Consider the following 46,078-nt stretch of genomic DNA (forward strand, 5'->3'; position numbering starts at 1 on the left):
GCCCAGTGGCTGGAAGGAATGATGATACACTAACCAATCTTGTTGGCTTATTTATTAACACATTGGTGTTGCGAACGGATACTTCTGGTGATCCTAGTTTTCGTGAATTACTTGACAGGGTACGAAAAGTAAATATCGATGCTTATGATAATCAGGATTTGCCTTTTGAAAGATTAGTAGAGATTCTTAATCCGGCACGCTCCAGATCAAAGCATCCATTATTTCAAATTATGCTTGCATTACAAAATACGCCTGAGCCCAACCTTGATTTGCCTCAATTAGAGGGCGATCTTTCAATATATAGTGTGGGAACAGCCAAGTTTGACTTTACGTTAGAGTTTCGAGAACGTGTCGATCAAACTGGAAAGCCAAATGGATTAGAAGGTTTTTTAGAATACAGTACCGACCTCTTTACTGAAAAATCAATGGTACAGATGATAAAAAGATTAATTAAATTGTTTAAATCAGCTATAACAGATCCAGAGCAAACAATTGGACACTTGGAGATATTAGATCAGGAAGAAAAACAAAAACTGTTAATGCATCATGATAAGAGGAAAACAATAGAAAGTTCGTGTTTACCTTCATTATTTGAAGAGCAAGTGCGAAGCCATCCGCAAAAAATTGCACTTGTCCTTAATGACAAGAAAATAAGTTACGAAGAGTTGAATGAGAAGGCGAACCAGCTTGCGCATCTTCTACTAGAAAAAGGTGTTGGTCCTGAACAGTTTGTTGCAGTATCGTTACCAAGATCCTTTGAAATGGTAATCAGTCTGTTAGGGATATTAAAAGCAGGAGCTGGATACGTACCTCTGGATCCGGAGTATCCTCGTGAACGTATCGCCTTTATGATGAAAGATGCAAATCCTTCAGTTATTGTAACCAATGAAGCATCTGCGGACAAGTTATCAGCAGATATTGGTGTTCCAAGTATTATCATAGACGAACAAGAGATAATAGAAGAACTAAAAGAGCATAAGGTTACTAACCCAACGGATCTTGAGCGAATACAACCGTTATCACCGCTTCACCCGGCATATATTATTTATACATCAGGTTCAACCGGTTTGCCAAAAGGTGTCGTTATTCCGCATCAGAATGTCCATCGTTTACTCTGTTCAACAGAGCATTGGTTCCGATTCGATGAAAATGATGTATGGACGATGTTCCATTCTTACGCGTTTGACTTTTCTGTTTGGGAAATGTGGGGAGCCCTGTTATACGGAGGTCGATTGGTAATCGTACCACATACAATTAGTCGATCCCCGGGGGAGACTTTGCAGTTACTTGCTGATGAAGGCGTAACAGTATTGAATCAAACACCTTCTGCGTTTTATCAATTCATGCAAGCTGATCAGGAATATCAGTCGATTGGGGATAAACTATCGTTACGGTATGTTGTTTTCGGTGGAGAGGCACTTGAGTTGAGCCGCTTGGAAAATTGGTATAAAAGACATGCAGATGATGCTCCCAAATTAATTAATATGTATGGCATAACGGAGACAACGGTTCATGTAACGTATGTAGAACTTAATCGAAAAACTGTTTCTGAACAAATGGCTAGTATCATCGGTCAAGGAATACCTGATCTGGATGTTTATGTATTGGATGATTACCTGCAGCCCGTTCCTTTAGGTGTAGTTGGTGAAATGTATGTATCTGGACCGGGGCTTGCAAGGGGTTATTTTGGCCGCCCTGATTTGACAGCGAATCGTTTCGTTGCTAACCCATATGGTAAGAGTGGTACAAGAATGTACCGCACGGGGGATTTAGCATGTTGGAAGGAATACGGCACATTGGAATATATCGGTCGCGCTGATCAGCAAGTGAAAATAAGAGGATTCCGAATTAAATTAGGTGAAATTGAACATGTTCTTTCAGAGCATCCGGAGATAAAGCAGGCAACAGTGTTTAATAGGGAAGATCGACCTGGAGATCAACGGCTGGTCGCTTATATTATTTTAAAGGGAAGTGGTATTGATAATGCTGCAGAAATTCGACGCTGGGTAGCGAATCGTTTGCCTGACTATATGGTACCGTCAGCTTTCGTTGTGATGGATGAATTCCCATTAACTGCTAATGAAAAACTGGATTATCAGGCGCTCCCTCAACCTGACTATTTGGTGGAAACTACGGAATGCGGACCAAGAACGCCACAAGAGGAAATGCTATGTGACTTATTTATGGAAGTACTTGATATACCGTCAGTTGGTATCGATGATGAATTCTTCCATCTTGGTGGTCATTCCTTACTTGCGGTCAAATTGATGACTCGTATAAAAGAGGCATTTGGAGTAGAACTAAGCATTGGTAATCTTTTTGAATCTCCTACTGTTTCCGGGCTAGCTGAGCGTTTAAAGATAGGAGATAATCAAAGCGCGCTTCATGTGCTGTTACCACTGCGCAAAAGTGGCAGCCATGAATCAATCTTTTGTGTTCATCCTGCCGGAGGACTAAGTTGGTGCTATGCAGGTCTGATGAAAGCTTTGAGTAAAGATTATCCAATATATGGTCTGCAAGCAAGAGGGATTTCTGACCCAGGTAGTTATCCAAGGTCATTAGATGAGATGGCTGAAGATTATATTGAACAGATGAAACGAATACAGCCTAAAGGTCCGTATCATTTGCTAGGTTGGTCTCTAGGAGGAAATGTAATTCAGGCGATGGCTACGAAACTGCAAAAACAAGGTGAGTCGATTGCGCTGGTTGCCATGTTAGATGCCTTTCCAAATCATTTTTTACCAATTAAAAATGCACCTGACGAGGAGGAAGCATTGATCGCTTTACTTGCTTTAGGAGGCTATGATCCCGAGAGTCTAAGTGAAGAACCTCTCAACATGGAACATGCAATTGAGTTATTGCGCAAAGAGGGCAGTGCGTTAGCCAGTCTTCATGATGATACAATTATGAATTTGAAAGAATCGTATGTACATTCGGTTCATAATTTGAGCCATTTTAACCCAGATATATTTACCGGCGACATTATTTTTTTCCGCTCGACGATTATCCCAGAGTGGTTTGATTCCATTTCTGTCGATACGTGGAAACCTTATATAAATGGAACGATTCAATCCCATGATATTAATTGTCGCCATAAAGATATGTGTCAACCAGAACCAATAGCAGAAATCGGGAAAATACTGTCGAAAAAGTTAAATACGCTGCACGCCATACGTTAATCAATTCGTAGAGGAGAGATAGATTTATGAACAACCCTTTTGAAAATCCGGATGGATCCTATTTCGTTTTAATGAATCAGGAAGGCCAATATTCCCTTTGGCCCGACTTCAGAGGTGTTCCAGCAGGCTGGAAAATAGTTTACGGATCAGCCAATAGAGAAGACTGTATGAATTACATTACATTTTATTGGCATGACTTAATTCCAAACAGCTTGAAATCAGTTGAAAAAAATGGTTCCAGGAGTTAGTAATGCCGAAAAACAAGCATACGAAAGGTGCTGTAGCTATTGTTTATATATTCGCTATGTTCATGTCCGCATTAGATAGTACGATTGTGAATGTAGCTTTACCAGCAATAGGAGAAACATTTCATGTTTCTCCTGCTGCTACAGGAACAATTAATATTGGTTATTTAATTAGCTTAACTATGTTTCTTCCCATAGCTGGCTGGTTAAGTGATTATCTTGGAACGAAACGTGTATTTTTAAGTACACTTGCTTTATTTACGTTGGCTTCTGCATTATGTGGTTTTGCCGGCAGCATGATCGCTTTGGAGCTGTTTAGAATTCTGCAAGGGGCGGGAGCTGGATTTCTCACTCCAGTTGGGATGGCGATCTTATTTCGGACCTTTACACATGAGGAGCGGCCAAAGCTTTCACGGTTGCTTATGATCCCAATTGCATTAGCACCCGCACTTGGCCCAGTGATTGGAGGATTTCTAGCTGATATCTACTCCTGGAGATGGATATTTTATATTAATATTCCTATTGGCATTCTTGCCTTATTCATAGGGATCGTATATTTACAGGAACACAAGGAACCTTCTCCAGGGAAATTCGATTACAAAGGATTCCTTCTCTCTATATTCGGTTTTTCTATGTCGATTTATGCACTATCACTGGGAACTGTCAAAGGTTGGACGTCTTCGGAAATTTTGGTTACTGGCCTTACTGGCATTAGTTTACTAATTGCACTAATGATTGTGGAGCTTCACATAGATAAACCGATGATTGATTTCGGTTTGTTTAAAGATTCCATGTTTCGAACAATGAGTCTGGTTGGTCTTTGTTCTGCAGCGGGTTTACTCGGGATGCTTTATGTGTTTCCACTTATGTACCAAAACGTTTTAAAAGTCAGTGCTCTACATACCGGGCTGACGACATTTTTGGAAGCGCTGGGTTTAATGGTTGCTTCCCAGCTCATGCCTTGGACATTGAAGAAACTTGGATTACAACGCTTGTTAATTATTTCACTAGCAGGAACCATTTTAGTTTTTATATTTATTGCAGTATTTGTTGCATCTAGTCCATGGTTGCTAAGAGGGCTCATGTTTGGCGTTGGTTTTTTCTTGGGACAAACGGTAGGCGCAGCGCAAATTTCAGCTTTTACGAATATTACCTCAGCTTCGATGGGAAAGGCCACAACGCTATTTCACATGCAAAATAGACTTGGATCGGTACTAGGAGTTGCCATTTTGGCGAGTGTATTAGGAACCTCGGGAAAAATAGCCGAAAAACAAATTCCATTATGGACCTATCAGTGTGCATTATTTGGGGCAGCATTATTTTTAATTGCCGCATGTGTTGTTGTTTTGGTTTGGAAAGATTCTTCGGTTTCCTGTCAAACGAATGAACAATTCGAACATGCTGAATCTGTGAAGTGATTTTTATCCAAATTTTGACAAGACATGGGAAAGGAGTATTGGATTGGTTGAAGTTTATGTTTGCCAATTGCCAGAGAGAAAAAATCGTGCAATGTTGCTATCATTACTTGCATATACCTCGACAGAAAGACAAAACTATATGCTGCAATTTTACCATATAGAAGATGCGTATCGAGCAATAATAGGGGACTTATTGCTCGATCATGTTTTATATAAACGTCTGGGAGTCAGATTAAAAGAGGTTGCTGTCGATAAAAATGCATATGGCAAACCTTTTTTTCCTGATTATCCATTTATTAAATATAATATCTCTCATTCAGGTGATTATATTGCTTGTGCTATTCATAGTCAGCGAGTCGGTATAGATATTGAAAAGGTAAAATTATTTGATCTGCGAATGGCAAAACAGCTATTTTCTGCAAGTGAATACTGCGCCATATGTCATGCAACAAATAAAAACCTTGCTTGTTATAATCTTTGGACGTTAAAAGAGAGTTATATAAAAATGTTGGGGAAAGGTCTGGCTATTCCACTTGATTCTTTTCAGATGATAAAGTCTAGTGAAAACGAAATAAAAGTGATAGATATGAATAAAAAAAAGGAAGTGAAAGACTCCATATGTATTCAGTATCCTATTGCAGCAGATTACCAGCTTGCAGTATGTGCACATGGTGCGGTCAAGGCTGATTTTCAAAACGAGGTGAAACACATACGCCTCGCTCAATTAATAACCACTTTGACTCGAATGACAGGCTTTGTATAATGGTTATTTGTCGTTGCTTGTCAGCTTTTGTTGGTTATACAGGTTTACGAAAAATAAACACTGGGTATTAAACAGATTAAATTGGTAAATGAAGGGAGTAGATAACTTGGAAACATACTTTGATTATTTTGGTACAGGATTTTGGGGTGGACTCCAAAACTTTGTTATTGCGCTGATCGTGCTGATCATTGGATGGTTAATTGCCAAAGCAATTGGAAGTGCTGTTACGAAAGCGCTTCGTAAAATCAATCTGGATGCCCGCTTTTTCAGCAAATTTAGGACAGAAGACAAAAAGTTTGATACCGAAAAAATTATTGGCAAAGTTATTTACTATATACTTTTGCTAATTGTGTTTATCCTATTTTTCAATATCTTGAATTTGGATATGATTGCTAATCCGCTTTCCGGATTAATTGACACGTTCTTCGGTTTCATTCCCGCGGTATTAAAAGCCGGGTTAATTCTGTTATTGGCATATGTGATTGCCTCCATTGCAAGATGGGTGATTATCACAGGGTCCAAAAAAATTAACTTGCAGCATTTCTTCTTCAAAATGCGCTTTGTCAAATCAGAAGAGGAAATTGTCACGATAACGGAACAAGTAGGAACGACAGTCTTTTATCTTATCTTGCTGCTATTTATTCCGGGGGTACTGGATGCCTTAAGTATTGCTGGAGTGGCACAGCCATTTAGCGGTTTGTTAGGAACTATTTTAGTATTTGTTCCGAAATTACTTGCGGCAGCGATAATATTTACTGTGGGCTGGTTAGTAGCAAAGGTAATAAAAAACATTTTAGTGAATCTATTACAGGCAGTTGGATCAGAAAAATGGATTGATAAGCTGAAAATGGATGAACTTTTTAAAGAAACAAGCTTAGCAACTTTCATCGGCAACATTGTATTTTTTTTGATTATGATTCCAGTAGCCATTGCTACCTTGGAGAAACTCGATTTACGAGGAATTAGTGAACCAGCCATTAACATGCTGGCGAAAATTTTAGATATGGTTCCAAATATTTTCATAGCTGTTATCCTCATTTTAGTAGGAATATGGCTAGGTAGATTCATTGGTAAATTTGTTTCTAACTTATTAAATCGGATTGGTTTTGATAGGCTGTCCGATAAAATTGGGATCGGGAACAAAAGCATGGATCATGCTAAAATGTCCCCATCAACTGTGGTTGGTTATATTGTGCAAGTGCTGATTGTCTTTTTCTTAGCAGTACAAGCACTATACCTGATTAAACTAGAGTTCCTTGTTGATATTGCATCTGCAGTTACCGCATATTTACCAAATGTCTTAGCTGCCATCCTGGTGTTAGGTGTAGCGTTAATCTTATCGGGAATTGTGGAAAAAGTATTGGTAAATTTGTTATCAGGTGCGGCTTCCCATATTTTGGCCGGGTTTGCCAAATATGCGATTATAGTGTTAGCTGTTTTTATGGCACTTACGCAATTAGGCATCGCGCCTACAATCGTAACATCATCATTTGTTCTAATCCTTGGTGGGTTGGCCTTAGCTTTCGGTCTTGCATTTGGTATGGGTGGTAAGGATTTCGCCCACAAATACTTGGAGAAATTTGATCGCACCATAGAAAGCACTTCTATTACCGACTATGATTCAGATCATTATGAATAAAGTGCAACTTCACTAAGTGGAGGTCTTATTGCCCGTTAAGGCGGGATAAATGCCAAGGAGCTTCTTTTGATAAGAAGCTCCTATTTAATTAGACGCTAAATATATGAAAACAGATAGTTTTACTAGATTGATAACAAACGGAAATAAATAATAGATTTACGTCGAAAGATGTATGAGAAAGCATGAAAGGAGTGAACCCAATTTATTAGACATTCAAACAGGTTAGAAAAAATTTTTATTTATCCAATGATTCTGTTCAGCATTATTGTTGTGTGCTTTATCCCTAAAACGGTTGACGCAGCTGCTGTTCGTATTTTCATAGATCCTGGACATGGCGGATCTGATCCAGGCGCAACGGCAAATGGTTTGAAGGAAAAGGATTTAACATTGGATATCGCTTTAAGGACAAGAGATATCTTAAATGAGTCGTATGAGGGACACACGATTAAATTATCCCGTACATCAGATGTGACAACGTCGTTAGCTAAACGAACCAGGATGGCAAATAATTGGGGTGCAAACTTTTTTGTCTCCATACATATCAATTCAAATAATGCTACAGGATTTGAATCGTATATTTTTGACGGTAACTATGGCGATAAGGAGAGAACAAATGCTATCCGAAACAGTATTCATAATGAAATTGTGAGTCAAACCGGTTTTAAAGACCGGGGGCAGAAAGAAGAAAACCTGCATGTTCTTAGAGAATCTAAAGCCCCAGCTATCTTAACTGAAAATGGTTTTATTGATAATGCAAATGATGGGAGCAAATTAAAAAAAGATGCATTTATTAATAAAATCGCTCAAGGTCATGCGGATGGAATAGCAAGGGCGCTTGGATTGAATCCGAAATAATTGAAAAACAGTAATAATGTAACCAATTCACAGTAGAAAAGCGTGGAGGTTTAATATTCTGCACGCTTTTCTACGTCTCTGGTTAACTTGTGAAGGCTTCAAGATGTAATAAGGGAGATGTTATCCGCGCCGTTCTTTACGGAAATATTCATGGAAGACTTTCATTAAAGCCCGCTTCTCAATTCGTGACACGTAACTTCTTGATATATTTAATTTTTTTGCGATTTCTCGTTGCGTTAATTCTTGATAATCATTTAGTCCATACCGATAAATGACCACTTCTTTTTCCCTGTCAGTAAGAATGCCCAAGTAGTCCTTCATCTTGTCAATTTCCATGTTTAATTGGATATACTCAATAACGTCTGCATTTTCTGCTTCCAAAATATCAATCAAGCTTATTTCATTTCCTTCTTTATCCTGGCCGATCGGATCATGCAACGACACGTCTTTCTTAACTTTTTTCAATGCGCGTAAATGCATTAATATTTCATTCTCAATACACCTGGCCGCATAGGTTGCAAGCTTTGTACCTTTGCCTACTGAAAAACTTTCAATGCCCTTGATCAATCCGATTGTACCGATGGAAATCAAGTCTTCCATATCCTCTCCGGTATTTTCGAATTTTTTTACAATATGGGCAACCAGCCGTAAATTATGTTCGATTAGCTTATTTCTCGCGTTTGCATCACCATCTTGCATTTGTTGAATGTACTGCGCTTCCTCATCAGGGGGAAGCGGCTGTGGAAAGGCGTGATTTTTTACGTAGGATACAAAAAATAGTGCTTCTTTAACTAACAAAGCAAGCACACTCAGAATTCCGGACAAACACAAGCACCTCCTAAGTATGTTGGCTGGGCTTTTGCCTATATAACATTCTTATGAGGAGTTTCATCTATTTGTGTCTGTCCATATTTAAAAATCCTAATCGAACGGGTTTTTTTAAAAGATCATTTATACCACCGAGCATGAACAAAATACATGATGATGTACACGGCAATTACCAGACGAATAAACGAACCCGTCTGTAAAAGTCATTCGGCGTGAACATGCAGATGACAATAGCTAACAAAAAACAGCAAATATTTAACTGGAATATTCCTCTTTACCTACTAGTGATCTTCTATGGATTTCCTGTTCAATTAATCGGATAAAATCAGGGCTAAGATTTAATTCATTTGCTTTTCGGTAGGATTCCAGTAACAATTCATCTGACAAATGTTCCATCAATACGCCCTCCGTTCCATTTGGGTTACTAATAATTTACCATGAAAAAGAGGGTTGAACAAGGCAACAGTTATCTACAACAGCTTGTAGATAACTTGTGTATAAAGTCAAAAAATCTTGCTTAAACTACCATTCTATAAATGTGGATACTGTGAGTAAGGTTATCCACAACTCGGAAAATGAAAGAATTTGTCGAACGGTTTTTGCGACAAAACGGGGTTAATCATGCATGTTTTTGCTAAATTGACATAGGCAGACAAAATCTAAGCAGCACTTGAAAAAATTTCTTGAGGTAACACTTTTATATTATGGAATGTTATTATAGGATTAAGGTATAATGTTAACTTGTATTGTTATTTTAATGAGGTGTGACAGTTGTTGAAAAAGTTTCTGCCGGATGATCATGTAAAGAGTGTCTTTGAGATTCATCCAGATCTACTAAAACAAAAGGGAATAAAAGGGATCATTACTGATTTGGATAATACACTCGTTGCTTGGGATGTAAAGGATGCGACCCCAGAAATTATCCAATGGTTTAAATTGATGGAGGAACATCATATCAAGGTAACGATTATTTCAAATAATAACGAAGAACGTGTGAAGGTTTTTTCTGAGCCGCTTGCGATACCATTTATATGCAGCGCCAGAAAACCACTTGGACGTGCATTCAAATCTGCTGCTAAGAATATGAACTTGAACAAAGAGGAAATTGTTGTCATTGGTGACCAATTAATGACCGACGTACTGGGGGGGAATTTTGCCGGATTTCATACGATACTTGTCGTCCCAATCGTGCAAACAGATGGCAAAATTACTCGTATTAATCGGAAAATCGAGCGACGGATCTTACGGTATATGCGTAAAAAAGGAAAGGTAACCTGGGAGGAATAAATGTGGAAAAAATACATTGTCAGGGGTGCGGAATTCCCATTCAAACAGAAAATCAACGAGAGATCGGTTATGCCCCTGCGGCAACGCTGGAAAGAGAACCAGTTTTGTGCCAACGTTGTTTTCGTTTAAAACATTATAATCAAGTACAATCTGTGTCGATTTCTGATGAAGATTTCTTGGACTTAGTAAGCCAAATAGGCAACACAACGGGGCTTGTTGTGCATCTTGTTGATATATTTGACGTAAATGGAAGCCTTATTAATAGCCTTCCACGCCTGGTTGGCCATAACCCAATCATTCTTGTTGGCAATAAAATGGATTTATTACCGAAGTCTTCCAATAAACGAAAGCTGGAACAGTGGCTTCGGGCATCTGCAAAGGAAATGGGAATTGATGTAAAAGATGTATTTTTGATTTCATCAGCTAAAGGCCATGGAATTGATGCATTGGCCGAGGCGATCGAGCATTATCGCGCCCAAAAGGATGTGTACATTGTTGGGACGACAAATGTTGGGAAATCTACATTTATTAATCGGCTAATCAAACGTTCAACAGGGGAAAATAATATTATTACCACATCTTATTTTCCTGGTACAACATTAGGGTTTATTGAAATTCCATTAGATGAAACAACGGCCCTAATTGACACACCTGGTATCGTGAATAAGCAGCAAATGGCGCATTATGTTTCCGACCAGGATTTGAAACTGATTACACCGAACAAAGAAATAAAACCAAGAAATTACCAATTAAATCAGGGTCAGACATTATTTTTTGGTGGACTGGCTCGCCTGGATTTTGTTAAAGGGGAAAAACAGTCCTTTGTTTGTTATTTCGCAAATGCCGTACCAATTCATCGAACAAAGCTTGCGAATGCTGACACGCTATATGCGAATCATAAAGGTGAATTATTAGCTCCGCCTGATCAGCAAACATTGGAGAAATTGCCAAAGTTGACTGAAACAACCTACCGTCTTAGGGATGAAAAAACGGACATTGTGTTTCCGGGGTTAGGCTGGGTAAGTGTTACGGGACAACAAACAACCGTAACAGCCCATAGTCCAAATGGCGTTGCTGTCTCATTAAGAAAATCGTTGATATAAAGGGCTGCGATTCAGCCATGATAAAGTGAAACTTCATTCAGTGGGGATTTTCGACGCACTCAGACGTGCTAGTGCATAAACACGTGACGGTTTTAGCTTGCCCTTTCTCCCCCACTGAATAGAGGAACAAAGGAGAGAGGATTAACGTGGAGTTTACATTTGCCTTGATAGGTTATCCCGTTCAGCATTCCTTGTCACCGTGGATTCATCAGCAATTCCTGAAACGGACGGGGCTGAATGGCAGCTATTCAATAGAAGAGATAACGCCAAATGAATCGTTTGATGAGCGAATGGCGGATTTAAGACGTCAAAATCTTGACGGCTTTAATGTGACTGTCCCATATAAACAAACCATTATTCCTTATTTGGACGACATCCATGATGATGCAAAACGCATCGGTGCAGTGAACACGGTCGTTAATCGCGATGGGAAATGGATTGGATATAATACCGATGGCAAAGGGTATGTCCGATCATTGCAAAAGCATTATCCGAAGTTGTGTATGGATAAAGACATCAAAATTGTCATTATTGGTTCCGGCGGGGCTGCACGAGGTATTTATGATGCGCTTGTCACGGAAGGATTCCGTTTTATTGATATTGCTAATCGAACCATTTCAAGTGCAGAAGCGATCGCGCAATTACAGCAGGAACAAAGCCATACAACCATTTTACCATTGGCAGATTTGGAAGCAAAGATCACTCGTTACGATTTGATTATTCAGACGACATCAGTTGGGATGAAACCACACCAGGAACAATCGATAATACCAGCGGATGTTTCCTTTAAAGCAGGAAGCGTTGTAAGTGATATTATTTATCAGCCGATCAAAACGAATGTTTTAAAACAGGCAGGTAAGCAAGGTGCTTTGGTTCATTATGGTCATGTCATGCTGCTTTATCAGGCTCAATATGCATTTGAGTTATGGACGGATCATCATTTTTCTATAGAAGATATGGAAGAACAATTACAACAGATTTTGGAAGGAAGATAGGATGCTAACAGGAAAGCAAAAACGTTATTTACGTGCAAAAGCAAATCGCCTTAAGCCAATATTTCAGGTTGGAAAAGATGGTGTAAATGATAACATGGTGACACAAATTGGTGAGGCATTGGAAAAACGTGAACTGATTAAGATCAGTGTGCTGCAAAATTGTCTTGAGGACAAACATGATGTTGCCACAATGCTTGCAAATGGTACAGAAGCAGCTGTCGTTCAAATCATTGGAAATAATATTGTGTTGTATAAGGAATCAGAGGAAAATAAACATATTCAATTACCTTAAAGGAGTAAGTCGTGAAATGAAACGCGTTGGAATATTAGGAGGCACATTTGATCCACCACACATCGGACACTTACTTATTGCCGAAGAAGTGAAAAACCAGCTTGACTTGGCAGAGGTCTGGTTTATCCCATCGTACGAGCCGCCGCATAAACGAGTGGCGAGAACAAGTACAACAGATCGAATGAATATGGTGCAGCAAGCTATTGCCTCTAATCATTCGTTTAGGATGAATACCATTGAGATTGATCGTTTAGGAAAATCGTATACATTTGATACAATAAAAATGTTGAACGATACATATCCTGATACAACATTTTATTTTATTATTGGTGCTGATATGGTAGAATACTTGCCAAAATGGAAGCACATTGATGAATTAATGAGCATCGTTACCTTTGTTGGGGTAGGGCGTAACGGTTATCATCTACAAACAGCGTATCCTGTTGTAACATTGGATATCCCGATGATCGACGTTTCGTCAACAATGATTCGAGAGCGGATTAAAGCAAATCAGTCGGTCAAATATTTATTGCCGGAAAATGTGGAACGTTATATTAAAGGGAAGCGATTATATGAACAAGCATGACGCAATTCAAGCGGTCAAGCCGCATTTAACAACGAAACGATTCGAGCATACATTACGCGTCGCCAAGACAGCTGTCGAATTAGCCAAACGGTTTCAAGTATCCGAAAAAAAAGCGGAACTTGCTGCCATTTTCCATGATTATGCAAAATTTCGTTCGCAAGCGGAAATGCGCAGAATTATTCTGTCCAGTGCATTGCCAAATGATTTAGTATTGTTTCATCATGAATTATGGCATGCACCAGTTGGAGCAATTTTAGTGAAACAAGAGCAGGGAATTCAGGACCATGAAATACTCCGTGCCATTCACAATCATACAACAGGATGCGCACACATGAATAAACTGGATATGATTGTATTATTAGCTGACTATATCGAACCAGGCCGATCGTTTCCGGGTTTAGACGAAGTGCGGCAAATGGCGAAACAGGATTTGGTCCATGCGTGCTGGCTATCGGTTAGAAACTCCATTCAGTTTCTAATGAGCAAGGGGTCTCGTATTTACCCGGATACGTTTCATGCATATAATGATTTAACTTTACGATTAAACGGAGGTTACTAATTTGGAAGAAACGTTAGAACTACTAGAAAAAGTCGCAAAAGCTTGCGATGATAAACGTGCAGAGGATATGGTTGCGTTAGATATGAAAGAAGTATCATTAGTAGCAGATTATTTTCTCATTTGTCATGGATCGAATGAACGGCAGGTACAGGCGATCGCCCGTTCGATTAAAGATGCGGTGGAGGAAGAAGGCATGTCGCTTCAGCGCTTGGAAGGATTCGAGCAAGCGCGGTGGATATTAGTGGATATAGGAAATATCGTATGCCATATTTTCCATAAGGATGAGCGGTCGTATTATAATCTGGAACGTTTATGGGGCGATGCAACGCGTGTGCAATTGAATATTGGTGAGGAAGGTTAAATGAATGGAATATCAGCAATTGGCCAACGTATATGATCAGCTGATGGATGATGCCCCTTACGATGAGTGGCTGGATTTAACAGTCGATGTCTTCCAGCAGTCCAATAAAGCCATTCGGCATGTAGCTGATTTGGGTTGTGGTACTGGACGTATTACGACAAGCTTAGCGCAATTGGGGTATAGCATGGTGGGCGTTGATTTCTCGGAAGAAATGTTAAGTCATGCACAGCAGCATGCCGCAGCAAAAGGTGTCAACGTTCAATGGATTCATCAGGATCTAAGGGAACTGGAAGGTTTTTCTGGACTTGACGCTGTCATTAGTTATTGTGATGTGATAAATTATATCACCACAGAAAGTGAGTTGCAGATGGTATTCCATCATGTACAGGAGATGCTTCGTGATGGAGGATTATTTATCTTTGACATCCATTCGCTTTACCATATGCAAAACAACTTTGCTGGAGAAACGTTTGCTGCAGTCGAGGAAGATATGTCGTATATCTGGTTTTGTTCACCTGGAGATGCTACAGGTGAAGTTTTTCATGATTTAACCTTTTTTGTACAAGCGGGCGATAGGTATGTCCGTTTTGACGAAACGCACCATCAGCGAACATTTTCAATCGATATTTATAAAAAATTATTACGTACTGCAGGCTTTGAAATTCGACATTTGTATGGTGACTTTTCGTTGAAATCTGAAAAATTAAAGGAAGATACAGAAAGAATTTTCTTTATAGCTGAAAAACAACCGGGAAAATAGGATTTTCCCGGTTGTTTTTTGCTTGCAGGAATTTCAGGATGTGTGTCGAAAGAGTATAATAGCCCCATCGTAATCCCTTCTTTTACCCCGAATTATGCCACAATATGGGAGGTTGTGATAGCCTTGTTTCTGGAGTTACTGAAAAAAAGCTCGTTCTTTCTGATTATCGGCATAGCTGTGATCCTCTTCTTCGTATTTCAACATGAACCTGCTGAATCGACTACGGAATTAACCCCAGTTGCTGACCAGACAAAAGAAGTTACTGAACAAAATGAAACAACGGGAGATGAGAATATTATTGTCGATGTAAAGGGGGCAGTTAAGAATCCTGGTATCTATGAAATACACGCAGATTCCCGTGTGAATGATGTTATTGAATTGGCGGGCGGTTTTTTGAAGCAGGCTGACCAGACCGTGGTAAACCTTGCGCAACAAGTTCAGGACGAGATGGTGATCGCCGTTCCGGAAATCGGCGATGATACAAGCGGAATACAAGCAGATGAAGTGACAGGAAGCGGACAAGCGAAGCTCAAGATAAACCAAGCAACCCAAGCAGAAATAGAAAAGCTAAATGGTATTGGTCCTTCCAAAGCACAGGCAATCATTGACTATCGTGAGGAGAATGGCTTATTTCAAACTGTTGATGACCTGCTTGAGGTATCGGGGATCGGTGAAAAAACGCTAGAAAGTCTAAAGGACATGATTCAGGTTCCTTAACGGCGATAATTGACGAAACTTCGCCGGTGCATGTAAACTTAGTAGAGGTGTTTACAATGATAGAATAGCGAGGAGTATTTGTATGGAGAGGATTTCCTGGGATCAATATTTCATGGCGCAAAGTCATTTATTAGCATTGCGAAGCACGTGTACCCGATTGATGGTTGGAGCAACCATTGTACGCGATAAACGAATTATTGCCGGCGGTTACAATGGCAGTGTTTCTGGTAGTGTACATTGTATTGATGAAGGCTGCTATGTCATTGATGGGCATTGTGTCCGGACCGTACATGCAGAGGCGAATGCTCTATTGCAATGTGCGAAATTCGGGGTTCCAACCGATGGTGCTGAGCTTTATGTAACCCATTTCCCATGTCTGCAATGTTGTAAGCAGATTATCCAGAGCGGTATTAAATCCGTTTACTATGCTGCTGATTATAAAAACCATCCCTATGCGTTGGAGTTGTTCGCCGAGGCAGGCGTGCAAACGAAAAAAGTGGAGTTGAACTATTTGGCAATCGATGAAAACGTTGATGAAAAGAAGGAGTTCGTAAAGGGGTTACTTGATCAGCTAACTGACTCGGATGAGACTGGCCAGCTGAAGGAAGAAGCTGAGCGTTTATTTAACATGTAAATCAAAAGTTGTTTATTTCTGAATGCCGAAGCCGAACGCGAGGCAGTTTGTTCGGCTTTTGTGACAGGGAGCAAGAGGTATGATGTGAACGTCCTCAACTTTGTCACAACCCATCAAGATTAAAATTCCTCATCTTTCAAGAAAGCAAGGTGATAGCGTACATGAAAGGATTTTGGCATTTACCGGCCATATCGGTTGCTGTATGTGCGGTAACCATCATCACCCGGACGTATTGGTTTGCCGCTGCCCTGCTCGTCTGGCTGCTGATACTGTATGGATGGAAGCGGTTGGGAATCGTACCAGTAGTTGTTTCGCTGACCGCTTTTCTTTTCTTTTATACCTATATACCGGTAATAACCGATACAGAACCGCCGCCAACGAATAATTCTGCATCCTACGCGGGGAAAATTATTAGTCCTGTTCACCAAACCGATAAGAAAATAGATTTTGTCCTCAAAGATCCCGCCTTAAAAACAAACCTGCTTGTCGTTTACTTTCCGGATAAAGCAATCCACACAAAACATCAACTACAAACCTTGCAACACGGAGCATCTTGTGAGATACATGGAAAATTGGAACAGCCATCCAGGAGTACAAATCCTGGAGAATTTGATTATAGTCGCTACTTACGGACCAAAGGGATTTCCTATCAAGTCGTATTGCAATCACTAAAAGATATTTCCTGTTCCGGTTCGGATACGCTAGCGGTGGTGTATAATATACGATCGAAACTAATGCAGCATGTTCAATCGCATGTGGGACACGAAACAGCAGCATGGTTAACCGCCTTAGTATTAGGGGATGAGTCAGCGATTGACGAAGAAACGATTGATATATTTCAGCGTTGGGGTTTATCTCATATTCTGGCTATTTCTGGGTTACATGTTGGATTGATTGTGACATTATTGTACTTCCTGCTGATTAAGTTGAACCTGTTCACTAAAGAAAAAGCTCAATGGTTTATGTTTATGTTTCTGCCGATTTATGCGCTGATTGCCGGCGGAGAACCTTCTGTTTGGCGAGCATGCGTCATGGTCATGCTATTTATTATTTTCCAGAAATTAAAACTTTCCTATAGTTTGACAGATGTTTTGAGTATTGTCTTTTTGTTATTAATTGCTGCCGACAAATATATGGTATATCATGTCGGATTTCAATTTTCGTTTTTAGTTACCTTTGGGTTATTGCTGTCCAGACACTGGCTTGCGCAAACAACTTCCACGACCATTCAAATGCTTCAGATTAGCTTTGTCGCACAAATGATTATTCTTCCGCTTCAAGTGACATATTTCTTTACCTTTCATCCGTTGTCTATTCTGTTAAATTTAATTGTTGTTCCTTATTTTACGTTATTTGTTATCCCGTTTATGTTTTTTCTATTATTGGTATCCCCAGTTTCGGCGATAACAACATTTTTAGATGGGTTGTTTTCGAAGGTTCACCATGTATTTATTCTTATTTTGCAAGGTATAGACAGTCTTTTTTATTATCCGTTGCTTGTTGGCTCCATTTCAGTGGTTGGTGCACTATTGTATATTCTACTTTTTTTGTTGTTCATGCATCGCCTGCAGCAAAAACAATTATTGACTTCATTTTTTTATGGATGCTTGACGGTAGGCTTTATTATCGGTATTACCCTTAAGCCTTATGTCAATCCGGTTGGTTCGGTAACCATGCTCGATATCGGGCAAGGTGACACGTTTGTGATTGAATTGCCATATCGTAGAGGTGTTTTTATGGTGGATGCAGGTGCTAAAGTCAGTTTTGGCGAGTCAAACAACGCGGATCAAAACTACCAGCAAATTATCAAACCGTATTTCTTGTCGCGTGGAATTAACAACATCGATGCTATTTTTTTATCGCATGAGGATTTTGACCATATCGGCAGTGTGCCATTTTTGCTCGAGGGGATGAATGTGAAAGAAATTGTGATTAGTGCGTACTTTTCAGACGAGGAATTGATTGGTTGGAAACACCATGGAACCAAGATCCGACGTGTAGAACCCGGAGATATGCTGCGTATGGGTGGGCAGACGTTTGATGTACTGTCCCCAAGTAAGGAACTAGCATCGCCAAACGACAATTCGCTTGTATTGTACTCAAAATTTGGTGGGCTATCATGGTTGTTTACTGGGGATATGGAAAAGGATGCCGAACACCAAATGATGGCAGCGTACCCAAATTTAGCGGTTGATGTTTTGAAGGTTGCACATCATGGGAGCAAAACATCCTCCGATCAGTCATTGTTACATGCTATTGATCCTGCATATGGTCTGATTTCAGTTGGAAAAAATAACACCTATGGGCACCCATCACCAGAGGTCGTGGGGCGACTGGCTGATAGTGGAATAACTGTATTTCGAACCGATGAAGATGGTGCGGTAATATTTCGATTTCGTGAAGATCAAGGCACATTTTTTAAGTTCTTACCATAAGGTATTGTAAACAGAACAAAGGCGTTGCAACTCAGATGCCTGAGAACTTAGCCTTTGTTCCTCTATTAAGTGGGAGAGAATAGGCAGGCTAACCGTTACGTTCCTATGCCTTCGCCTGCACTAGCACGTCTGAGTGCGGGAAAACCCCCACTTAATGAAGTTTAACTTTATATACTTCCTTTACTTTTGAAAAAGTTGACGTATTCACACATAAAAAATGATCAAAGAGACTGGTATCAGCCTCTTTGATCATGATCTACATTGGAACACATATTCTAAGTATTTTTTACTTTGCGATAACACTGACCGCTGCACCAATTGCAAAAATTAGGACAAAGAATACAAATGAGAAGCCAAATCCTTTTATCGAGTCAACGACATCGTTATTTTTGGACTGTACGTCATTTTCGAATTCGTTCACATCTATCCCTCCTACTTCATGTTTAGTATAAATGAATTACAAAAAAAAATCCACATTCATGAAGGAAAATGATGTGAAATTTTATTTCTCCTCTCTTAACGGCAGCTGACCATGAAGTAATATTTACTAATTCGGATAAAAGTAACTATTTTTATAATGGTAAAACGCAAACCCCACCATAAGCTTTGAGGAGAAGCTAAAAAAGATAAGTAGGAGTTAACGGCATGACAAAGGTTCGGTTCTGTTGAAGGCACCCAACCGAATGAATGTCACTTTACCCATATTTAGAAAGAGTTAACATCTATACTTTTTGCGCAGATGGTCAATCTACAGGTAAGAGCAAATATCGTTTGAGGAGCAGTTACCCGGGACTGCAAATCAAGCGTTTATATAGATATCCTGACAGGGAATTGCTATGATCGCAATTCCCTTTTTTGAGTGAAAAGTGCAGCGTGGCCGTTTAGCGACGCAGGCATAGTCAAGAGACCGCAAAACGCCCGAACTTTGGCGTTTGGAGTGTCTATTGACTATGACAGAAGTCGCTGGCCCCGCGCGCAACTGGATCAGAAAAGTGCAGCGTGGCCGTTTAGCGACTGAATATGTTTTGTTTTCACATTGATTTTGCGATAATATAGACATAATTGGAGTGAACTTTTATGGCATATATGGATGTTTTAAAACAAGTGAAAAACAAGCAAATTTCACCAATATATTTATTATATGGATCAGATACATATTTCATACAAAATTTAAAAAAGCATATCACGCAGGCTGTGTTACCCGATGGGGATGTGGAAAATTTAGTGATGTATGATTTGGAAGAAACACCAATACAGGAAGTGATTATGGATGCGGAAACCTATCCTTTTTTCGGTGATAGAAAACTAATTATTGCCAGCAATCCTGTGTTTCTGAAGGCAAAGGCAGATAAATTGTCATTTGAACATAATGTATCTGCTCTGCAGCAATATTTAGAGGCACCGGCAGACTATTCCGTAATCGTATTTGTTGCCCCGTATGAAAAAATTGACGAGCGAAAGAAAATTAGCAAATTGTTAAAAAAACATGGAGCCGTTGCGGATTGCAGTCCGATTAAGGAACAGGATATATCCAAGTGGATTACTGATCAAGCAGATCAGGTTAAGATTACGATTATGCCGGATGCGTATGAGGTGTTGGAGGGAGAAATTTCCACAAATCTTTATTTGCTCAAAAACGAACTGGAAAAATTGGCTTTATATGTTGGTGAGGATGGAACGGTTACCCGGGAGATAGCAGAACGATTAGTGTCGCATACATCCAATAGTTCATCCCTCAGGCTTGTGGATGCGGTAATGGAACGTGATATTCAAAAAGCAATTTCCATCTACCATGATCTGGAGAAAATGAAAGAAGAACCAATTGCATTAATTGCTCTTCTCGCTTTTCAATTCCGGACAATTTATCGAGTGAAATTACTAAAAGAAAAAGGCTATAGTTCGTTTCAAATGCAGAAACAGTTGGGAGTCCATCCGTATGTTGTAAAAATTGCCACAAACCGTCAAAGCAGCTTTAGTAAACAAGCATTGCAAGCGATTATGGACAAACTGACCCAAACGGATGCCATCATGAAACAAGGGAAGATGGAAAAACAGCTTGCTTTTGAGTTGTTATTATACGATTTAATTCAAGCAAGTTAACACATTGCAGGAACAAAGGAGTAAGCGACAGGACGTCGCGATCCTAGCTGAACTTTCTCTACTTCAGCAAATCAAAATAGCGCTATGATTTTTATACTACTTTTTTACCTTTAAAAAAACGATCCTAATAAGGGATCGTTTTGTTTTTCTCAGTGCAGAATCGTATGTTGTTGGATGCTTTTAACTTTTGATTATGCTCCGATATTGTTTACTTTTTTCGTTAAACGTGATTTTTGGCGATTACCGTTATTTTTATGGATAATGCCTTTTTGAACTGCTTTATCAATTGATTTTGTAGCAGATTGTAGTGCTGTTTTTGCATTTTCCATATCATTTGCAGCAACTAGTTTTTCTACACTCTTGATTTTTGAACGCACTTCGGAACGTTCGGATTGGTTTTGTGCACGGTTTTTATTATTGATATCAACACGTTTGATTGCAGACTTAATATTAGCCATTGTTTCACCTCCTAATAGACCTGTACATACTCCTCAGGAACAGAGATTATTTTACCAAACCATGGCGCGGTTTTCAATAGCTATGTTGCATGGTGGTCGGTTTTTGTATGAATTCGTTCCATTTTGTGTAGCCTATGATTAATGAATAGATGTAAGTTTTGCGAAGAAGGAGACATGCCAAATGGATGAAAATAATACCGATTTTCAGGTGCGAACCGATTTAGCCGTTGAAGCGAAAGATATGTACGTCCAAAAGGAACAAAAGCAAGACCAACAAATAAAAGGTGTTACCATTAAAGATTATGAAGTGAATGATGTGTCCATTTCTCAGGTAGAAATTGATGAGGAAGGGGCAAAGTTGCTTGGTAAGAAAGCCGGGACATATATTACGATTTATGCGGACGGGGTCAAAAAACAAGACACAAAGAAACAAGAAGACGCAGCAAAAATTCTTGCCAAGGAACTCGAGCGATTAATGGAAAAGAACGATATACCAGTGGATGCGACCGGTTTAATTGTTGGATTAGGTAACTGGAATGTAACGCCAGATGCGCTGGGACCAATGGCGATTGAAAAAGTAATGGTAACCAGCCATTTATTTAAACTTCAGCACGAAACCGTCGCTGATGGATATCGTTCTGTTGCAGCTGTAACTCCTGGTGTGATGGGAGTAACGGGGATCGAAACCAGTGATATCATTTTCGGGATTATTGAAAAGTTTCAGCCGGATTTTGTCATTGCCGTTGATGCGCTTGCCTCCCGCTCTATTGAACGCATTAATGAAACCATTCAATTGTCTGATTCCGGGATTCACCCTGGGTCTGGCGTTGGAAATAAACGAAAAGAATTGAGTCAGGACACATTAGGGATTCCCGTAATAGCAATAGGAGTTCCAACTGTTGTTGATGCGGTAACGATTACAAGTGATACCATCGATCTGATTTTAAAGCATTTTGGCAGAGAATGGAATGAAAAAGATAGACCCTCAAAATCATTGGCTCCAGCAGGATTAAATTTTGGTGCAAAAAAATTCACGGAAGATGACCTTCCAGATGAAGAAAAACGTAAGACCTTTCTTGGTATCGTGGGAACCTTATCAGATGAAGACAAAAAGGCGTTAATTAAAGAGGTGCTCACGCCTGTTGGGTACAACTATATGGTGACACCAAAAGAGGTAGATGGTTTTATGATTGATATGTCACATGTCATCGCAAATGGGGTAAATGCCGCACTACATGAAAAAGTTGATGTCGATAATTTTGCCTCGTATTCCAGATAGTTTCGCTCTAGTTCGCTCTATTAAAGCTTCAAAAAGGTAAAAGATTTGGTTCTAGTTTCCAAAGTTACGACATAGATTTTACTATTAAAGATCTTTTTAAAGGGTAACTTCGGACAAGATGGAACCATAGAGAGATGCAAATTGCCAACGTAACAAAGGTTTATATAAATAATGATTTTTGATCGTGTCAATTGTATCTTGATGAAGTTTTGTCTGGAATGGGCGATAAAGAAGCGAATGCAATAGGAGGAATAATCGATGGTGCGTGCTCTAATTACATTGTTATTGTTAGCAGTCTTTTTTTTATCAGGAATGCTTTTTGGCATTGATCACGGGCAACAAGAAAAACAGGTAGAGCCAATAGAAAAAACAGATCAAATGGAAGCAAATATAAATGACAAGAACGTAGAAACAATCGAAGTTGCAAATGAACCTAGACCGGACGTAGAAGATACATCTGGTCACTCTACCCAAAAATTAGCGTCGTTCCTGGGTGGCATTATTAAAGGGTTTTATGAAATAGTCGTAATGATTTTTTATCAATTTGCTGAGATATTTTTCTAACACAGCATAAGGATGGGACAAGCCAAAACCTTCTACATTAAAGACGAACGATTACAGAATGGAAATGCAAAAAGTCACTTTTTCAACAGATGAATCTTAAGACATAGTTGATGTAAAATGCGACGTAATGAATATTGATTTCTGACTAGATGGGCTGATTGCCCCGTCCGGGATCGCTCCGGGCGGATGCTTTCCGTGGGCACGGCCTCAGCCTCCTTGCCCCTGCAACAGGGGTATGCCGACGTTGGGCGACAAGCCCGTTCTTAGTCGGCCTTCCTTAATAACCACTCTGCGGGGTCTTCACCACGTGCTGTTCCCACAGGAGTCTCCGCCCGAAGCGATCCCGGACTAGTGTAGCTGTTCAAACAAAAATTTCTGTCGTATCTTCCGGTTATATTGGCAAACGCTATACTAGCGGAGGAAATACACGGAGACTCCTGTGGGACAAGTGGCCAGAGTAAGACCCCGCAGTGCGTCACAAGTAAGGATGGAAGGCTAAGAACGCGACATCCTGTCGCAACGCCTTCATGACCAACATCGTGTTGGCCCGAGGCTCACGGGTCACCCACGAAAAGCGTAGTGTATTTTCGTAGCGGTAAGATAACTATTATCCAAAGTTACGTCGCAATATGGATACTTGATGCCTGAAAATTTACTTCCACGCTAAGACTTTATACTTCCCTAACATGCAAAAAGAAAAATCCGAACGAATACAAATCCCATTTAAGAACTTTGAATCATCACTCGGATTTCCCTATATCCAAAACACTTTTCTCTCAGGCTCATGCTTTCCTAATTGAATGTCTGGCATGCTATTGCTATAATCAATCCTAGTGAACATCATGTCTAAACGGTAGAAAACATGTAGGAGTGAACAGCATAAATGGCAAAAAAACAAAAAAACGTCCGTAATTTTTCGATTATCGCACATATTGATCATGGAAAGTCTACGCTTGCGGATCGAATTTTAGAAAATACAAAAGCATTAACCCAACGCGAAATGAAGGAGCAATTTTTAGATGCGATGGATTTGGAACGCGAGCGCGGAATCACCATCAAATTGAACGCTGTCCAGCTACATTACAAGAGTAAAAGCGGGGAAGAATTTATTTTTCATTTAATTGATACACCTGGCCACGTCGATTTTACATATGAAGTATCCCGCAGTCTTGCAGCATGTGAAGGGGCAATATTGGTCGTTGATGCTGCGCAGGGTATTGAAGCACAGACATTGGCAAATGTATACCTTGCATTGGATAATGATTTGGAAATTATTCCGGTGATTAATAAGATCGACTTGCCCAATGCAGATACCGATCGTGTGACAAAAGAGTTAGAGGATGTCATTGGTATTGATGGGGATGATGTTATCCTGGCTTCAGCAAAGGATGGCATTGGAATTGATGAAATTCTGGAACGAATCGTTGAGGCGATACCTGCACCTGCAGGAGATGATGATGCCCCATTAAAGGCGCTGATTTTCGACTCATTATATGATCCATACCGCGGCGTTATTGCCTATATCTGTGTTAAAGAAGGCTCGGTAAAGGTTGGCGACAAAATTAAAATGATGGCGACCGGCAAAGAATTCGACGTCAATGAGGTGGGTGTCTTTACACCAAAGCCAGTACAACAGCAGGAATTAAAGGTTGGTGATGTTGGGTATTTAACGGCGTCGATTAAACAAGTGGGCGATTCGCGAGTTGGGGATACGATCACCCTTGCCAATCGTCAGGCAGATGTGCCACTACCGGGCTACCGAAAATTAAATCCAATGGTTTTCTGTGGACTATATCCGGTTGATTCAAATAAATATAACGATCTCAGAGAAGCACTGGAGCGTCTGGAATTAAATGATTCCTCCCTACAGTACGATGCGGAGACATCACAGGCATTAGGATTTGGTTTTCGCTGCGGTTTCCTGGGGCTTTTGCATATGGAAATCATTCAAGAACGAATAGAGCGTGAATTTAATATTGGCCTGATTACCACTGCACCAAGTGTTATTTATGAGGTGGAACAAACAAATGATGAAATTATCGACGTTGATAACCCATCCGTGATGCCAGACCCACAGCAAATCAAAGAAATTCGGGAACCATTTGTGAAAGCAACGGTTATGGTGCCAAACGATTATGTTGGAACCGTTATGGAGATCTGCCAGAAAAAACGCGGGCAATTTGTTGATATGGAATATTTAGATGATATTCGAGTGAACGTTATTTATCATCTCCCATTGTCTGAAATTGTGTATGATTTCTTTGATCAGCTGAAATCACAAACAAAGGGGTATGCATCGTTTGATTATGATTTAATCGGATACCGGGATTCCAAGCTCGTCAAAATGGACATTTTGTTAAATGGGGAAACGATTGATGCATTATCGTTTATTGTCCATCGTGATTTCGCCTATGCCCGTGGGAAACACATTGTAGAGAAGCTGAAAGAATTAATTCCAAGACAACAATTTGAAGTACCTGTACAAGCGGCGATCGGAAATAAAATTATTGCCAGGTCGACGATTAAGGCAATGCGCAAAAATGTTCTGTCGAAGTGTTATGGTGGTGACATTTCCCGAAAACGCAAATTGCTGGAGAAACAAAAAGAAGGTAAAAAGCGGATGAAAATGGTTGGATCTGTGGAAGTACCACAAGAAGCATTCATGGCCGTTCTGGAAATGGGTGACGATTAAGTTTTTTAAAAACATAGGGAAAACCTCACACGGGTTAGCCCTATTTCTTTTCGAGAAAGAGGTGTCAAAGCAATGAGTGCAAGCATACAGTCGGTTTATATCCATATCCCATTCTGCCAGCAAATCTGTCATTATTGTGATTTTACCAAGTTTTTTTATAACGAAAACCAGGCAAACCAGTATTTAGAGGCACTGGCTAATGAAATAAATGTACAAGTTCCTGGGAAACATAATCCCGTTAAAACGATATTTATCGGTGGCGGCACACCGACCGCATTAAATTTACAACAGTTACGTAAACTGCTGGGACTAGTTAATGAAAAATTTGATGTTGCAAACTGTGAGGAATTTACAATTGAAGCGAACCCGGGCGATTTTGATACGGAAAAAATCAAGCTTTTGCGAGACTACGGTGTTCAACGGGTTTCGCTAGGCGTGCAAGTGTTTGATGACAATATGCTTGTGGAAATTGGCCGTTTACACAAAGTATCCGATGTATACCAAACTATTGATCTGCTTCATCAGCATGGATTTGCAAATATCAGTATTGATTTAATTTACGCCTTACCAACGCAAACACTGGAGGACTTTCGGCATACATTGGACGAAGCGGTTCAGTTCCAGCTGCCGCATTATTCCACTTATGCGCTGCAAATTGAACCTAAAACTGTATTTTATCAGCGTTACCACAAAGGAAAACTGCATCGCCCGCCACAAGAAACTGAAGTAGCGATGTATGAGCTTCTTCGCCAAACCATGCAACAAAATGGACTGGTGCAATATGAGATCAGTAATTTTGCCAAGCCAGGTTTTGAAAGCCAACATAATTTAACTTATTGGAATAATAATTATTACTATGGTTTCGGTGCTGGGGCGCATGGTTATTTGCCGGGAAAGCGGACAGGGAATATCCGTCCGCTGCCCGCCTATGTTAAACAGGCGTTGCTCGATGGAAAGCCGATTTTAAATACGGAAACAATTGGAATAAAAGAGCAAATTGAAGAAGAGATGTTCCTGGGGCTAAGGAAGCTTGCCGGCGTCTCAAAACAAATCTTTCAGGAAAAATTTGGCTTCCCGCTGGATACATTATATCAATCAGAAATGACATTGCTTAAGCAAAAAGGGTGGCTACACGATGATGGGTATGTGGTTCGATTAACGGATCAAGGATTATTGTTTGGAAATGAGGTATTTGAAAAGTTTTTATTAGAAGACGATGATTTAGTGCTTCTTCGTTGACAAAAAAAAGCGGATTTGATAATTTATTATTAGAATTAGCACTCGCAAGTAGAGAGTGCTAACAGAGGTGATCATCATGTTAACCGAAAGACAGATGCTAATTCTGCAAGTCATTATTGATGATTTCATCCAGACAGCACAGCCTGTAGGATCACGTGCTATTTCCAAGAAAGAGAATATATCATATAGTCCCGCCACTATCAGAAACGTCATGGCTGATCTGGAGGAGATGGGCTTTTTGGAAAAGACACATTCATCGTCCGGGCGCATTCCTTCTGAAAAAGGGTATCGCTTTTATGTAGACCATTTGTTATCCATAAAACATTCATGGGAAGATGTACAAGTAATAAAACATATTATTCATGATGGTTTTTTCGAGTTTGAAAAAGTGGTACAAAAATGCGCGGAGGTCCTGTCTGACATAACAAATTATACGTCCATTATACTAGGGCCTGAAATTTTTGAAACAACATTAAATCAGATTCAGATTATTCCATTGGCACCACAAACTGCTGTGGCCATTTTAATAACCAATACGGGTCATGTTGATCATCGTACGTTTTCGATTCCCAACGAAATTGATCCAGCAGATTTGGAGAAAATGGTAAACATCCTAAATGATCGCTTATATGGTGTTCCCATTGTCCGGCTGCCGGACAAATTGAATAGTGAAGTAATGGAACTGATGAAACTGTACGTCCGTGACATTGACAAATCCTATGATTATCTAAAGGCTGCTTTTTCAAATGAGCATCAGGCTAAATTATACATTGGCGGGATGGCTAACATGTTAATGCAGCCAGAGTTTAAGGATATCGAAAAAATCCGTTCCTTCTATTCCATGATGGAAAGAGAAGAGGAAATTGCCAATCTGTTGAAAGCGAAGACGGATGGGATTAAAGTTACAATTGGCCATGAAAATAAGGTGGAAGCCATTCAGGACTTGAGTCTTATTACCGCGACCTACCATTTTGGTGTTGAACAAATGGGAACTATTGCATTATTGGGGCCGACAAGGATGGAATATAAAAAGGTAATCACCCTGTTGGATGTGTTGTCCAGCGAGATGACGGATGCACTATATATGTGGTATAAGAATAATGAATAGTTCGCGGGAAACCGGAATGTTGTACCAAGTAATATTTTATTTTAATTACCTGTCTTTTCGTGGTATAGTCAAACGTGGTATGTAAATAGGAGGTGGCAATGGTGGCTGAACAAGACAAAGAAACGATTGAAACAAATGAAGATGCTGAAAACGAAACCGAAACAGAAACAATAGAGCCGGTGGAGGAAGAAGTAAAAGATGAATCACAACTGCTGGACTCTGATGAAAGTATAATGGAATCGTTGAAAGAAGAAGTGGAACGCTTAACAAAGGAAAAAGATGATATGTATCAAAAAATGCTAAGAAATCAAGCGGAATTTGATAACTTTAAAAAGCGTACACAAAAAGAACGGGAAAAAGACCGCAAATATAAAGCGCAAGATTTGGCAAATGAACTCTTACCTGCGCTAGACAATTTTGAGCGTGCCTTGAACCAGGAAGTGACCGAAGCAAATAAAAGTTTTGTAGAAGGAATCACAATGGTTTATAACCAGTTAAAAGACGCATTGAAAAGCCAAGGCATCGAGGAGATTGAAGCGGTTGGTAAGCCGTTTGATCCTAACGTGCATCACGCGGTTATGCAAATAGAAGATCCTGAATTGGAAGCAGGTAGTGTGGTAGAAGAATTGCAAAAAGGGTACATGCTTAACGATCGGGTTATTCGTCCAGCAATGGTTAAAGTAAATCAATAAACTTAGAGAGTAGTAAAGGAGGAAATTGATTATGGGTAAAATAATCGGAATTGACTTAGGAACAACAAATTCATGTGTATCAGTAATGGAAGGCGGAGAAGCCGTTGTTATCCCTAACCCTGAGGGTAACCGGACAACACCATCTGTTGTAGCTTTTAAGAATGGGGAACGACAAGTTGGTGAGGTTGCCAAGCGTCAAGCGATAACTAATCCAAATACGATTCAATCGATTAAACGTCATATGGGTACAGATTATAAAGTGAAAATTGAAGATAAAGAATATACCCCACAAGAAGTTTCAGCCATTATCCTGCAACATATCAAATCGTATGCGGAAGATTATTTGGGTGAAACGGTAGATAAAGCGGTTATTACTGTTCCAGCTTATTTCAATGATGCAGAGCGTCAAGCAACCAAGGATGCTGGAAAGATTGCCGGCCTTGAAGTAGAACGGATTATTAACGAACCAACTGCTGCTGCACTGGCATACGGTATTGATAAAGATGATCAGGATCAAACAATCCTGGTATATGACCTTGGTGGCGGTACTTTTGACGTGTCCATTCTTGATATCGGCGATGGCACGTTTGAAGTTGTTTCTACAGCCGGTGACAACCGTCTTGGTGGTGATGACTTTGATGAAGTTATCATTGATCATTTAGTACAAGAGTTTAAGAAAGAAAACGGCATTGATTTGTCTAAAGATAAAATGGCAATGCAACGATTGAAAGATGCCGCTGAAAAAGCGAAGAAGGATTTATCAGGTGTTACACAGACACAAATTTCGCTTCCATTTATCACGGCTGGGGATGCAGGTCCATTACACCTGGAAATGAGCTTAACCCGAGCAAAATTTGATGAACTATCAACTGAATTGGTTGAGCGTACAATGGTTCCTACACGTAAAGCGCTAAAAGACGCCGATCTGTCAGCTAGTGACATTCACAAGGTTATCCTTGTAGGTGGATCAACCCGGATTCCTGCTGTTCAGGATGCGATTAAAAAAGAAACAGGTAAAGACCCTTCAAAAGGCGTCAACCCTGACGAAGTTGTAGCACTCGGTGCAGCAATTCAAGGCGGTGTATTGCAAGGTGATGTAAAAGACGTATTGTTATTGGATGTTACACCATTATCGTTGGGTATTGAAACAATGGGTAGCGTGTTTACAAAATTGATTGAGCGTAACACAACCATTCCGACCAGTCATTCTCAAGTATTCTCGACGGCTGCTGATAATCAGACAGCGGTTGATATCCACGTCCTGCAAGGGGAACGTGAAATGGCGGCAGACAATAAAACGCTTGGACGTTTTCAATTAACAGATATTCCACCAGCACCTAGAGGTGTACCGCAAATCGAGGTATCCTTTGACATCGACGCAAACGGTATTGTTAATGTGCGTGCGAAGGATATGGGTACAAACAAGGAACAGTCGATTACCATTAAATCTTCTTCAGGTCTTTCCGATGATGAAGTAGATCGTATGGTTCAAGAAGCAGAAGATAATGCTGAAGCAGACAAAAAGCGTCGAGAAGAAATAGATTTAAGAAACGAAGCAGATCAATTAATCTTCACGACAGATAAGACAATCAAAGACCTTGGTGACAAGGTTTCTGATGAAGAAAAACAAAAAGCTGAAGCGGCAAAAGATGAATTGAAATCGGCTATGGAAGCCAATGATATCGATCAAATTAAAGCGAAGAAAGAAGCTTTACAAGAGCAAGTACAGCAGCTATCGGTTAAGATGTACGAACAAATGGCTCAAGATCAACAAGCTGCTCAAGGACAGGAAGGCCAAAATGCAGATGATGATGTCGTTGATGCTGACTATAAAGAGGTAGACGACGAAGAAGATAAGAAATAAAGCTTGTATGTGTGGGAAGTTCGATGATTTTATCGTAAATCATCGGACGATCTACATCCTGTAGGCCTAAGTCAAAGTCAGGATCTCCTTGGCTTTGACTTTTTCCATTTGTATTAACGTGCTGGTGATGATAAGATAAAACGTATGCAAGAAGTGAATCGGGAGAGTGATTAACAAGTGAGTAAGCGTGATTATTATGATGTACTTGGTGTGAGTAAAGACGCTTCAAAAGAGGAAATTAAAAAGACTTACCGAAAATTAGCCAGAAAATATCACCCGGATGTAAACAAAGAAGAGGGTGCTGCAGATAAATTTAAGGAAGTTAAAGAAGCATATGAAGTGTTAAGTGATGAGCAAAAGCGTGCACAGTACGATCAATTTGGCCATGCTGGTGCACAAGGTCAAGGCTTCGGCGGTTTTGGCGGCGGGGCACAAGACTTTGGTGGTTTTGGCGATATTTTTGACATGTTCTTTGGTGGGGGCGGACGCAGACGGGATCCGAATGCTCCACAGCAAGGTGCCGATTTGCAATATACCGTAACACTCGACTTTGAAGAAGCTATTTTCGGAAAAGAGATGGATATTAGCATACCTAAAGAAGAAACCTGTGAAACATGTCACGGCTCAGGCGCAAAGCCAGGCACAAAAACGGAAACTTGTTCACACTGTCATGGATCGGGCCAGTTAAATACGGAACAAAATACACCATTTGGCAAGGTTGTAAATCGCCGCGTTTGTAACTATTGTCATGGAACAGGTAAAATTATTCCTGAGAAATGTCGTACATGTGGTGGTTCAGGTACGGTTAAAAAACAGAAGAAAATTCATATTTCGATTCCAGCCGGTATTGACGAAGGCCAGCAAATCCGCGTTTCTGGAAAAGGGGAAGCTGGTGTCAATGGTGGTCCTGCTGGTGATTTGTATGTAGTGGTACGGGTGAAAACCCATGAGTTTTACGAGCGAGAAGGAGACCATATCTTCTGTGAATTACCGATAACCTTTACCCAAGCAGCACTTGGTGATGAAGTGGAAGTACCGACCGTGCATGGGAAAGTAATGTTGAAGATTCCAGCCGGGACGCAAACTGGTAAGACCTTCCGTTTAAAAGGTAAAGGAGCACCCAACGTTCGTGGCTATGGACATGGTGATCAGCATGTAAAGGTACGGATCGTTACGCCAAAAAAACTGACCGACCGGCAAAAAGAGTTGCTGCGTGAATTTAACGAAATTGGCGGCAATGACGCAACTGATGAGCAAGAAGGTTCTTTTTTTCAACGTTTCAAAAAAGCTTTTAAAAGCGAATAATGGTGTTTTACTAAAGTGAAACTCTGTTTAACAGGGATTCTTTGCTCAGGGTATTAAAGGAGCAAATAAAGCGGGCAACGCCTTTGTGATCTGCGTCCTGCAGGCTGTGAACAGAATCGGGCTATTGTTATGCAGTTAACTCCCACTGATCATTTTGATTTCACTTCAAAATCCTGAGGTGGGAGTCTTGCTGCCCGTTAAGAGAGGGATGAATAGTTTCTAAGTGGTGGTGCCATTTACATAGTGAAAGTAGTTACGAAACATAATGAAAGCAAAGAGAGGGTAATCCTGATCAAATGTTGCTTTTGTTCAAGAAATGGGTGGATAATAATTGAAATGGTCTGAACTATGTGTCCATACGACAAATGAAGCGATTGAACCGATTTCGAATATCCTTCACGAGAATGGGGCAAGCGGCGTCATAATTGAAGATCCATTGGATTTAATGAAGGTAAAGGAAGATAAATTTGGGGAAATCTATGAACTCGATCCAAATGAATACCCTGAAGAAGGCGTTTATATTAAAGCTTACCTGCCCGTTAATAGTTTTTTAAGTGACACGGTTGATGAAATTAAACAAGCAATCAATAACTTAATGATTTATGATATTGATCTTGGCAGTAATCACGTGACATTAAGCGAAGTGAAGGAGGAAGAATGGGCAACTGCTTGGAAAAAATATTATAAGCCTGTTAAAATATCTAAAAAGGTTACAATTACCCCTACTTGGGAAGACTACAAGGCAGTATCAAGTGACGAATTAATCATCGAACTGGACCCTGGGATGGCTTTCGGCACGGGGACACATCCGACAACTGTATTAAGCATTCAAGCATTGGAGCAATATATTCATAAAGATGATATGGTTATCGATGTTGGCTGTGGTTCCGGTGTTTTGAGTATTGCAGCAGCCAAGCTTGGAGCGGAAAAAGTATTCGCCTATGATTTGGATGAAATTGCGGTCAAAAGTACGAAAATAAACGCAAAACTAAATAAGCTTGATACAAAGATTGAAACAAAACAAAACAATTTGCTTGATCATGTCAACATGCAAGCCGATGTAATTGTATCGAATATTTTAGCTGAGATTATTGTCCGTTTTGTTCCTGATGCCTGGAATAATTTGAAAGAAGGCGGTATTTTTATTACTTCCGGTATTATCCAGCCTAAAAAACAAATCGTGAGGGATCAGCTGTTGGAAAATGGGTTTACTATTTTAGCTATCAACGAAATGGAAGATTGGATTTCCATAATCGCGAGAAAGTGATATGTTTTTAAGAGAAGGTGTTCGTTGTGCAACGCTATTTTATTCCTGCAGCCAATTGGCGACAGCAGCAGGTAACCATAACTGGTGATGATGTTCATCACATGATGCGGGTAATGCGTTTTTCAGATGGCGACCGGGTCATTTGTAACCATCCGGATGGCAGGGCTGCAATATGCAGAATCCATCTGCAGTCCCTGGATACAATTATTGCCGAAATTGTGGAGTGGCTTGAGGAATCAGTTGAGCTCCCAGTTGACGTAACCATTGCTCAAGGGCTGCCAAAAGGAGATAAGTTTGACTTGATTTTGCAAAAGGGGACGGAATTAGGTGCCGCTGGTTTTATTCCATTTCAGGCGGAACGTTCGATTGTTGTGTGGGACCAGAAAAAGGCAGAAAAGAAATATAAACGGTTTACGAAGATTGTGAAAGAGGCAAGTGAACAAAGTCACCGAAATCAAATTCCTGTCATCCACCCAATGGTAAATATGGACGAGCTGATTACCGCAAGCAAGGATTATGATGTATTGCTTTTTGCATTTGAGGAAGAAGCTAAAACAGCTGAATTCCAATCCTTCGCAAATGCTGTAAAACATTTAAAAAGGCATCAGCGTGTGCTTGTTTGTATTGGTCCCGAGGGTGGTTTTTCGCCTGGAGAAGCAAAATTATTGAAAGTGAATGGTTTTGCTCCGGTTCGCCTGGGACCGCGTATTTTGCGGGCCGAAACTGCTTCATTATATGTTTTAGCAAGTATTTCCTATCATTTAGAAGAATTGGGGTGTGACAAATGCCAACAGTAGCCTTTCATACATTAGGCTGTAAAGTAAATCATTATGAGACGGAAGGTATTTGGAATATGTTTAAAGAAAATGGCTATGAACGGGTCGACTTTGATCGTCAGTCGGATGTTTATGTCATTAATACATGTACCGTAACAAACACGGGAGACAAGAAGAGCAGGCAGGTCATCCGTCGCGCCATTAGAAAAAATCCGGAGGCGGTTGTATGCGTAACAGGTTGCTATGCACAAACATCTCCTGGAGAGATCATGGAAATTCCTGGTGTGGATGTGGTTGTTGGAACCCAAAACCGCAAGAAAATGATCGACTATATTGAAGAGCATCAACAGACTCGTGAACCAGTCAATGGAGTTACCAATATTATGAAAAATCGTGTGTTTGAAGAAATGGATGTTCCCGCATTCACTGATCGAACACGTGCCTCGTTAAAAATACAGGAAGGATGTAATAATTTTTGTACGTTCTGTATTATTCCATGGTCGCGTGGTCTGCTTCGTTCCAGAAAACCAGAAGATGTACTTACGCAAGCACAACAATTGGTTGACGCCGGCTATAAGGAAATCGTCTTAACGGGTATTCATACAGCTGGCTATGGAGAAGATATGAGCGATTATAATTTCGCAAAGCTATTGCAGGAATTGGAAACAAAAGTGGATGGTTTAAAACGAATCCGCATCTCCTCGATCGAGGCTAGTCAAATTACCGATGAAGTGATTGACGTGCTTGATAAATCAACGAAAATTGTTCGCCATCTGCACATTCCGCTACAGTCCGGATCGGATACAGTGTTAAAACGGATGCGCAGGAAGTACTCCAGCTCCTATTACAAGGAGAAAGTAGATAAGATCCGTAAAGCTTTACCTGGTTTAGCGATTACATCAGATATTATCGTTGGTTTTCCGGGAGAAACAGAAGAAGAGTTCATGGAAACGTACAATTTTATTAAAGAAGTTGGTTATTCAGAACTTCATGTTTTCCCGTTTTCGAGAAGAACTGGAACTCCTGCTGCACGTATGCAGGATCAGGTAGATGAAGATATCAAGAATGAACGCGTGCAACGAATGATTGAACTTTCCAATCAATTGGCAAAAGAATATGCTTCTGCTTACGAAGATGAAGTACTGGAAGTGATCCCAGAAGAACGTATGCCTGATCAGAATAACCCTGAATTACTTGTCGGATATACTGATAATTACTTGAAAGTCGTATTTACTGGCAGTCATGATTTGATAGGCAAGATTGTCCGCGTGAAAATAACGAAATCCGGCTATCCGTATAATGAAGGAACATTTGTCAGGGTAATGGACGATGCGACGAATCATTCCATCCGTTTTTCTTCATAAGTAAAGCATTTTTAAAAAAGGAGGTTTACCCATGGGAAAGGAATTGGCTAAATACATTGACCATACGCAATTAAAACCAGAAACAACCGCAGAAAAAATCGAACAGATTGTCCAGGAGGCACGCAAATATCAGTTTGCCTCGGTTTGTGTCAACCCGTATTGGGTTGCTTATTGTTACGATCAACTAAAAGATACCGATGTGAAAGTGTGTACCGTTATAGGATTTCCATTGGGAGCAACAACGACGGAAACGAAGGTATTTGAAGCAAAGCAAGCGGTGGCGCATGGGGCGGCTGAATTGGATATGGTGATCAATGTTGGTGAACTGAAATCCAATCATGAAGCTATTGTTAAACAAGATATCGAGGCGATTGTTGCCGCGGCTGCAGGGAAAGCACTCGTGAAGGTGATCATTGAAACGTCATTGCTTACAAATGAGGAAAAGGTTCGCGCTTGTAAGCTGGCAAAACAAGCAGGAGCTGATTTTGTCAAAACGTCCACCGGATTTTCTGGTGGGGGTGCGTCCATTGAAGATATTCAGTTAATGCGGGAAACTGTCGGAAGTGAAATGGGAGTAAAAGCTTCTGGCGGCGTTCGAGATACGAAAGCAACGAAAGCAATGATTGCTGCGGGGGCGACTCGAATTGGAGCAAGTGCCGGTATCGCTATTATTGCTGGATCGGACAACTGATTTTTCTCGCCAAGTGAAACTTCATCGGCAAAATGAGTTGACCTAAAGATCTTGTTATATTATAATTTAACAAGGCATGTAATAGAAATTGTTCAAAAGGGTGGAGAAACTACCCTTTGTTACAGCATTTTTTGACTAACATTATCGGATATATGCCTGTACAATCTGTTTTATGCTTCGGAGGGAGGGGAAATTAGCATGTCAAATACAACTCGCGTTCGTAAAAACGAGTCTCTCGAAGATGCTCTTCGTCGCTTTAAACGTAGTGTATCAAAAAGTGGTACACTCTCAGAATATCGCAAGCGTGAATTCTATGAAAAACCTAGTGTAAAGCGTAAAAAGAAATCTGAAGCTGCTAGAAAGCGTAAATTCTAAAGAGGGTGTCCAGTACATGTCATTAATTGAACAGCTGAATCAAGATATGAAACAGGCAATGAAGCAAAAGGATAAAGAGAAGCTAAGTGTTATCCGAATGGTAAAAGCTTCATTACAGAATGAATCAATTAAGCTTAGTAAAGAGCAACTTTCTGCGGACGAGGAACTAACCATCTTGTCAAGAGAGTTAAAGCAAAGAAAAGATTCCCTCCAAGAATTTAAATCAGCTGGACGTGACGATCTTGTTGAAAAACTTGATATGGAAATTCATATTTTACAGGAATATATGCCACAACAGCTCTCAGATAACGAGCTGGAGGCAATCGTTCAGTCAACAATTCAGGAAATTAATGCAACAACAAAAAGTGATATGGGTAAAGTAATGAGTGCCATTATGCCGAAAGTAAAAGGCAAGGCAGACGGTGCAAAAGTTAACCAGCTTGTACAGAACCACTTAAGCTGATCACCCATTATGAAACAAGGAATAAGAGGTCTTTGTCGTATCAGACAAAGGCCTTTTTTGCGGAAGACACTCTATTTCTATTTTGTCTGTACGCAGAGCCCTTATACATATGGTACAATTTAATTGGAATTCTTGAAACAAACTTGAAATTAAAACGTAATAATATATGTATGGCAAAAGGGGGTGATAAATGGTGATGCGAAGCAAGCTCGTGTCATACATAATCATATGTCTGATTGTTGGTTTTTTTTTAATATCAGGTATTCCGGGTACTGATTTTGCTCAGGCGAAGGACGATACTGGCGATGGGAAGCTGGTCTATGTAATTCCAATTGAAAAAGAAGTAGAGAAAGGGTTGGAATCTTTTCTTGCACGAACAACAAAGGAAGCGGAAGAAGCGGGAGCCGACCAGATCATCTTTGAAATTGATACACCTGGAGGGCGGGTAGATGCTGCAGGGCAAATTGCTACCTTGCTACAAGGATTAAAAACACCGACAACCGCCTATGTAGTGAATCAGGCATTGTCTGCCGGTTCGTATATTGCTCTAAATATGGATGCGATTTACATGCAGCCGCATGCTACCATGGGTGCGAGTGGTGTCATTAATGAGGACGGCACGGCAGCGGATAAAAAAGCACAATCTGCATGGTTATCTGCGATGAAAGGGGCTGCTGAGTCAAAAGGACGGGACCCACTGTATGCCAAGGCAATGGCTGACCCCTCTATAGACTTACCTGAATATGGGGCTCCTAAAGGTGAATTCTTGACGTTGGATGCCACAACAGCGGTTGAAGTAGGATATGCTGAGGGAGTCACCAAAAATCGAACAGCTTTACTGCATGAACTTGGCTTGACGAACGCGAAGATAGTGGAAGCCGCTCCAACATTTTCCGAGGAACTTGCCAGATTTTTGACAAATCCGGTTGTTGTACCGATTTTGCTATCTGTGGCCAGTCTTGGACTGATTGTTGAGTTGTATTCACCGGGGTTTGGTGTGCCGGGAACCATGGGATTGCTGGCTCTGATATTGTTCTTCTACGGACATATTGTAGCAGGGTTAGCGGGTTACGAAGCAATGATTTTACTCATACTAGGAATTATTTTAATCATTGTTGAATTTTTTGTTGCAGGTGGGATTGTAGGATTATTAGGTGTTGGTTCTATTCTAGGTTCTCTGTTTTTATCAAGCGAGGATATCGGACATATGGCCATGAGCGTTAGTATCGCGTTTATCATTGCTATTGTCGCTTCGGTTGTTTTATTTAAAACAATCGGAATGGAAAAAGGATTTTTTCGTCATATTATTTTACGTGATCAAACCTCTACCGAACAAGGGTATGTATCAAGTGTCAACCGACTTGAGTTAATCGGCTTGGAGGGAGTGACATTGACACCATTAAGACCTTCTGGCACCGCACTATTTGATGGCGAACGAATGGATGTCGTATCGGAAGGAAGTTATATTCAAATAAATAAAGCCGTTAAAGTCGTAATGGTAGAGGGCGTTCGGGTTGTGGTTAGGGAAATATAAGATATATCATATTAGGAGGTAATTGAATGGAATTTCAAGAAATTTTTCCGATTATTATTATCGCGATCATTCTCATCGTCATAGCGGTTCTCTTTACGTTCATTCCCGTTATGTTGTGGATCAGTGCGCTGGCAGCAGGTGTTAAGGTAGGTATTTTTACATTAATTGGCATGCGGTTGCGCCGGGTTGTACCGTCAAGGGTGATTAACCCGTTAATCAAGGCCCATAAAGCAGGAATAGATGTCAGCACAAATCAGTTGGAAAGTCACTATCTAGCCGGGGGGAATGTAGATCGGGTTGTTAATGCTTTAATTGCCGCTCAACGGGCAAATATTCATCTAAGCTTTGAACGGTGTGCAGCAATTGACTTAGCTGGCCGTGATGTATTAGAAGCAGTACAAATGAGTGTTAATCCAAAGGTTATCGAAACACCTTTCATTTCTGGTATTGCCATTGACGGCATTGAAGTGAAAGCGAAGGCACGGATCACTGTTCGTGCGAATATTGACCGGCTTGTCGGTGGTGCCGGGGAAGAAACGGTTATTGCACGAGTTGGTGAAGGGATTGTAAGTACGATTGGTAGCTCTGAAACCCATGCCAAGGTATTAGAAAATCCGGATTCCATTTCCCATAATGTACTAAATCGTGGACTTGATGCAGGTACCGCCTTTGAAATATTGTCGATTGATATTGCAGATATTGATATTGGTAAAAACATTGGCGCGATTTTACAGACTGACCAGGCAGAAGCAGATAAAAATATTGCACAAGCGAAAGCCGAAGAACGCCGTGCAATGGCTGTTGCCCTTGAACAAGAAATGGTTGCTAATGTACAAGAAATGCAGGCGAAAGTGGTTGAAGCAGAGGCGGATGTACCACGTGCACTGGCTGAAGCATTGCGTTCAGGTAATTTAGGGGTCATGGATTATATGAATTACAAAAATATCGATGCAGATACGGACATGCGTGATTCGATTGGCAAACTGTCAAAGGATGATAACGATGACGACAATAATGAGCAATAACTGTGTTAGCGTGAAAAGAGGTGGATATCCATGGATGCCATTCTCATCATTCTAGCTATTATTGGTGGGATCATCGGACTTTTTAATAAAAAATCTGAGCAGCAAACAAATCAAAAGCCGTATAAGCCAAAGCCAGCAAGATCAACGCCAACCATTCCAAATCGTTCTCAACAGAGACAAACTGAAGCACCTCAAAAAGGAATGGATACGATTGCCATGCAGGAACAGCGGGATGCGCAAATGCATGAACTGGCTTCACGAATGAAATTAGATGCTGGCGATTCAGAAAATGAAGATATGTATCAAGTGAATTTTGAACATCTACAAACAAAACCGAGTCAATTCAACGAGAACAAAACGGCTATGAAAAATCAGGTCAGGAAGAATTTAAATCGAAAAGGATTGGTTGATGGGATTGTAATGGCGGAAGTATTAGGACCGCCACGCGCACGTAAACCGTATCGCAGTATTACTTCCCAACGAAAAGAATAATCGAAGCCTTCATTAAAAGTATTATTTACTTTTAATGAAGGCTTTTTTTGTTCTTATCTTGTTTGCTTTTTCATAAACATGAGGATGAGAGGGGGCTCTGTATGTGAAATGGTATAAGCGAATTACACCATGGTTAACAAACCATCTAGCACTTCCTTCAGACGTCGTTCTTGAACTTCCTAGAATAACAATGATTGGTCAAATACATGTCTATATCGAAAATCATCAAGGGCTCGCAGTATATTCAGAGACGGAATTGAAACTAAAAACGAATAAAGGTTACATCCAAATTTTAGGATCGTCTTTTGTATTAAAAATGATGCTCCCAGAAGAAATACTGGTGGAAGGAACCATTGAAGAAGTGAAATTTATCCCAGCATAAGGGTGAAGCTGCTGCAATGAAGGAGGAAATCATGAAACAAATCCAAGGATCATTTATAACCGGGTATGTAACAGTAATGGTAAAAGGAAATATGCCTGAGCTATTCTTTCAGCAATGTGCCAAACGAAAAATTCTGGTTTGGGATGTTGAAAAAGAATCATCAACATCCTGCAAGGGAAATATCAGGCTGCAGGATATTAAGTTTATCAAAGAAATTAGGCGAGGAACCGATTACAAATTATCTTTTGTCGGAAAAAAAGGGTCACCATTTTTATTGAAGCGATTTTTACGCAAACGAGAGCTTGTTATCGGTATCTTGCTTAGCATCTTGTTAATCTTTGGTTTGTCAAATATTATCTGGGATGTGAAAGTAACAGGGGTACCAAAGGATATTGAGAAAAAAATTGTCAAGCAGCTTGATGGATATGGAATTCATGCTGGGTCCTGGAGTCTTACCTTGGAACCAGCAAGTGTCATTCAGCAAAAATTGGTGAATGACATTCCTGAACTCCTGTGGGTTGGTGTGAATAAAAAAGGGACAACCTATTTTTTGGAAGGTGTCGAGAAGCAAACGGTGAAAGAAAAGGAAGTAAAGGGGCCCCGTAATTTAATTGCCACAAAAAAAGGTGTGATTCAAAATATGTTTATCTCCAAAGGGCTTGCCAAGGTTCAGGTACATGATTATGTTGAGCCAGGCGACCTGCTTGTAACTGGAAAGCTTGATTTCGATACCGATACCGATAAAGATAACGACACCGATGATAAAGATAAAAAACTGATCGCTGCAGAGGGAGAAGTAATCGCCCAAACGTGGTATGAAGTCAGCGTAACTGTACCGTTACAGGCGAATGTCGAAATGCTTACCGGTGATCACAAAAAGAAATATTATTTGCGTTTTGGAGATGTGAAACTGCCAATTTGGGGATTCGGAAATCCAGACTATAAACATATCCAAAAAGAAGAGACAGACAATCATGTTCAATTCCTCAAATGGGAACTCCCTGTCCATTTTATTGAATCGACCTGGAACGAAAAAAATAATCATCAGCTAAAACGAACGAAAGATGAGGCAGTCCAAATCGGCTTGAAGCAAAGTGAGAATGAATTACAGTTACGACTAGGGCCTGATGCTAAAATTACTTCACAAAAAGTTTTGCAAGAAACAACGGAGAATGGTAAAGTTAAACTAACCTTATTTGCTACAGTAGAAGAGAATATTGCGAAAGAAGAACCTATATCAAACGCAGAAGCACCCGATTGAGGGGAAGCTGGTTAAACCGGAATGTCCTGTGCCGGCACTAATATGACCTGTGTTCTGAGAAAGTTCACTGGGCGCTGGAACCTATTTTTGCCAAAAGCATCATAAAACAAAAATTGTATATGACCTTTACTATAAATCAAGGAGATTGAATATGGCAGAGCACTTTAGCACAGTTGATTTACAAATTAAAAGCCCAAGTGAAGCGCTGGCTTTATTTGGCACAAATGATAAAAATTTAAAACAATTGGAAGAGCAATTATCCGTTTCTATCGTTACCAGAGGGGAACAAATCCGGGTATCGGGTGAAAACGAAGATGTTGCATTAGTACAGGAGATATTGTTGACGTTTCTATCCATTATACGTAAAGGATTAACGATTTCTGAGCGAGATGTTGTTTATGCCATTGAGCTAGCAAGGAATGGCAAGATTAATCAGTTAGAAACCTTATTTGAAGACGAAATTACCAAGAATGTGAAGGGAAAGTCCATTCGGGTAAAAACATTAGGTCAGAAAAGTTATGTTTCTGCGATTAAGGAAAATGACCTTGTGTTTGGTATTGGCCCTGCGGGAACAGGTAAAACCTATTTAGCCGTTGTCATGGCTGTACAGGCATTAAAGAACGGACTTATAAAGCGGATTATTCTGACGAGGCCGGCAGTAGAGGCTGGAGAAAGCTTAGGTTTTTTGCCAGGCGATTTGAAAGAAAAGGTCGATCCATACCTTCGTCCGTTATACGATGCATTGCACGATGTGCTAGGTGCGGAGCATACCTTACGTTTAATTGAACGTGAAACCATTGAAATCGCCCCGCTTGCCTATATGCGTGGTCGAACATTGGATGATGCATTCGTGATTCTGGATGAGGCACAGAACACTACCCCGGAACAAATGAAAATGTTTTTAACCCGCTTGGGATTTGGCTCGAAAATGATTATTACTGGAGACATCACCCAAATAGACTTGCCAAAAGGTGTAAAATCTGGATTGCATGTAGCAAGTCAATTGCTAGACAGTGTAAAAGGAATTTCCTTTGTTTATCTGAACCCAACTGATGTTGTCAGGCATCCATTGGTACAGCGAATTATTGATGCATATGAAAAAGTGAACTAATTTTTCCGGGCCCGGCATCGTTACGGGTCTTATTTACTAAGTACAAGATGGTAATAAAAAAGTAAAACAGAGCGATTGCGTATTCCTGGTCTTAATAATTGGGCAGTGTTTTGTGAAATGAGGTGAATCTATGAAAAAAACAATAAGATACTTTTGGTCATCGTTACGGAAGACCAAGTCGAGATGGCTGACAATTGCTATCCCCGTATCTATTTTAGGTATCATTTTTTTCTTTGTCACCGTAAACAATGTCTTTACACAGACGTATAATATTGAGCGATTTGCTATTGCTAAAGAGACTATTCGCTCGCCGATCACCATTGAAAATGAGCAGGAAACCAAGCGCAAAGCTCGGGAAACGGTACAATCGGTTGACGACCGCTATGAAATTTCCAAGGAAATCACCGATGAGCAAATTGGTTATGTTAATGAATTATTTGATGCTATAAAGAAATTGGACGAGGAAAACAAAAAGGATGGTAAAGCTTCAAATAATGATGAGGAGGAAGGGCTGTCTACCCCGGAAAAAGTGCAAAAGTTATCCAATGTATTGTCTCCGGGGATAACGGAGCACGTGGACGAACTGATCCTGGCACAATTACTGGAGGCATCGTCTAACGAACGTGCAAAAGGAAAAAAGATCCTGATCGATGCATTAAAGGATGTGTTCCGTGAAGGTGTGCGGACAGAAAATGTTCAGAGCGCTACAACCGCGGTTAAGCAGGAAATTAAATATACAGATTTAAATAATGATGTGAAACAGGCTTTAATGTCATTAAGCAATTTTGCGGTTGTCGAAAATTCGGTGTTTGATGTAGAGAAGACAATGGAAGCACGAAAAGCCGCTGCCAGCAGTGTGGAACCAGTCATCATCCGGGCTGGTGAAACGATTGTCGGAGAAGGACAGACAATTACAAATGAAAAATATGAACAATTAAAATTGGCCGGTCTATTGAATAAAGAACGAAATGTCTTTCCAATTATCGGGCTCGCCTTACTGGTCGTGTTAATCTGCGGTGGGATTGCCTATGAAATGTATTTGCTTGATAAACAGAAACAATTGGATAAAGGCAAAGTGGCTGCGGTTGTCCTGATCAGTATTGTCGTTATTGCTTTAATGAAAGGGGTTAGCCTGTTTACCACCCAAATCAATCAACTATATTTTCTGGTTCCTATTGCAACTGGTGGGCTGCTGCTTAAACAATTGATTCATGAACGATTTGCCATTGTTTTAGCTGGACTATATGCTGTTTTGGGCAGTATTATTTTTAATGGGGAAATACCTGGATCTTTAAACATCGAAGCCGGTATTTATTTCTTTTTTTCCCAGCTCGCAGGTATTATCTTCTTGATGAACATTAAAGATCGATTGGCAATTGTTAAAGCTGGAGTAGGGATGACAATCGTTAATGTGATTACTGTATTATTATTTCTATTTTTGTCATTTGAAAAATATTCCCTAAAAGACTTTTTTATTCAGTCCGGTTTCGGTTTTGGTTCGGCTTTATTATCGGCTGTCTTAACAATGGGACTGCTGCCGTTTTTTGAAACAGGTTTGGGGATCCTCTCCGATATCAAATTACTTGCTTTATCAAGTCCGAACCAAAAATTAATTAAAAAGATCCTGACGGAAGCCCCAGGTACGTATCATCATTCGATCATGGTTGCTAATTTAAGTGAAACTGCTTGTGAAGCGATTGGTGCTAATGGATTGCTAGCACGAGTTGGGGCCTATTATCATGATATTGGAAAAACGGTCCGGCCCCAATATTTTATTGAAAATCAATTGGCTGGTGCAAACTTGCATGATCAGTTGGAGCCACAAAAAAGTGCCCAGATTATTATTAGCCATCCGTATGACGGTGCGGCAATGCTGCAGAAACACCATTTGCCAAAAGAAATTATTAATATTGCGAAAGAGCACCATGGAACAACACTATTAAAGTTCTTTTACTATAAAGAGAAGAAGAACAATGAACAAGTAAAAGAAAGCGATTTTCGATATCCTGGTCCGAAACCGCAAACAAAAGAAGCAGGGGTTGTAAATATCTGTGATTCGGTTGAGGCAGCTGTTCGGTCATTAAACGAACCAACGGAAGAAAAAATTGAAGATATTGTCTCATCGATTATCAAAGACCGCTTATTAGATGGTCAACTGGATGAATGTCCATTGACCATGCAAGATCTAAACACGGTACATCAGACGGTGTGCGAAACATTAAAAGGGATCTTTCATTCAAGAATTCAATATCCGGAGAAGGAGACGAGTTAAATGCATATCGATTTTCATGATCAAACCAATTCTGTGCCGAGTGATACGATTGATTTGCTGCAGCGATTACTTGATTTTGCAGCGGAACAAGAGGAGGTTTCCAATGAAGCGGAAATATCCATAAACTTTGTCAACAATGATGAAATCCAAGAATTAAATCGCAATTATCGCCAGCAGAATAAGCCAACAGATGTTATTTCATTTGCCATGCAGGAAACAGGTGAAGGGGAACTCCCGGTAGTCGGCGAGGATATTCCACTTGTGCTTGGAGATATTGTGATCTCGATTGATCGGGCAAAGGAACAAGCGTCTGATTATAATCATTCATTAGAACGGGAAATTGGTTTTTTGTCTGTTCATGGCTTTCTTCATTTACTTGGCTATGATCATATGGAGAAGGAAGAGGAAGAAGAAATGTTTCAGAAACAAGAGGATATTCTTCATGCGTTTGGACTCGAACGATAACCGTAAAAAGCGGGGGATCGGCCTTCGTTTTGCCTGGAATGGCATTATGGCGGTCGTTAAGCATGAACGCAATTTCCGAATTCATATCGTTGTGGCATTACTTGTCATGATTGTTGGGGTTATAGTGAAACTGTCGGTCAGTGAATGGCTGGTACTTGTTTTAACTATTGGATTTGTATTGGCAATGGAAATGGTTAATTCGGCGATTGAAACCGTGCTTGATTATTTGAAACCTGAACAGCATCCAATGGCCAAGATCATTAAGGACGTAGCTGCGGGGGCAGTTCTAATTGCTGCTATTACCTCAGTTGTTGTCGGTTGTCTCTTGTTTTTGCCTAAACTGTATAGCTATCTATAAATGATAAAGCTACGATAAAAGAGCTTTGATTATAAAGAAATCCGCACAATGATTCAAATCTCCTCAACTGGAATTTGTATTTGTTCGGATTTTCTTTTTTTATGTCAGGAGCACATAAAGTTTTAGCAACGAGCATCTCCATGCGGGTAAAAATTTTAGTGTGCAAAGTATACATAAACTACGACACAGTTTCGGATAGTAGTTATCATACCGATACGGAAATACACTACGCTTTCCGCGGGCTCGCCGTATATTTCCTTCGCTAGTATAGTGTTTTCAATTATC

General features: G+C 40.2%; 45 protein-coding genes (1 of these 45 running past the window's edge). 41 read left to right on the forward strand and 4 right to left on the reverse strand.

What is annotated here, in order from left to right:
* The 6 genes from WMZ97_RS14570 to WMZ97_RS14595 all read left to right on the forward strand — a co-directional run.
* Positions 1 to 3,179 carry the 3' portion of an amino acid adenylation domain-containing protein gene (locus WMZ97_RS14570; RefSeq protein WP_343272824.1) on the forward strand. It extends 3,979 nt beyond the left edge of the window, so the window shows 3,179 of its 7,158 coding nt (coding positions 3,980-7,158); its start codon lies beyond the left edge, outside the window; it ends in the stop codon at positions 3,177 to 3,179.
* Between the two features lie 26 nt (positions 3,180 to 3,205).
* Positions 3,206 to 3,427, forward strand: a complete 222-nt coding sequence (locus tag WMZ97_RS14575) for an MbtH family protein (RefSeq protein ID WP_343272825.1) — start codon at positions 3,206 to 3,208, stop codon at positions 3,425 to 3,427.
* 2 nt (positions 3,428 to 3,429) lie between these two features.
* The gene (locus WMZ97_RS14580; protein ID WP_343272826.1) at positions 3,430 to 4,842 is read left to right on the forward strand and encodes a DHA2 family efflux MFS transporter permease subunit; all 1,413 of its coding nucleotides are present in this window, start codon (positions 3,430 to 3,432) and stop codon (positions 4,840 to 4,842) included.
* A 43-nt stretch (positions 4,843 to 4,885) separates the two neighbouring features.
* Positions 4,886 to 5,605 carry a 4'-phosphopantetheinyl transferase family protein gene (locus WMZ97_RS14585; protein ID WP_343272827.1) on the forward strand — a complete coding sequence of 240 codons (720 nt, stop codon included), beginning with the start codon at positions 4,886 to 4,888 and terminating at the stop codon, positions 5,603 to 5,605.
* A 106-nt stretch (positions 5,606 to 5,711) separates the two neighbouring features.
* Positions 5,712 to 7,244 (forward strand): mechanosensitive ion channel, encoded by a 1,533-nt coding sequence (locus WMZ97_RS14590; RefSeq protein WP_343272828.1) that lies wholly within the window; start codon positions 5,712 to 5,714, stop codon positions 7,242 to 7,244.
* Positions 7,245 to 7,490: 246 nt separating this feature from the next.
* On the forward strand, positions 7,491 to 8,099 hold the full coding sequence (locus WMZ97_RS14595) for an N-acetylmuramoyl-L-alanine amidase (RefSeq protein ID WP_343272829.1): 609 nt from the start codon (positions 7,491 to 7,493) through the stop codon (positions 8,097 to 8,099).
* Positions 8,100 to 8,219: 120 nt separating this feature from the next.
* Here the strand turns inward: WMZ97_RS14595 and sigK are convergent, their stop codons facing one another.
* Both sigK and sda read right to left on the reverse strand, forming a co-directional pair.
* Positions 8,220 to 8,924 (reverse strand): RNA polymerase sporulation sigma factor SigK, encoded by a 705-nt coding sequence (gene sigK, locus WMZ97_RS14600; RefSeq protein ID WP_343272830.1) that lies wholly within the window; start codon positions 8,922 to 8,924, stop codon positions 8,220 to 8,222.
* Positions 8,925 to 9,182: 258 nt separating this feature from the next.
* Positions 9,183 to 9,323: a sporulation histidine kinase inhibitor Sda gene (gene sda, locus WMZ97_RS14605; protein ID WP_343272831.1), complete on the reverse strand. Its 141-nt coding sequence runs from the start codon at positions 9,321 to 9,323 to the stop codon at positions 9,183 to 9,185.
* 375 nt (positions 9,324 to 9,698) lie between these two features.
* On the opposite strand from sda, the gene WMZ97_RS14610 reads away from it, so the two are divergent.
* The 11 genes from WMZ97_RS14610 (at position 9,699) to WMZ97_RS14660 (ending at position 18,656) form a co-directional block, all read left to right on the forward strand.
* Positions 9,699 to 10,214, forward strand: coding sequence for a YqeG family HAD IIIA-type phosphatase (locus WMZ97_RS14610; RefSeq protein ID WP_343272832.1), 516 nt, complete (start codon positions 9,699 to 9,701; stop codon positions 10,212 to 10,214).
* A 2-nt stretch (positions 10,215 to 10,216) separates the two neighbouring features.
* On the forward strand, positions 10,217 to 11,317 hold the full coding sequence (yqeH, locus tag WMZ97_RS14615; protein ID WP_343272833.1) for a ribosome biogenesis GTPase YqeH: 1,101 nt from the start codon (positions 10,217 to 10,219) through the stop codon (positions 11,315 to 11,317).
* A 146-nt stretch (positions 11,318 to 11,463) separates the two neighbouring features.
* Positions 11,464 to 12,312: a shikimate dehydrogenase gene (gene aroE, locus WMZ97_RS14620; protein ID WP_343272834.1), complete on the forward strand. Its 849-nt coding sequence runs from the start codon at positions 11,464 to 11,466 to the stop codon at positions 12,310 to 12,312.
* A 1-nt stretch (position 12,313) separates the two neighbouring features.
* A complete protein-coding gene (yhbY, locus tag WMZ97_RS14625; RefSeq protein WP_343272835.1) occupies positions 12,314 to 12,604 on the forward strand; it encodes a ribosome assembly RNA-binding protein YhbY in 291 nt (96 codons plus the stop codon).
* A gap of 16 nt (positions 12,605 to 12,620) precedes the next feature.
* Positions 12,621 to 13,190 (forward strand): nicotinate-nucleotide adenylyltransferase, encoded by a 570-nt coding sequence (locus tag WMZ97_RS14630; RefSeq protein ID WP_343272836.1) that lies wholly within the window; start codon positions 12,621 to 12,623, stop codon positions 13,188 to 13,190.
* Entirely contained in the window at positions 13,177 to 13,749 is a 573-nt protein-coding gene (gene yqeK / locus WMZ97_RS14635; protein ID WP_343272837.1) for a bis(5'-nucleosyl)-tetraphosphatase (symmetrical) YqeK, read from the forward strand. Before WMZ97_RS14630 ends, yqeK begins: the two co-directional genes overlap by 14 nt.
* A gap of 1 nt (position 13,750) precedes the next feature.
* Positions 13,751 to 14,110 (forward strand): ribosome silencing factor, encoded by a 360-nt coding sequence (gene rsfS / locus WMZ97_RS14640; protein WP_343272838.1) that lies wholly within the window; start codon positions 13,751 to 13,753, stop codon positions 14,108 to 14,110.
* Positions 14,111 to 14,114: 4 nt separating this feature from the next.
* Positions 14,115 to 14,870 (forward strand): class I SAM-dependent DNA methyltransferase, encoded by a 756-nt coding sequence (locus tag WMZ97_RS14645; protein ID WP_343272839.1) that lies wholly within the window; start codon positions 14,115 to 14,117, stop codon positions 14,868 to 14,870.
* A 123-nt stretch (positions 14,871 to 14,993) separates the two neighbouring features.
* Positions 14,994 to 15,587 (forward strand): helix-hairpin-helix domain-containing protein, encoded by a 594-nt coding sequence (locus WMZ97_RS14650; RefSeq protein WP_343272840.1) that lies wholly within the window; start codon positions 14,994 to 14,996, stop codon positions 15,585 to 15,587.
* An 82-nt stretch (positions 15,588 to 15,669) separates the two neighbouring features.
* Entirely contained in the window at positions 15,670 to 16,221 is a 552-nt protein-coding gene (locus WMZ97_RS14655) for a ComE operon protein 2 (RefSeq protein WP_343272841.1), read from the forward strand.
* A gap of 161 nt (positions 16,222 to 16,382) precedes the next feature.
* The gene (locus WMZ97_RS14660; RefSeq protein ID WP_343272842.1) at positions 16,383 to 18,656 is read left to right on the forward strand and encodes a DNA internalization-related competence protein ComEC/Rec2; all 2,274 of its coding nucleotides are present in this window, start codon (positions 16,383 to 16,385) and stop codon (positions 18,654 to 18,656) included.
* Between the two features lie 286 nt (positions 18,657 to 18,942).
* On the opposite strand, the gene WMZ97_RS14665 is transcribed toward WMZ97_RS14660, so the two are convergent.
* The gene (locus tag WMZ97_RS14665; RefSeq protein WP_343272843.1) at positions 18,943 to 19,077 is read right to left on the reverse strand and encodes a YqzM family protein; all 135 of its coding nucleotides are present in this window, start codon (positions 19,075 to 19,077) and stop codon (positions 18,943 to 18,945) included.
* Positions 19,078 to 19,733: 656 nt separating this feature from the next.
* On the opposite strand from WMZ97_RS14665, the gene holA reads away from it, so the two are divergent.
* Complete coding sequence (gene holA, locus WMZ97_RS14670; protein WP_343272844.1) at positions 19,734 to 20,756, forward strand: DNA polymerase III subunit delta; 1,023 nt, start codon at positions 19,734 to 19,736, stop codon at positions 20,754 to 20,756.
* A 191-nt stretch (positions 20,757 to 20,947) separates the two neighbouring features.
* Here holA and rpsT read toward each other — a convergent pair whose 3' ends face one another.
* Entirely contained in the window at positions 20,948 to 21,214 is a 267-nt protein-coding gene (rpsT, locus tag WMZ97_RS14675) for a 30S ribosomal protein S20 (RefSeq protein WP_343272845.1), read from the reverse strand.
* Positions 21,215 to 21,395: 181 nt separating this feature from the next.
* Between rpsT and gpr the strand changes: the two genes are divergently transcribed.
* From gpr to WMZ97_RS14790, 23 genes are all read left to right on the forward strand, one after another.
* Positions 21,396 to 22,493, forward strand: a complete 1,098-nt coding sequence (gene gpr / locus WMZ97_RS14680) for a GPR endopeptidase (protein ID WP_343272846.1) — start codon at positions 21,396 to 21,398, stop codon at positions 22,491 to 22,493.
* Positions 22,494 to 22,751: 258 nt separating this feature from the next.
* Positions 22,752 to 23,057, forward strand: coding sequence for a hypothetical protein (locus WMZ97_RS14685; RefSeq protein ID WP_343272847.1), 306 nt, complete (start codon positions 22,752 to 22,754; stop codon positions 23,055 to 23,057).
* An 883-nt stretch (positions 23,058 to 23,940) separates the two neighbouring features.
* Positions 23,941 to 25,749 (forward strand): translation elongation factor 4, encoded by a 1,809-nt coding sequence (gene lepA / locus WMZ97_RS14690; RefSeq protein ID WP_343272848.1) that lies wholly within the window; start codon positions 23,941 to 23,943, stop codon positions 25,747 to 25,749.
* Between the two features lie 72 nt (positions 25,750 to 25,821).
* The gene (gene hemW / locus WMZ97_RS14695) at positions 25,822 to 26,988 is read left to right on the forward strand and encodes a radical SAM family heme chaperone HemW (RefSeq protein WP_343272849.1); all 1,167 of its coding nucleotides are present in this window, start codon (positions 25,822 to 25,824) and stop codon (positions 26,986 to 26,988) included.
* Positions 26,989 to 27,064: 76 nt separating this feature from the next.
* Positions 27,065 to 28,096 carry a heat-inducible transcriptional repressor HrcA gene (gene hrcA / locus WMZ97_RS14700; protein ID WP_343272850.1) on the forward strand — a complete coding sequence of 344 codons (1,032 nt, stop codon included), beginning with the start codon at positions 27,065 to 27,067 and terminating at the stop codon, positions 28,094 to 28,096.
* Positions 28,097 to 28,194: 98 nt separating this feature from the next.
* Positions 28,195 to 28,788 carry a nucleotide exchange factor GrpE gene (gene grpE, locus WMZ97_RS14705; protein WP_343272851.1) on the forward strand — a complete coding sequence of 198 codons (594 nt, stop codon included), beginning with the start codon at positions 28,195 to 28,197 and terminating at the stop codon, positions 28,786 to 28,788.
* A gap of 31 nt (positions 28,789 to 28,819) precedes the next feature.
* Positions 28,820 to 30,652 (forward strand): molecular chaperone DnaK, encoded by a 1,833-nt coding sequence (dnaK, locus tag WMZ97_RS14710; protein WP_343272852.1) that lies wholly within the window; start codon positions 28,820 to 28,822, stop codon positions 30,650 to 30,652.
* A 177-nt stretch (positions 30,653 to 30,829) separates the two neighbouring features.
* The gene (gene dnaJ / locus WMZ97_RS14715; protein WP_343272853.1) at positions 30,830 to 31,957 is read left to right on the forward strand and encodes a molecular chaperone DnaJ; all 1,128 of its coding nucleotides are present in this window, start codon (positions 30,830 to 30,832) and stop codon (positions 31,955 to 31,957) included.
* 331 nt (positions 31,958 to 32,288) lie between these two features.
* Complete coding sequence (prmA, locus tag WMZ97_RS14720) at positions 32,289 to 33,224, forward strand: 50S ribosomal protein L11 methyltransferase (RefSeq protein ID WP_343272854.1); 936 nt, start codon at positions 32,289 to 32,291, stop codon at positions 33,222 to 33,224.
* Between the two features lie 26 nt (positions 33,225 to 33,250).
* Positions 33,251 to 34,021 (forward strand): 16S rRNA (uracil(1498)-N(3))-methyltransferase, encoded by a 771-nt coding sequence (locus WMZ97_RS14725; RefSeq protein WP_343272855.1) that lies wholly within the window; start codon positions 33,251 to 33,253, stop codon positions 34,019 to 34,021.
* Positions 34,009 to 35,364 (forward strand): tRNA (N(6)-L-threonylcarbamoyladenosine(37)-C(2))-methylthiotransferase MtaB, encoded by a 1,356-nt coding sequence (gene mtaB / locus WMZ97_RS14730; protein WP_343272856.1) that lies wholly within the window; start codon positions 34,009 to 34,011, stop codon positions 35,362 to 35,364. The genes WMZ97_RS14725 and mtaB overlap by 13 nt, the downstream gene beginning before the upstream one ends.
* A gap of 31 nt (positions 35,365 to 35,395) precedes the next feature.
* Positions 35,396 to 36,055 (forward strand): deoxyribose-phosphate aldolase, encoded by a 660-nt coding sequence (gene deoC, locus WMZ97_RS14735; RefSeq protein WP_343272857.1) that lies wholly within the window; start codon positions 35,396 to 35,398, stop codon positions 36,053 to 36,055.
* Between the two features lie 198 nt (positions 36,056 to 36,253).
* A complete protein-coding gene (gene rpsU, locus WMZ97_RS14740; protein WP_088050684.1) occupies positions 36,254 to 36,430 on the forward strand; it encodes a 30S ribosomal protein S21 in 177 nt (58 codons plus the stop codon).
* A gap of 16 nt (positions 36,431 to 36,446) precedes the next feature.
* Positions 36,447 to 36,893: a GatB/YqeY domain-containing protein gene (locus WMZ97_RS14745; RefSeq protein WP_343272858.1), complete on the forward strand. Its 447-nt coding sequence runs from the start codon at positions 36,447 to 36,449 to the stop codon at positions 36,891 to 36,893.
* Positions 36,894 to 37,089: 196 nt separating this feature from the next.
* Complete coding sequence (locus WMZ97_RS14750) at positions 37,090 to 38,427, forward strand: NfeD family protein (protein ID WP_343272869.1); 1,338 nt, start codon at positions 37,090 to 37,092, stop codon at positions 38,425 to 38,427.
* 26 nt (positions 38,428 to 38,453) lie between these two features.
* The gene (gene floA, locus WMZ97_RS14755; RefSeq protein ID WP_343272859.1) at positions 38,454 to 39,452 is read left to right on the forward strand and encodes a flotillin-like protein FloA; all 999 of its coding nucleotides are present in this window, start codon (positions 38,454 to 38,456) and stop codon (positions 39,450 to 39,452) included.
* Positions 39,453 to 39,482: 30 nt separating this feature from the next.
* Positions 39,483 to 39,944, forward strand: a complete 462-nt coding sequence (locus tag WMZ97_RS14760) for a hypothetical protein (RefSeq protein WP_343272860.1) — start codon at positions 39,483 to 39,485, stop codon at positions 39,942 to 39,944.
* Between the two features lie 97 nt (positions 39,945 to 40,041).
* On the forward strand, positions 40,042 to 40,326 hold the full coding sequence (yqfC, locus tag WMZ97_RS14765) for a sporulation protein YqfC (protein WP_343272870.1): 285 nt from the start codon (positions 40,042 to 40,044) through the stop codon (positions 40,324 to 40,326).
* A gap of 31 nt (positions 40,327 to 40,357) precedes the next feature.
* Positions 40,358 to 41,587 carry a sporulation protein YqfD gene (gene yqfD, locus WMZ97_RS14770; RefSeq protein ID WP_343272861.1) on the forward strand — a complete coding sequence of 410 codons (1,230 nt, stop codon included), beginning with the start codon at positions 40,358 to 40,360 and terminating at the stop codon, positions 41,585 to 41,587.
* Positions 41,588 to 41,738: 151 nt separating this feature from the next.
* A complete protein-coding gene (locus WMZ97_RS14775; RefSeq protein WP_343272862.1) occupies positions 41,739 to 42,698 on the forward strand; it encodes a PhoH family protein in 960 nt (319 codons plus the stop codon).
* A gap of 130 nt (positions 42,699 to 42,828) precedes the next feature.
* Complete coding sequence (locus WMZ97_RS14780) at positions 42,829 to 44,970, forward strand: HD family phosphohydrolase (RefSeq protein WP_343272863.1); 2,142 nt, start codon at positions 42,829 to 42,831, stop codon at positions 44,968 to 44,970.
* Positions 44,971 to 45,435, forward strand: a complete 465-nt coding sequence (gene ybeY, locus WMZ97_RS14785; protein WP_343272864.1) for an rRNA maturation RNase YbeY — start codon at positions 44,971 to 44,973, stop codon at positions 45,433 to 45,435.
* The gene (locus WMZ97_RS14790) at positions 45,413 to 45,793 is read left to right on the forward strand and encodes a diacylglycerol kinase family protein (RefSeq protein WP_343272865.1); all 381 of its coding nucleotides are present in this window, start codon (positions 45,413 to 45,415) and stop codon (positions 45,791 to 45,793) included. Before ybeY ends, WMZ97_RS14790 begins: the two co-directional genes overlap by 23 nt.
* Positions 45,794 to 46,078: the final 285 nt, after the last annotated feature.

The organism is Lentibacillus songyuanensis (assembly GCF_039548255.1).
In the GTDB taxonomy this organism is placed as follows: domain Bacteria; phylum Bacillota; class Bacilli; order Bacillales; family Amphibacillaceae; genus Lentibacillus_C; species Lentibacillus_C songyuanensis.

Coding starts and splice junctions, on each gene's coding strand:
- dnaK (WP_343272852.1), top strand. CDS start 28,820: ATGGGTAAAATAATCGGAATTGACTTAGGAACAACAAATTCATGTGTA.
- WMZ97_RS14645 (WP_343272839.1), top strand. CDS start 14,115: ATGGAATATCAGCAATTGGCCAACGTATATGATCAGCTGATGGATGAT.
- WMZ97_RS14780 (WP_343272863.1), top strand. CDS start 42,829: ATGAAAAAAACAATAAGATACTTTTGGTCATCGTTACGGAAGACCAAG.
- WMZ97_RS14630 (WP_343272836.1), top strand. CDS start 12,621: ATGAAACGCGTTGGAATATTAGGAGGCACATTTGATCCACCACACATC.
- holA (WP_343272844.1), top strand. CDS start 19,734: ATGGCATATATGGATGTTTTAAAACAAGTGAAAAACAAGCAAATTTCA.
- yqfD (WP_343272861.1), top strand. CDS start 40,358: ATGAAACAAATCCAAGGATCATTTATAACCGGGTATGTAACAGTAATG.
- WMZ97_RS14760 (WP_343272860.1), top strand. CDS start 39,483: ATGGATGCCATTCTCATCATTCTAGCTATTATTGGTGGGATCATCGGA.
- ybeY (WP_343272864.1), top strand. CDS start 44,971: ATGCATATCGATTTTCATGATCAAACCAATTCTGTGCCGAGTGATACG.
- hemW (WP_343272849.1), top strand. CDS start 25,822: ATGAGTGCAAGCATACAGTCGGTTTATATCCATATCCCATTCTGCCAG.
- floA (WP_343272859.1), top strand. CDS start 38,454: ATGGAATTTCAAGAAATTTTTCCGATTATTATTATCGCGATCATTCTC.
- WMZ97_RS14750 (WP_343272869.1), top strand. CDS start 37,090: ATGCGAAGCAAGCTCGTGTCATACATAATCATATGTCTGATTGTTGGT.
- WMZ97_RS14775 (WP_343272862.1), top strand. CDS start 41,739: ATGGCAGAGCACTTTAGCACAGTTGATTTACAAATTAAAAGCCCAAGT.
- WMZ97_RS14575 (WP_343272825.1), top strand. CDS start 3,206: ATGAACAACCCTTTTGAAAATCCGGATGGATCCTATTTCGTTTTAATG.
- deoC (WP_343272857.1), top strand. CDS start 35,396: ATGGGAAAGGAATTGGCTAAATACATTGACCATACGCAATTAAAACCA.
- hrcA (WP_343272850.1), top strand. CDS start 27,065: ATGTTAACCGAAAGACAGATGCTAATTCTGCAAGTCATTATTGATGAT.
- WMZ97_RS14595 (WP_343272829.1), top strand. CDS start 7,491: ATGATTCTGTTCAGCATTATTGTTGTGTGCTTTATCCCTAAAACGGTT.
- yqeK (WP_343272837.1), top strand. CDS start 13,177: ATGAACAAGCATGACGCAATTCAAGCGGTCAAGCCGCATTTAACAACG.
- lepA (WP_343272848.1), top strand. CDS start 23,941: ATGGCAAAAAAACAAAAAAACGTCCGTAATTTTTCGATTATCGCACAT.
- WMZ97_RS14660 (WP_343272842.1), top strand. CDS start 16,383: ATGAAAGGATTTTGGCATTTACCGGCCATATCGGTTGCTGTATGTGCG.
- gpr (WP_343272846.1), top strand. CDS start 21,396: ATGGATGAAAATAATACCGATTTTCAGGTGCGAACCGATTTAGCCGTT.
- WMZ97_RS14655 (WP_343272841.1), top strand. CDS start 15,670: ATGGAGAGGATTTCCTGGGATCAATATTTCATGGCGCAAAGTCATTTA.
- yhbY (WP_343272835.1), top strand. CDS start 12,314: ATGCTAACAGGAAAGCAAAAACGTTATTTACGTGCAAAAGCAAATCGC.
- rpsT (WP_343272845.1), bottom strand. CDS start 21,214: ATGGCTAATATTAAGTCTGCAATCAAACGTGTTGATATCAATAATAAA.
- WMZ97_RS14745 (WP_343272858.1), top strand. CDS start 36,447: ATGTCATTAATTGAACAGCTGAATCAAGATATGAAACAGGCAATGAAG.
- sda (WP_343272831.1), bottom strand. CDS start 9,323: ATGGAACATTTGTCAGATGAATTGTTACTGGAATCCTACCGAAAAGCA.
- WMZ97_RS14685 (WP_343272847.1), top strand. CDS start 22,752: ATGGTGCGTGCTCTAATTACATTGTTATTGTTAGCAGTCTTTTTTTTA.
- mtaB (WP_343272856.1), top strand. CDS start 34,009: ATGCCAACAGTAGCCTTTCATACATTAGGCTGTAAAGTAAATCATTAT.
- WMZ97_RS14790 (WP_343272865.1), top strand. CDS start 45,413: ATGCGTTTGGACTCGAACGATAACCGTAAAAAGCGGGGGATCGGCCTT.
- WMZ97_RS14580 (WP_343272826.1), top strand. CDS start 3,430: ATGCCGAAAAACAAGCATACGAAAGGTGCTGTAGCTATTGTTTATATA.
- rpsU (WP_088050684.1), top strand. CDS start 36,254: ATGTCAAATACAACTCGCGTTCGTAAAAACGAGTCTCTCGAAGATGCT.
- grpE (WP_343272851.1), top strand. CDS start 28,195: ATGGTGGCTGAACAAGACAAAGAAACGATTGAAACAAATGAAGATGCT.